Raw genomic sequence first — 57,671 nt, forward strand, 5'->3', positions numbered from 1 at the left:
TATAGGGTGTTTTTTTACAGTTTTCTCCCATAGTTTGTCAAAACAATCGACTAACTTGAAAGTGTTGGGCCGAAACGGAATCAAGCTCTGCCGGGGGGCAACTTGCCAGGGATAGGTCCTTCCGATGAATTATATTCATTTTAACTGCGGGCTTGGGAATCCCTGTCCGCAGTTTTCAGTATAATTCAGAAGCGGTATGCCTAAGAAAACCCCACCGGTGAAACCTGATCTTCACGGCCCGGCTTTTTTATACCGTCAAACTTACCTCTTTAATCAATCTTCTATCAGCGGTCTGTATCTCGCCGCATCGTATTTTCATTTCAAAGAGGAGGGGGATGCAACCTTTGTGTAGCGGTCCTCCCTGTTCAGGGTGCTGCAATCCCAAAATTTCATTTCTTCCCCCATCCTGATTTTCAAGGTATATTTTTCCTTATTATGATACTACTCCGGTCACATATTCTTTCCGGTGGACGATCACATACCTGATCCTGTTCAGCAGTTTCCTGGCAATCCTTATGATGGCCTTGTTCTTTGGCATTGTTTTGATAAGTTCATTGAACTTGGCCATTAATGCCGGATCCTGCCTTATGGCTACCCAGGAGGCTTCGATCAGCATGATCTTCAGCTCCTTTCTTCCTCTGTTGATCAGTTTGCCCACAACCATTTTATCGCCAGACCCATACATTCTTGGCACCAATCCCACATAATTACAGAGTTCATCAAGTCGCTTAAACCTTGTAAAATCTCCCAGCTGGGTCAGAAAGGCCATCGCCGACATTAAGCCTATTCCCGGAACGGTTACCAAAAGATTATAACTGTCCTTATAGCGGGATGTCCGGGAAAGCTCACGGACTTGCCTGTTGATGCCCAACAGCTCCTTTCTTAGGTTATTGACAATTCGCACATAGTTGTCAATGAGTGGACCTACCATCGGATCTGCACCGGAGAGGCTTAACAGCCAATCTGTGTAGGGCCTGGACCAATACCTTGTTTGTGCTGTTGTAAAACGTTCAGCCATGCTTATTCCAAATTGAAACAACAACGACTTGACCCTGTTCTTCTTTCTCGCAATATCTTTTACTATCCGGAACCTCTGACGGACTAACCCCCGGTCAGCTTCCAATTGCCTGTCCGGTATGTGGATGCCCGACAACGCGCCGCTTCTCAGGGACCGCGCCAGTTTTCTGCTGTCGGCCTTATCGGTCTTCTGCAACTTCTCTTTCTGGCTGGTGGGAACATCTGCCGGATTTATCACCATGCAGTTTACACCTAGGTCCCGTAATCGCCGGCAGGACCCAAAACCACTGAACCCCGCCTCATAAACGGCGTGATAGGCAGCTCCCGGGAAGTTCTTTTCAAGATACCGCACCAGTTGCTCCGCATCCGGGTCACGGCTCATCGTCTTGTGTTCGTATTGCTCGCCATAGATGCTGACCTTCCAGCTTTTCTTGTGGTAGTCAATACCTACATAAACAGATTGCCCCTCAAATATCTTTTGACTATCTTTCCTTTGCATAAGCTTGGTTCTTAACGTTTACATGATTTAATACTCTTGTTAAGTTAAGAATTTTGGCTTATGCACTTTTCAAACATAATACCTTTTGGAAACCATATTGACCAAACCCGCAATGGCACCACCACCGTAAAGGGTCGATACACTGCCTTTTATTATTTCAAATTGCGAAAGGTCTAACGGCGGTATCTGCATAATGCTCAAATCACCGGAAAAACCACCGTATAAAGGAAACCCGTCCCGTAGTAATTGGGTGTACCTTCCGTCCAAACCCTGTATCCTTATACTTCTGTTTCCGCTGCTGAGGCTTGTTTGTTGAATCTGGATGCCTGTACTTTCCCGCAGTACCATGGAGATATTTGTGGAATTCATCAATGCTTTTTCTTCCAACTCTTCGCCGCCTATAAATTCAACACGGGTAGGGATGTCCGTTATGGTACGGGTACTCCGTGTGGCTTGTATTACCACTTCATTCAAGCTTTCTTCTGATTCCTCCAGATAGTAGGTAAAGGTATAAGAGGTGGACGAAATTGTGATATTGTCTTTTAGTTTTTCAAATCCAATATAGGAAACTTCGATTCCGTAGGTACCCTCCTTCAGGTTTTCAATAATACCGACGCCGTTTATATCTGTTGTAGTCCCTATGGATAATTGCGGAATAAATATAGTAGCCCCAATTAGTTCTTCTTTGTTTTCCTCATCCAGCACCTTAACGCTTAAGGTAATATCTTGACCCAATAATAGGGTCGTTGAAAAAATCAGTAAGGTTAATGAAAGAAGTATCTTTGTCATTTCAGATTGTTATTTATCAGAATTTTAGACAAAGGTAGAGCAATCGGGCTGCAACCCGATTGCAAAGTTTAACGGTTGCACTTATCGCACAATCCTTTGATTACCATATTGGCTTGTTCCATTTTGAAATTTTTGGGAAGGTTTACAGTCTGAACAGGGTAATCCAGAAGGCAATAGGTAAGATTGCATGATGTGCAGTAAAAGTGGTAATGAAGATCTTCAGGGTCACAATTGCAGCCTTCAACACAGACGGCATATTTTGTCATGCCCGAGCCGTCTTCGATGCTGTGAATGACTTTGTGTTCCTCGAAGGTTTTCAAAGTGCGAAATATGGAGCTACGGTCGGTCTGAGTAAGTGAAGCTTCAATTTCTTTCAAAGATTGCGCCTGCTTTTGCTCTACCAGGTGGCGCAGGACAACAATCCTTACTGCCGTGGGTTTAACCTGCTTTATTCGAAATATTTCTTCTATTTGCTTCATTATAAAAGACAGAGGTTTTTCATATCCCAATTTAGGATTTCCTTTTTACCAAAGAGCCGGGTTGTTATTGCGGCCTAAAACCGGAAACAACGATTCTGTATTATAAGTTATGGAAATGTAATTAACTCCCTTTTGGTCTTTCACATTCCCGGTCTGCCTCACCGGTCACACCCATTTCGCATATTCCTTATTCTCGGTTAAGGAAACATCTTTTGCTGGATAATATTTGTTTTTTAACCAGAAGGAGACCCTCACCAATAATATCAATGCCGGAACTTCTACCAAGGGACCGATCACTCCCGTGAATGCCTGACCTGAGTTCAGGCCAAAAACAGCAATTGCTACGGCTATGGCAAGCTCAAAATTATTTCCGGCAGCTGTAAATGCAACTGCCGCATTTTGATCGTAAGGGGCACCCATGGCTTTGGAAAAGAAAAAGCCGATGATGAACATCAGTGCGAAATAAATAAGCATCGGCACGGCAATCCGTACCACATCCATGGGTATTTCCACGATTAGTTCACCCTTCAAAGAAAACATCACCACAATGGTAAACAGCAACGCAACAAGGGTTAGTGGGGATATAGCAGGAATAAACTTGTTGTTATACCAATTTGCCCCTTTCCATTTAACAAGAAAGACCCTGCTCAGCAAGCCTGCCAGGAAAGGAACGCCTAGATAAATAGCCACACTTTCCGCAATTTTCCCGATTGAAATATCTATCAGCGCACCTTCAAAACCAAAATACGGGGGAAGAACCGTAATAAACAACCAGGCATAAAAGCTATATCCAAACACCTGGAATATACTGTTTAAGGCTACCAATCCGGCACCGTACTCATTGCTGCCTTCGGCGAGGTCGTTCCATACCAGAACCATGGCGATACAACGGGCCAGACCGATAAGTATCAACCCTACCATATACTCAGGATAATCATGGAGGAAAACCAGGGCCAGGATAAACATTAGAACCGGCCCGATCACCCAATTCAAAGCCAATGAAACGGATAGGAGTTTCACATTTTTAAATACCTTCGGCAAATGGGCATAATTTACCTTTGCCAAAGGAGGGTACATCATCAGTATAAGCCCTATGGCAATAGGAATGTTTGTACTCCCACTGCTGAAGGAATTTATATAGTCCGCACTGGTTGGGACAAAATTACCTAAAGCCACTCCAAGCCCCATAGCTAGGAAGATCCACAGCGTAAGATAGCTGTCGAGAAATCGCAATTTCTTTTTGGTAGACATATTATTGTTTTTTTTCTATCTGAGAAAACACATAAAACAGTTCAGAGGCTATCTGTAGGCTCCGTTCCATGTATTTTTCTTCCTGTTGGGGGGTGTTGTCGAATAATTTTGGGTCTTCAAAGGTTATAGGGATGCGCTTTTCTGCCCCTTCTATAAAAGGGCAATTTCCATCAGCCTGGGAACAGGTCATAATCGCCGCAAATCCGGATCTGGGGTTAAAATCATGATCGTATTTCTTGGAAAAACCAATGACTGGATGTTCGTTATCCGAATACTTAATGCTGTAAGCAGGATTGGTGCCTTCCGCAAAAGCAATGATCTTAAAACCTGATTTTTCCAGAGCTTTTGCCGCCATTGGAAATAAGGCCGTTGCTTCCGTACCTCCGGAATAACTGAAAACATTTTTCAGCCCTAAATGAAATGCGATTGCCTGTGCCCACACTTGTGACAAATGGCTCCTTCTTGAGTTATGGGTACAGATAAAGTTTAGCCTGATTTCTTCGTCATTTGCCACTTTGGCCTGGACAAATTCAATGAGCGGTAGCAATGTGGTTCTACGTTCACTGGATATTCCTGTGACATCAAGTGAATCAACCACTTCTTTTATTTTGGGAAATAACATTTGAATAAAGGTATTTTTTTAGAATGGGAAATTAGCAACAGCCTGAATTGGGGGTACAGCATGAAGCTTCCTGCTCAACGGGCAGCTTATCCTGCGGTATCCCACACTTGTCTCTGGCCAGACAATCCGTCTGTTTGGTTGTCAGCAAAAAGCTTTTGCCGTCGTAATCCAAACCATATTTTCCAATGGTCTCACCCTGGTATTCCACCTCTATTTCCCAATCCCCAAGCTTTAAAACTTTTTCAGAAAGGGTAATGATATTGGTCAGTTTTTCCGGATGGAGCCTGTGGTCATAATCATTGGCATTCCAAAGCTGGAAATTGATAACAGATTCACTTCGCTCCGTACCCCCGCAATCAATAAAATGCTTTTCGATCCGCCCTACTTCGGTGACATGGAAATGGGCAGACACCTTTTCCCCATCAGGCAAAAGAAATTGTATTTGATCTGATTGATTTAAGATTTGTTTGATTTCTGATAGTCTCATAGCTTTGTTTTTTATGTGTCGGAAATTATTTAAGATTTATTACATTGCTATATTACGATGGAAGAATATAAATTTTTTTAACAACAATTTTCCGGGGAAGAAGGGGTAAATTCGTTAAACATGCGGATAAACTGGCTTTTTATCGCTTCCCACCTAATCGGGTTAATACAATAACACACTCTTGTTCCTTCAATATCCCCCTGGATAATACCTATTTCCTTCAATTCCCGTAAATGCTGGCTGATGGTGGCTTGGGCAAGACCCAGTTCCTGTACCAGATCGCTATTAATACAAGTGTTTGTCTTGAGAAGATATTGAATAATGGCAATACGGGCCGGATGTGCAAACGCCTTGGCGGTTAAAGCCAACTCGTTCTGTACATCTGAAAACAATTCTGATTTGGTTAGTCCCATATTTTATTTATAACATCGTAACATTACGATTAACCGATTAGACTACCAAAATAGTTTCGCCTTATTAAAAAATATTTTTGCTTAGAACGTGTAAGATTTTGGCGCAAGAATCTGGCTTTGTGAGGGATCAAGAATGAAGCTTGTCAGAATTTTCACTAGGGGAAAAAATCCTCCATAGTTGTCATTGGTGACTGCCTATCTTCACAATCTCGGCAAAATAACGCTGAAGAATAGTGGCAACTTACCAGTAAAGTTGACAATTTAGGGGACCTTCCCAGGGCAAACGCATTTAAAAAACGTTCCTATTTGCATTATTATCTGCCGTTCCTACGGAACTTACCCTTTTGTGTGTTTTCATTTTTGGTGCATGCCGTAATGACAATAACCAAATACGGAAATCCTCAAAAAATTCCATGACATGCCCTTTAGGACCGGGCGCAGGTCGATCACCTGCCAAAATAATAAGGAGTGTTCCGCTCAAATAACGTGCGGAACCTGTTGCCGGTAAGGGCGCTGAACCCGCCGATCAGAAACCCAAGCAAGGCGGTGACCAGCATCAGCACCTCCCCATTGCCCATCCCCATGATGTCGGCCATTTGCTCCGGCAGTTGGGAACCGGTATTGACGGTGATCCAGTAGCCCTGCCCCAGCCAGGTCAGGCCAACGCCCAGCCCTGCGGCAAAAAACACCCGGCTGCCATTGCCCCCTATGGCTGCTCCCATGGCGGCCCATACCAACATCATCATCCAATAGGTAAGCCACGGCCCCAATAGAACCGTTGCAATCACGTAAATCACGAGCCAAAGTGCGAATTTCATATCAGTCAGTTGGTTTTAAGGTGGTGGTAAACAACACATTCTCTACATCCTGCGGCGTCCTTAGGCCAAAGTCAATATAATTTCCCTCGGCCCAAGTTTCGATAAAATTATCATAAAACCTGCTGCCAGGATTCCCTGACTGACCTCCCGGATAGATTCCCCGGGCCCTTGTTTCTGGTCCCAGCTCCACCAACATCCTCCAACTGGCACCATGCCGTTCACTGGTAGCATTGACGATGCTGCGCCCGCCGCCCGTAAATATTCCTTCCCTGCTAAAGGCCGAGAAGTTGGCCACCAGGTGCTGGATGGTGGTATTCTTGTATTTTGCCCATACCAGGTCTTCACCGTGCGTTGCTTTGAGGTCTTGGTACGCTCGGGATGCTTGGTCAAAACTTGTCTGCAGGTGGTGCACCACCGTTTCGGTTTGTCCCGTAGTGGCAGGATTGTCAAATATGCTATCGTTTGGCGCATCGCGCATAAGGGAGGTAGTCATAAAATTGTCCGGATAGACGATGGGTCTCTCACCTTGGTCCAACCATTTCCAGACACTCTCCTTAAAGGCATCCCACCATAACTCAAAGGCGACGGGGCCTTTCACATCTGGATCAGCATGGTAATCCCATTTCTCCAATACCCCCAATAACGCCTGTTCCTGCGCATCAAACTTCCTGGTAGTATCTTGTTTCAGCTTTTCCAACATGACGGGCAGTGCCTCCGCGGCATGTAGGTCAAGGTCATCAAACTGCAATGCCTCCATATCCTCCAGGGTAATGTCCTCCATTTCCCTGAGCCGGTTATTGATCCTCCGGTTTCGGTAATCCTCAAAGCTGTTGTCAAAAATATAATAAGGGTAGCTTTCCCCTACTGAATACTGGTTGGCAGAACTCACAAATCCCCGGTCCGGATTCAGGGTCGAAGGATTTTGCCCATATGGGATATAGCCGTTCCACTCAAATACGGGATTGTTCCCATCCATAAGATATTTTCCCTGTTCTGGCCATTTAAGGGGAAATTTCCCCTGTACTTTCATGGCAATATCCCCTTTCGAGGAGGCAAAGACAAAGTTTTGGGCCGGGGCGGTATAATGGTCGAGCGCAGCAAGGTAATCCCCATGGTTGCGGGCCGCATTGAGATCCAAAAAGGTCTGTTGCTCATTGGACCCTTCGTGGGCGGTCCATTTGAGCGCAAAATTCATTTTCTGGTCATTGGGATGGAAGTTTTCATCATAGACCACCGGACCGTAATGGGTATAGATCACGGTGTCCAGATAGGCCACCTCACCTTTCACGGGAATCTCCTCTACGCGGACCGAACTTTGGATCCACTGGTCATTGTATCGGTATTCCAGCCGGTTATGGTCCTTAAAGGTGATGGCGTACCAGTCCCTGACATCCCGCGTGGCGTTGGTTACGCCCCAGGCCACCTGTTCATTGAATCCGCTGATCACTCCCAAGGCTCCGGGCAGGGTGGCGCCCTTTACGGTGTATTCCGGTATGCTCAGCTGCATGGCGTACCACAAACTCGGCAAATTAAGTCCCAAGTGAGGGTCATTGGCCAATATCGGGTGGCCGTTCTTGGTTTTCTCTCCCGCTACCGCCCAGTTATTGGAACCTGTACCGGGTGCCGGGGCAGGCACGGGGTCTATCAGCAGGGAAAAATCGGGGTACACCACGCTGTCCGGCCGATGGACGGGCAAAGGATCAAAATCCCAAACATGGTCGGCCTCGATCACCGGGTCATTGCCTGAGGGGATATCCGGAAACAGCCTGTTGACCATTGACTCGCCCAGGACATGGCGCAAATTGGTAAACTCGATATCCCGGTCCCCGACCAGCATATCTGCCATGTACTTCAATAGCAGCACTGTCTTATAAGGTGTCCATTGTTCGGGCCGATAGTCCAAAATCTTGTACTCTACCGGCATCCGGGAAAGGTCCAGTTGGTCGATGTATTGGTTCACCCCCTGGGTATAGGCACTGATCAGCTCGAGGGTAGCGGGCTCGTTCTCCTCCAGGAACTGAAGTCCCATCTTGGCACCATAGCCCAGCCCCTTCCTTCGCTGCATCCTGTCAAAGTCCAATGCGGCACTGCCCACGATTTCGGCAATACGCCCTCCAGCCGCCCTTGTCTGGAATTCCATTTGCCAAAGACGGTGCTTTGCGGTCACATAGCCTTGGGCCATCATTAGGTCCGCTTTGTTTCCTGCAAAAACATGGGGTATCAGGTGGTCGTCATAGACCACTGTCACAGGGGCCTGCAGCCCTTCCAGTGCCAAAGTTTCCTGAGCAAAGTCGTCTTCGCTATAAGCATTTTGCCAAAACCCATGGTAGGGATCCATCAAATAGCCCAAAGGGGGTACCTGTCCCAAGTTGACCGAAAGGCCCACTGCCAATACCAGGGAAATGATAAACACTATTAAAAAACCGAAATATTTCATAAAACAGGCGTCATGGAGGTAATGTCAGGGCAACAATTCCCGAATTTAAGCCTTAAAAGTGTATTTTCAATTTATCATAGCGGTAATATTTCCAAATCATCAAATTCCCCCTGTTTTTACCCGGACGGACAGTGTTCCATAAAAAAAAGCCCCGGATTGCCGGAGCTTTTTTTTATGGATGTGAAGGGCGTTTACCTTATTGGACCGCAATGGGCAGGCGAAGTTTCTCCCAGCGGATGACCAAGCCCGGGTCTTCCACCGTAATTTTCAGCACTTCCTGGTTTTCGTCCAACCATTCCGGCGTTACGTTTACCCGGAGCACATCGTGCTCCTCTTTATATTGGTAATGGCCGTGCTCAAGGTTCCATTCGGAATTGAAGATCACCGTCCAGTCACCTTCTTTCATCGGCACGGTAAAAATGGAATACTTTCCTGCCGGCAGGGGCTTCCCTTCGACGGTCACGTCATCGGAGATTTCCACAAAGGTGGCCTCGTTTGCCCCTGTCCGCCATACCTCTCCATAGGATTCCAAATTCCCCCAGATCTGGCGGCCGTTTACCGATGGTGCGCCATATTGGACCGACAGGGTCTTGTCGCCCACCTTGCCCACTGACTTTTCGAGTGGGCTGACACGCTCTTCTTCTTTCATTTCCATGGCCTGGGCCTCCTCTTCCTTGGCCGATTCTTCTTCTTTGTTTCCTGAACCTCCACAACTTGACAGCAACGTGGCCATCAAAACGCAACCCACTAAAAATAAATTGTCAAACTTTTTCATAGAGAATACAATAGTTGATTTAAGACGAATTTATACATTTTTTAAACTATCGCTTATTTTTTGGGCAAATAATTCCGCCGTACCTTCCCTTCCCCGGTACCGTTCGCCCCATGTCCACCAATACTGCTACCCTGGCCTTTTCCCTCCCTGTCCACATGCCCACTGGCCATTTGGAACTAATTTCATTGATTTTGTTCCCATCAATGGTAAACTTCTTGATATTCGATTAATCTTCTAGTATTTTCGCTATCCTTTACGTGCTGTCACTACTATGAGGTTTCTGGTATCCATCGTGTTTTTCGTTTCGTTGATCCTGTTTTTTGGTGTAAATATCTCGCCGGAACAACTTTCCTATGCCGGGCTGGTACCAGTGCTCATCCCTGTTTTTCTCCTGATCAATTTGGTCTTGATGGTCATTTTGGTCTTGATGAAAAGAAAGCTTTTCATCCTGCCAATTGTGGCCATTCTTGTGGGATGGCGGTTTATCGGGGTAACCTTGACCTGGAACACCCCTGCTGAGGGGGAGGGACTTTCGGTCATGAGCTATAATGCCCATATGTTCAGTTATGAAAAGTACAAGGCCGATGATCCCAAGGTCGTTCCCAATATATACAACTGGATCAGGGAACAGCATACGGACATCATAGGCATACAGGAATTTTACCAGGACAACACCACCCCCTCCAGAAATGCCATCAAGCTCATTGGAAAGGAAGGAAATTACCATTGCTCTGCCCATTCGGTCGAAGAGCGTAAAGGAAAACGCTTTTTTGGATTGGCCATCTTCTCCAAGTACCCCATTGTCAATGAGGGAAAACTCTTTGACAACCGCAAGACCAACGGGGCGATGTTTGTGGATCTCAAAATACAGCAGGACACCATTCGCGTATATAATGTACATTTGGAATCCATGAGCATCCCGGCCGACCAATTGAACAACATCGACGGGATCAAGGAGAATTACCGCAAAACCTGGAGAAGGCTTAACCGGGGCGTGGTAAGCCGTGCCAGCCAAGTGGATTTACTGGCCGAACATATCAAAAACAGCCCATACCCTTCCATTCTGATGGGGGATTTCAATGATGTCCCCTATAGTTACACCTACTTTACCATTCGCTCAATTCTTGAAAACAGCTTTGAAAGTGCCGGTAAGGGTTTTGGGTTTACTTTTAACAAGGTGTTGTTTTTCCTAAGGATCGATAATATCTTTTACCACCCATCCCTTACTCCATTGCGCTTCAATACCCTCCGGGAAGTGGATTATTCCGACCACTACCCCATCAAGACCGTCTTTGGCCTTGATCCACTGGTTGACAAGGAGCTTCTCCCTTGACCGTGGACCAGGCGTTTCTTGCCCCGTCTCTTTTGGGGATCAATAAGGTTTTTGCCCGGGATATTTCAAAAAGGTAAACGTAGGCATCAGAAATTTTCAAGGAACACGTCCATAAAACATGTCCAAAAAACATTTCTCGGTTTATGGAGCAAGATCAAAGGCAGCTGCTCCCTGGGATGCGCCAAGGCAATGACCTCCAAGGTGGTACGCTTTTTATCCACTTCCTGGAAAGTAAAAAAATGATAGTGGGAAAAAGCGAATATCCCTGCGCGCTTACTTGTTCCCTTCATCTTATTCCTCAGGCACAACTCTATTTGTGGCGGTCCGCACGCAACGGTGAGCGTGTGGTAGGATTTGGGGATCTCCCGTAACAGGGATTGCCTGGGGCCAACCAGGATGGCACTGAGTAATTTCAGGTCCTTCTCCTCCTGGTTGACAGGAGAACGTCCCATTCTGCCCTTAAAACCGCTTGACAGTGCTTGGTATAACATTAACTCGCTGTTGGAGCTGTACATTGACATATAATATCTATTGGTAGGGTGAACGATTAACCAGGGTGATAGCCAGTTGATACGACCTGCTGGTATCAGGGCATTATTTGAACCCGCATTATGCACTAACCTATCTACGCCGCAGCGCACAAGTATGGCGACCTGACACTACTTCAAAATCAGTCGCTTCGCTGCTGTTTTCGATTCTATCTAGCGGCAGACAGGTTCACCATAGCGATGCTATGATCCAATCTCCAAATAGGCTTAGGTGTGACTTGGCTCTGGATCAAAGGTGTATTCATCCAATCACTTCTCCATTCACCCTCATGGAAGACATGAACAGTTTTCAGCAGGCCGTTGCCTACAGGGTACCATGACCATTTTAGGCCTGAAATGATATGTTCCACAACGGACATGGCCAAAGGTAAACTGATGGGCAGAGGGCCAAACGCCGCTTACAGCCCTGAAATAGGATTGATGGGGTGATCATGTAATGTTTCGATAAAACAGGCCGCTGCAAACCGGACCAGTGAACTTCCCTTCGGATTACAATTGCTCCCTGCCATCGCTTAAGTGGATTACTTCGCTTACCCGTTGGAGGGAGTCGAAGGCAATTTGGATTTCCTCTTTCGATGTCAGGGGCACTGGATACCGATAGGTACTGTCAAGGCCATTTGGAACCACTTCTTCCGGATTTCCCATTATTCTAATTGCTTCCGGTTTTTCAGCACCGACGTGGATGTCATACGACCTGGCAACGCTGTGCCACTCCACCTGCTGCTTTAGGTCATAGCATTTCCAGGCAATGGCAATAACCGCAGCGCCCAATACGCCCAGTAACAATGGGACAATTTTGATCATAACAAAGATTTATCGTTTTAGCACCATTAAAACCATTTTAGTGACAAATTGTTTGAAAATGCCCAAAAAAAATTTTCATCCCCAAAATCATACCGATTATTTGTCCCCGTACTGCACAGGACTGCCCTCGGGACCATTCTCCCTTCCTTTCATTTGCCCTGTCCCCCTTGAAGCTTTGATAAGCGGTTTAGGTGTTTTTTAGTTTTTATTTTACTTTTGAAAAAATTTATAACTATGAGATTAATACGTTCAACCGCTTTATTAGCTTTCGGTTTATGCTGTACCGTGGGCCTGAAAGCCCAGACTACCCGCTGGCAGCAGGCCGTAAACTATGAGATGGACGTCGAAATGGACGTCGAGCGCAACCAGTATGAAGGCCAACAGACCTTGGAATACACCAATAATTCACCTGACACCCTTTCCCGGGTTTTTTACCACCTTTATTTCAATGCCTTCCAGCCCAACTCCATGATGGATGTAAGGTCCAGGACCATTGCGGATGCGGATCGCCGTGTACAGGACCGCATCTCCAACCTTACCCCTGAAGAAATCGGCTACCTAAAGGTCAATTCCCTCAAAATGGACGGCAAAAAAGTGGACTACGAGCACGTAGGCACCATCCTTGAAGTATCCTTGGACGAGCCCATATTGCCCAACAGTACGGTCGAATTTTCCATGGATTTTGAAGGCCAGGTTCCTTTGCAAATTCGCCGTTCCGGTCGTGACAACAAAGAAGGCGTCCGTTACTCCATGTCACAGTGGTACCCAAAAATGGCCAACTATGACGATCAGGGCTGGCACGCCAACCCGTATATCGGAAGGGAGTTTTACGGCATCTGGGGAGATTTTGACGTAAAAATCACCATTGATAAGTCCTACATCCTGGGCGGTACCGGTTACCTGCAAAACCCAGAGGAAATAGGATATGGCTATGAAGAAGAAGGCCAAAAGGTAAAAAGGCCAAGGGGCAAGACCCTCACTTGGCACTTCAAGGCCCCGCAAGTCCATGACTTCATGTGGGCGGCAGACCCGAAATATACCCATGACAAAATCCAGATGGACAATGGCATTACCATCCACCACCTGTACATCAAAAACAGCAAGACGGAAGGCAACTGGGAAAAACTCAAGGAATACTCCCCGAAGTCCATGGCCTTTTTGAGCGAGCATTTTGGACAGTATCCCTATAAGCAATATTCCATCATCCAGGGCGGCGATGGCGGCATGGAATACCCCATGTCCACCCTCATTACCGGAGAGCGCTCCCTACCAAGCCTGGTCGGCGTAACCGTCCACGAAATGGCGCACAGCTGGTTCCAAGGTGTCCTGGCTACCAACGAGGCCCTTTATCCCTGGATGGATGAAGGATTTACCACCTATGCCACCAACCTCACCATGGCCAATATTTTCTCCGAAGAGCCTTCTGATTTCCCCCAAAGGGGAGCCTATGCAGGTTATGAAAGACTGGCAAAATCAGGTAGGGAAGAACCCATGACGACCCACTCGGACCATTACCATACCAACTATGCGTACGGCTCTGCGGCCTATTCCAAGGGTGCCGTTTTTATTTCCCAACTGGGCTATATCATCGGAGAGGAAAACCGCGACCGGGCAATGCTGAACTATTTCAACGATTGGAAGTTCAAGCATCCCAAGACCAATGACATTATCCGTGAAATGGAAAGACAAAGTGGGCTGGAGCTGGACTGGTACAAAGAATACTGGGTTTATAGCACCAAATCCATTGATTATGCCGTAAAGTCCGTGGAAGCAGCCGGGGACGGCACCAAGATCACCTTACAACGTGATGGACTGATGCCAATGCCCATTGACCTGGTCATTACCTACGAAGACGGCAGCCAGGAAACGGTCTATCTTCCCTTGGTCATCCAACGTGGCAACAAGCCCGAAGAGGAAGGCATGCCAAAACGCATCCTTACCCAACGTTGGCCTTGGACAAACATCACCAAAGAAGTGACCATTGAAAGGCCTTTTTCCCAAATTCAAAAAGTGGAAATAGACCCAAGTAAGAGAATGGCTGACATTGATAGGGAAAACAATGTCTTTCCGGCAGAGACAAAAGAAGAATAAGACGATCTTTATGACAACATTTCAAGAGGCTGGCCTAGGGGCCAGCCTCTTTTTATGGCCACAGAAATGTGGTATTTCCGCTCACCCTTCCGTCCTGGTCAGGAAACCAAATTTTAGTGTCATGAAGGCACTTATAAACTTGACGAAGAAGCACTGGTGCTCACCTATGGCTGTGACTTGGGCGACCCTCCCAATCCATTTAACTACCACATGACGTTTGAGGAAGACCATATGGTCCTTCGCCCCATATCAACGGTTTGTATTGAGGGCTGCTCCTATAAATACAAAAAATCGGTAGATTGACCGTCATATCAGGTCTAACCATAAATTTTGGTGTATCAAAGGGCAGGTTAACCCCTAAGGAAAACTGTTTCCAGTTTGCAACAAGGAACTTTTTGGAAGGCAGTTTGCAATACCCTTATAGACGGGCCTCCTGGAAATTTTTCCTGCATATCGGATCAAGCCAAAAAATTCTTCATTGGCCTATTTGGATCGCTGCATATTTTATTACAATCCTTGATTTCGGCCCCAGCTGGAGGTGACCAAGGCCCAGGCCATCTTTCTGGGGGCTGTGCCGCAAGGAGGCATTACAAATGCCTGTCCCAGCAAGTTCGCATTTCAAATGCGGAACTAGCAGAGCAATATGTATGAGCAGTGGGGTAAATTGGAATTGCTTGATCCGTTAAATTGTTTTGGTTCTTTCCATGGGCCTTCCCCTTTGCTTAAACCCGAAATATGCATTAGCCTATCTGTTACGACCTGGAACTGCTTTAAAATCAGCCGTTTCACTTTATTTTTCAGCATAACCCTAGCGGTGCTACGCTAACACCTCCAAACTAATTGATTTTCTTGCAATTTCAGCTCTCACTACGATTCCTAACGCATAATCCGGGTTAAAAAAACAAAAACCTCCGGGGCAATGTCCCGGAGGTTTTAACACTTAAAAAACCACCAACCTTTAAATAAATCTATACAAACTATTTTCTTCTAATAGCTATATTGATTTTGTCTGCCAATAAATACATGACAGGTACAATTACTAACGTGAGAAAGGTCGCAAAGGTTAACCCAAATATTACAGTCCAGGCCATTGGTCCCCAAAAAACCGCATTATCACCTCCTACGTAGAATTGAGGGTCAAAATCAGCTAACAAACTAAAGAAATCGATGTTCATTCCGATGGCCATCGGGATCAAGCCCAGTATGGTGGTGATGGCGGTCAGCAATACGGGACGAAGACGGGTCTTTCCCCCTTCGACGATACTGGCCACCAGGTCATCATAGGTTAGGTGCTCATCCTCTCCCAGTCCCCGATCGGAACGTTTTCGCTCCCTTACCAAGTTGGTATAGTCGATCAGTACAATGGCATTGTTTACCACTACCCCTGCCAGGGAAATGATCCCGATACCGGTCATGATCACTACGAAGTCCATATTAAAGGTCGCCAGACCGATAAATACACCTATGGTACTCAATATCACCGAACACATGATGATAAACGGCGTCATCAGGGAATTGAACTGGGCCACGATGATCAGGAAAATAACTGCCACGGCAATCATCATCGCCCGCATCAAAAACTCCATTGACTTGGCCTGTTCTTCCTGCTCTCCGGTAAACTTGATATCCATTCCATCGGGAAGCTCATAATCATCCAGCCGTGACCTGATCCTGTTATTGATCTCCGTTGGGTTGAACCCTTCGTTGACATTGGAGTAAATGGTAATGACCTTGTCCAGGTCCTTCCGCTTCACGGAACCGTAGGTGGAGCTATATTCAAAATTCGCTACTGAAGTAATGGGGATATGCCTTTTATTGCCAAACTTATCCATAAAATAGATCTTCTTGTTGACCAGGGCGCCTATGTCATAGCGGTATTTCTCTGCCAGCCTCAGCTGGATCGGGTAGTCATCTTCACCTTCTTTGTACTTGGAAACTTCCAGACCGAAGATGGCCGTTCTCAGTTCATTGGCAATTGAGGAGGTGGACAGCCCAAACCGCCTGGCCTTTTCCCTGTCGATATTGACGATCAGCTCGGGTTTGCCCGTCTGAAGGTCCATCTTCAATTCTTCGATCCCTTCGATATTGGCCCCTTTGATAAACTCCCGGATATCCTCCACTTCAGTCACCAGTTTTTCATAATCTTCACCGCTCACTTCGATGTTGATCGGTTTGCCGACTGGTGGGCCATTTTGTTCCTTGTCCACCGTGATCTGTACACCAGGGTATTTCGCCATGGCTTCTCGGAGCTCCTCCATGATCTTTGTCGTGTTCTTGCCGTTACGGTATTGGTACTCGACAAAACTCACCGTCAGCATCGCCTTGTGCGGCGTCACGCCCATACTCGGCCCTTCTGAAGGATCACTCGTCCCTTCGCCCACTTGGGCGATAAATGCCTCCACGATATCCCTGTGCGGCTCGATCAGCTCCATCACCTCGTCCTCCACTTTCTTACTGAATGCATTGGTCGCCTCAATGTCCGTACCTATGGGATATTCGATAAAGATATTCACGTAGTTAGGGTCACTGCTCGGGAAAAACTCCACTTTTGGAGACCTTACCATCAACAGCACCAGGGAGAAGATCAATACCCCGAACATGCCGAAGAAAAACAGGTACGGTTTTTTGCCTCCAAGGGCAAATGCCAGCAATCCTTCATACTTTTCTTCCAGCCATACCAAAAACACTTGTTGGAACCATCGAATGGCTTTTTTCATGAAAACAGCATTCACCAGCGTAATGATGGCGGCAATCAAAGCAATATTGGCCATGGTCAACACCTGGGCGATATAGCAAATGGCGGCAATGGTCAGCAAGGTGCCTGCAATGATAAAAGACCGTTTCTTGGGCTTCACATTGTCCAGGTCCTGGATTTTCATAAACATCGCTGTCACCACCGGGTTGATCACCAGCCCCACAAACAAGGACGATGAAAGGACAATGATCAGGGTAATGGGAAGGTATTTCATAAATTCCCCCATGATGTCCTGCCAGAAGGCCAACGGGATAAAGGCCGCCACTGTAGTGGCGGTAGAGGTAATGATCGGCCAGGCGACTTCTCCAACCCCTTCCTTGGCGGCACGGATAGGGGTCTTGCCTTCCTGCATGAGCCTATAGACATTCTCCACTACCACAATGCCGTTATCCACCAGCATGCCAAGGGCAAGTATCATCGAAAACAGTACCATCATGTTCAGTGTCACCCCGAATGCATTGAGGATCATAAAGGAAATGAACATGGAAAGCGGAATGGCAATTCCCACGAACAGCGCATTTCTAAAGCCCATAAAGAACATCAGCACGATAATAACCAAAATGATCCCTGAGATGATGCTGTTTTCCAGGTTGGCCACCATGCTGCGGGTCACCTTGGACTGGTCGTTGGTAATGCTGACCTTAAGGTCTGAAGGAAAATGGTTGGTCTCGGCCTCATCCAGTATTTCCTTTATCTTATCACTGGCGGCCAAGAGGTTTTCACCACCTCTTTTGATCACATTGACCGTTACCACCGGCAGCTTGGAAGCACGGGCATAACTTTCGCGTTCCTTATAGGTATCCTTTACCTCCGCTACATCCTTGAGGTAAATGATGTTTCCTCCCTCACTTTTGACAATGATCTCATTGAGCTCCTCAGGGTCTTCAAACTCCCCTGTGATCCTCAGTGCCCTTCGGAAATCCCCACTGAGGATATTTCCGCCGGAGATCGTCACGTTTTCGGAAGATATCGCATCGGCAATATCCCCAAAGCTCACCTCCATGGCCTCCATCTTGAACAGGTCGGCATTGACCTGGATCTCACGCTCGATGGTACCCGTAAGGTCAGCACTGGAGATTTCGGGCAAGGCTTCAATCTCATCTTCCAGGTACTCGCCAAACTCCTTCAGTTCTTCCTGTGAATAATTGCCCGAAAGGTTCACGAACATGATCGGCATCTCCGAAAAATCGAGTTCGAAGATATTGGGATCCTGGTCCAGATCCGTGGGCAGTTCGCTTTTGGACTTGTCCACGGCATCCTTGGTATCCTGCAAAGCCCTGGAAATATCCACACCGGGATTGAATTCAATGATAATGGTAGAATAATCCTGTATGGAAGTGGACTCAATGGTCTTCACGTCCTTGAGGGATTTAAGCTCCTTCTCTATGGGACGTGTGATGAGGTTTTCCATATCCACAGGTGAATTGCCCGGATAGCTGGTCCCCACATATACGGTAGGGATCACGATTTCAGGGAAACTCTCCTTGGGCATCGTCCGGTAGGCATACAAGCCCATAAACGTGATGATCAGCGAAAGGATGATCACACTGGTCTTGTTGTTGACCGCTAGTGAAGATAGCCCAAATTCCCTGGTTACATTCTTATCTTGTTGTTGTTCTGCCATGATTAACTTTCGACGATTTGAACTTTGGAACCTTCAGCTACTTCCCTGAATCCCTTGTCGATCAGCACTTCTCCTCCTGAAAGTCCATCCTTGATTTCGGAGACCCTGTGATAGGTTTCCCCTTTAGTAATGTATTGCTTCTTTGCCTGTCCTTTGTCCACCACATAGACATATTCACCTTTGTTATCGCGCTGGATAAGGTTGGTAGGCACGGTAGTGGCCGCTTTGTTTTCATAATCCTTGATCCGCAATACCGATATCATATTTGGCTTGATGTGCTTCAGGCTAGGCAAGAACACCTCTACTTTGAAGGTTCTGTTGCTAGGATTGATGATGGCTCCGACCGCAGTTACCTTGGTTTTGATGTCTCGGCCAAGGGACGGGAATTCCACCCTTACCGAATCGCCCTGCTCCAGCACTCCAACATATGCCTCCGATATGTCCGCTTCGATGTACAGGTCACTCTCCCCGACAAAGTTGATAATCGGCATTCCCGGCTGCACAAGCTCGCCAAGTTTTACCATTACCTCTTCCACCGTACCATGATACGGTGCGCGAATGGTGGTTTTGTCCTTCTGCGTTTTCAGGGTAGCAAGGTTTTTCTCCAGTGACTCCACCCTGTTTTTAGCTTCTAGGTATTGCACTTCGGTGCCGATTTCCCGGTCCCAGAGGCGCTTTTGCTTTTCATATAAGGTAGTGGCCAAGTCCAGTTGTGTTTCCAGCTCGGAGATATTGTTATCGATGGATTCCCCATCAATGCTCACCAATACCTCGCCCTTGGCAGCCCGCATCCCTTCATGTACCTCGATCTGTTCTATCCTTCCGGCCACTTCGGCACTGATGTTGACGTTCTTCTTGGAAAGCACCGATCCGGTCACTTCCAGGTAATGCTCAAAGGCCTGGTTTTGGGCCTTCACCGTGGTCACCAACACGGACTTCCTATTGTTTTTTGCAAAAGTAGAATCCTCTGCGGCAATCTCCTTTTCGAGCTCCGAGATACTGCTTTTCAGTTCATGGTACTGATCCTTGTATGCTTTCAACTGGGCTTTTTTGGCCTCCAGTTCAGATTCCTGCGGACCGCAGGAAAAAGTCATCGCGGCCGCTAATGCCAATGATAATCTGGAAAAGGTTTTCATATTGCTATAGTGGTATATGTATTTTTTCATCTTAATATTCCTAATGCTTTTTCTAGATCTACTTTGGAGATCAGCGCATCGTACAATGCGCTGTAATAATTGATCTCGGCTTCCACGAGATCGGAGTCTGCCTCCACCACTTCAAGGTTAGAGCCTACCCCTTCCGAATATTTGATCCGGCTGATTTCATACACTTCCGTGGCCAGCTCCATGTTTTCCCGCTGTACATCTAGGGTTTTCAGGTTGTTCTGCAGGTTTGTCCTGGCCTGGAAACGCTCCACTTCGATATTGTCGTCCAGCATATCCATCTGATTTTCGATCTGCTGCAGTTGGATGCGGTTTTGTTGGATCCTTTTGGCCTTGGCCAGCCCGTCAAAGATCGGCACGTTTAACGTAAGGCCCACAAAAGCCCCTGTAAACCAGTTTTCACTGTCCCATACCGTATTGAACTCCTGCCCCGCACCGTTTCGCTGGTAGGTAAAGTTGGCATTCAGGCTGGGAAGATATTGGACCGTATTGTTTTTAAGGTCCAGTTTTACCAGTTCCCAGTTGGTCTGCAACTGGTCCATCTCTACCCTTCGGTATCCCGGATTACCCAACAGTTCCTGGATTTGCCGGGGCTGGTTCAGGTCCCTCAAACTCTCGGTCATCTGGATTTCATATTCCATTGGAAGCCCCATTTGCACCTTCAGCAGCTGCTTACTGATTTCAGTAGCTGCATTGATCTTGTCGAGCTCGGTCTGGATATTATTATACTGGACCTTTACCCTTGACACTTCTATTTTCTCCGCAAAGCCTTCTTCATACAATACCGTGGTTTCCTGGAGCAAGGTATCGATCCTTGCCAGGTTGGCTTCAGCGAGCTGCTGGCGCTCCCTGTTTACCAGTACCGTAAAAAAGGCCTTTTTGACATTTTCGATCACATCGTTTTCTGTCTTTTCCTTGTCAAACTCACTGAGCTGCCTGTATGTACGGGCGGCCTTCAGGCCTACAAAGTACGAGCCGTCGAAGATCATCTGGTTTACCGTTACCGATATGCCACTTTGGTAGTTGACACCAAACTGTACCGGCAGCACGTCCGACGGATTGTCCGGATCGGCAAAAGGGCCTTCGTTGGGCAAAAACATCACCGGGATGGATACGTTCTTGGTAAAATCAAAACTGCCGTTGATCTGGGGCAGTCCCTGAGCCACCTGCTCTCCCACCGACGCTTTCGAAGCATAGGTCTCCAGCAAGGCATTCTTGGCATCGGCGTTGTTTTCCAAAGCGTACTGGACGCTTTCCTCTAAAGTAAACTCCAACACTTCCTGGGCTGACACCCGCCCTGCCAACAGGCAAACGAGCAAGACGCCAAAAAGGGAGAATCTGGTTGTTAAACGCATGAATTAATCCTGATTATTGATTGTATAAAATAGTTCTCTTCCTTTGTCGGTTAAAATCCCATGGATAAAATGGTCCATGATGGCCATCTGGACTTCCAGTACATTGAATTTCGATGGTGGAAATTTTTCCGAATCAAATGTACTGGCAATCTGGTCCATCCTGACCAGGGCAAGGATATCCGCATCAATTTCCGGTCTGAAGTACCCCTCTCTCTTCCCCTTTTCCAAGACGTCGGAAATGGTCTTGATGGCACAATTTTGCCTAAACTCCTCAAACAACTTCCAACAACTGGGATAATACCGCTGGATTTCACTGAACACCACGGGGTTGATATTGGAATACCTTGACCGGATGTATTTGGAGACTTCCACAAAATGCCATATCGCCCCTTTGTTCTCATCATAGAGGTTCATAAAAAACTCCTGATCTTCCTGCATTTTGTTTCTAAAAGCTTCCAGCACCAACTGTGCCTTGTCCTTAAACTCCTGGTAGATGGTCTTCTTCGATACACCAGCAGCCCGGGCAATATCATCCACGGTCACATACCTTACCCCCAATCGGGCAAATTGATCCATGGCAATCGTCAATATCTTTTCGCGTGATTCCAAAATCTCAGTCCACTTCTAAATTTTCACTCACGCAAAACTGAGGAAACTTTGTGAAACCTCAAAGTTTCCAACGTTTTAATTTCAATACCTTGATGGGTTGCCTCAAAAACCCTACAAAAGATCAAAACCACCCTTCATTGGGCATTCCACCAACTTTCACTGGTCAGACTGTACGATTACGCTCAAAAAGCTGTCCGTCAGCGACCGCCCGCCCCTTCAGGATTTTATCAAAGGTACCGAAGAACCGGCACAAGCCCAGATGTGCCGGGGTTACTTTTATTATATTCTCGGTAAAGCGCCGGCTTTTATCGGTAAAGCCACGGTCGGGCAGCAGCTTTTTTCCATTATTTTCCCTTGACGGTAAACGATCTTACCGCAAATCCGTCCACAAAAAAGCAAAGCCATTAAAAAACACGGAATGCCCGATCCATTACAAGACGGTCAACATAAAATCTTACGGGCTCTTCCAAGTTTTCAACCATTTGCGTACCTTTGCTCCTTAATTTATGGTCATCCAATAACAGCGGACATGATTCTCTTTTTCCAATCCCCACAAAAAAACACCATCTACGCGCTAGAAGCCAAACAACCTGTCGCACCTGAAGACCTCCAAAAGCTATCGTGGCTCTTTGGAGAGGCCACCCAGCTTGCACAAGAAAAAGTGGAAGGCAGCTATGCCGGCCCCAGAAAAGAAATGATCACTCCCTGGTCCACCAATGCCGTGGAAATCACGGGCAATATGGGCATCGCGGGAATCCTAAGAATTGAAGAATTCAGCCTCTTGGAAGAAGGCCAGGAGATCGACCCCATGCTCCAGGCAAAGTACGAAGGACTCGGCCAGGATATCTTTACCATAGACCTAAAACCCGAGGAAGTGCTGTCGATCACAGACATCAAATCCTATAATGCACAGGAAGGCCTGGCCCTAAGTGATGAGGAAATCGAGTATTTGGAAAAGGTAAGCAAAAGCCTTGGCAGGCCGCTGACCGATAGTGAGGTGTTTGGCTTCAGCCAAGTGAATTCCGAACACTGCCGCCATAAGATTTTCAATGGCACCTTTGTCATCGATGGAGAAGAAAAGGAAAATACCCTTTTCCAATTGATCAAAAAGACCTCCATCAAGCATCCGAACAAGATTGTTTCTGCCTATAAGGACAATGTCGCTTTTGTAAAAGGGCCAAAAGCGCAGCAATTTGCCCCAAAAAGCCAGGACAAAGCCGATTACTTCCAACCGGAAACCATCAGCACCGTCCTTTCCCTAAAGGCGGAAACCCATAACTTCCCTACCACCGTGGAACCATTTAACGGTGCCGCCACAGGAGCGGGCGGGGAGATCCGCGACAGGCTGGCAGGAGGAACGGCCTCCATTCCATTGGCCGGAACGGCCGTGTACATGACCTCTTACGCCAGAAGCGAGGCAGGAAGAAGATGGGAAAAAGACCTCAACGAGCGAAATTGGCTCTACCAAACCCCGATGGACATTCTGATCAAGGCCTCCAACGGTGCCAGCGATTTTGGCAACAAGTTTGGCCAACCCTTGATCTCCGGGAGTGTACTGACCTTTGAACATGAAGAAAACGACAAACAGTTTGGTTTCGACAAGGTCATCATGCTTGCCGGTGGCATCGGGTTCACCCGGGAAAAATACAGCCTAAAGAACACCCCTGTCAAAGGCAACAAGATCGTCATCATGGGCGGTGATAACTACCGTATCGGCATGGGCGGAAGTGCCGTTTCTTCGGTAAACACCGGTGAGTTCAGCAATTCCATCGAACTGAACGCCATCCAGCGTTCCAATCCGGAAATGCAAAAAAGGGTGGCCAATGTCATCCGTGCCATGGCCGAAAACGACCATAACCCCATCATCTCCATCCACGACCATGGAGCAGGTGGACACCTTAACTGCCTGTCGGAACTGGTAGAGGATACCGGCGGGAACATCGACATCGACAAACTTCCCGTGGGAGACCCTACCCTGTCCGCCAAAGAGATTATCGGCAACGAATCCCAGGAAAGAATGGGGTTGGTCATCGGTGAGGAACAGGTGGAAACCTTGAAAAAAATATCCGAGCGTGAACGTGCGCCATTTTATGTAGTGGGCGAAACCACCGGGGACATGCACTTCAAGTTCGAAAACAAAAAATCCGGTGAAAAACCAATCGATTGGGACCTTTCCCATATGTTTGGCAGCTCGCCCAAAACCATCCTAACCGACCAAAAAACAACGACAAATTTCGCAGAGCCTGCCTATCAGGCCACTGAACTTGGACAATATATCCATGAGGTTCTCCAGCTTGAAGCCGTTGCCTGTAAGGACTGGCTCACCAATAAAGTGGACCGTTCGGTAACAGGCCGTGTGGCCACCCAACAGACCACCGGCGCCATTCAGGTACCGCTGAACAACGTGGCCGTCATGGCCATTGACTTTACCGGAAAAAAAGGCATCGCCACTTCTATAGGACATGCTCCTGTGGCCGCACTTGCCAATCCTGAAGCGGGCTCAAAGCTGGCCATCGCAGAAGCCCTCACCAACTTGGTATGGGCGCCTATCGAAGACGGGCTCAGCGGCATCTCGCTCAGCGCCAACTGGATGTGGCCTGCCAAAAACAAAGGGGAAAACGACCGGCTATACAGAGCAGTACAGGCCGTAAGTGATTTTGCCATAGACTTGGGCATCAACATCCCAACAGGAAAAGATTCCCTGTCGATGACGCAGAAATATCCCGACGGAAAGACCGTTTATTCGCCCGGTACGGTCATCATCTCCAGTGTGGGGGAATGTGCCGACATCCGCAAGACAGTCACTCCCGACCTAAAGCCGGTAGCAGGTACCGAACTATTATACATAGATTTCTCCAGGGACGGTGCTCAACTGGGAGGAAGCAGTTTTGCACAGGTGGTCAATAAAATCGGTAATACGCCTCCTACAATCCAGGACAATGAATACTTTGGAAAGGCCTTTATGGCGGTGCAACAATTGATCGAAAAAGGGCTGCTCCATTCTGGTCACGACATTTCCGCTGGTGGACTGATCACTACGCTGCTGGAAATGACCTTCCCTACCAAGGCTTGTGGGCTGAACGTCAAAATCGACCAACTTGAAGAAAAGGACATCATCAAGGCCTTGTTTGCAGAAAACCCCGGAGTGGTCATCCAGGCTAATGATGCCAAAAAGGTAAAAGAAAACTTGGACGGGCTTGGCATTTCCTATGTTGCCATCGCAGAAGTCACTACAGACAGTAAGGTTACCCTTGAAGGAGCAGACCTGTCCCTCGATGTGCCCTCACATCGGGACACCTGGTTCAGGTCATCTTACCTATTGGACCAAAAACAAAGCGGACAGCGCCTCGCCAAGGACCGGTTTGACAATTATAAGCAGCAACCATTGGATTTCACCTTCGGCAAAGGCTGGGAAGGCAGCTATGATGCCTTTAAACTTAATCCCTACCGTCACGATATTTCGGGGACCAAAGCGGCCATTATCAGGGAAAAAGGGGTGAACGGCGATCGGGAAATGGCCTATGCCCTTTGGCTGGCAGGATTTGATGTAAAGGACGTCCACATGACCGACCTTATCACCGGTCGTGAAACGCTGGAAGATGTCAATATGATCGTCTTCGTGGGCGGCTTCTCAAATTCCGATGTGCTGGGATCCGCCAAGGGTTGGGCAGGGGCTTTCCTCTATAATGAAAAAGCAAAAACCGCCTTGGACAATTTCTACGCACGCCCTGACACGCTTAGCCTTGGAGTTTGTAACGGTTGTCAGCTGATGGTAGAACTGGGACTTATCAATCGCGACCACGATGAGAAACCTAAGATGCTGCACAACGAAAGCCATAAATTCGAATCGGCCTTTGTGAACGTGGACATTCCTGAAAACAATACTGTGATGTTCGGATCCCTTTCCGGGCAACGTCTTGGTGTATGGGTAGCCCACGGTGAAGGCAAATTCTCCCTTCCCAAAGGACAGGATGCGTACAACATCGGCATGAAATACAGTTATGGAGCCTACCCTGGCAACCCGAACGGTTCCGACCATGCCGTAGCGGGATTGGCCTCCAAAGATGGCAGGCACTTGGCCATCATGCCACATATCGAACGTTCATTGGCACCTTGGAACTGGCCGTACTATCCGGCGGACCTAAAAGGCCATGAAATCACCCCTTGGGTAGAAGCATTCGTCAACGCCAAGGAATGGGTAGCTTCCCATCAATAACACAAAAGGGTCCCTTGGTGCCGGTATTTTTTTTTACTGACTCCAAGGGACTTACAAAAACCCTTTAAAAAAACTTCATAACAGGTTTTGCATTAAAAGAAAAAGCGCATACCTTTGTGTCACATTTAAGGCAAATAAGGCTTTAAAGACATAAAAACTGACCCATGGTGTAACTGGCAACACGTCTGATTTTGGTTCAGAAGAGTCTAGGTTCGAGCCCTAGTGGGTCAACAACTCGGTCCAAAGTTGATTTTTTCGACTTTGGACTTATTTTATTATAGGTTATCATACTGTTAATCTGATAGATATCCTGAAAGAGTTCTTTCACCCTGGCGGTTCGATGTTGCTTACCGTCAAAGACGATATTTTCTGGGAAGATCGAACCAATTATCTTTCTTTTAATACTCAAATCAGCTGTATCAAAAAATAATTCAAGCCTCTCTGTCATTTCAAGGGCCTTTTTGACTTTCTCTGGAATATCTTGCATAATAATTATACCGATTTTTGTCCCTTTGGCTTCCAAGCGTTCTATCTCCTCTTCACAACTTCTTTTTATCGATCGATAATCCTCAATATCCAGCTTCTCATCAATGAACAAATCCCTGGATATGGAAATCTTTTGTTCCAGTTTTTCTATGGCTGATTTCAACTTTCTTTTTTCACTCAGGTCGATTTTATTTTCACCTAAAAACGCTTGATTAAAGACCATTTCAAATAATTCCAACATACCCTTTTTGGGCTTGAATTTCGACAGGAATTTTCTGAAAGAAGTATTTACATCCTTGGCATTAAACCTCACTCCACATTTTGATGTACAGTGATAATAACAATATTGATTCCTACCTTTTGAAGCGCTTGCCGTAAGGTTCCTACTGCATTTCGGGCATTTCAAAAAACCTCTTAACGGAATGACTTCTGGACTTACTATTTCAGTTCTCCGCTTTCTTTTTTTCACCTGCAAAGCATCCTGTACACGATAAAACAGTTCTTCTGAAATCAAGGGTTTATGTTGGGCCCTAACAAAGTGTCCCTTTTCTTCATTGAATTCCGGGACATAAAGCTTCCCACAATAGAAAGGATTCCTAACAATCCTCCAAAACTTATTTTTATGCAGTTTGGCCCCTCTTCTTCTGGCATGTAGTAAAACTTGCTCTGAGGAGTAATTGGCAGCTGCCAGGTTTTCAAAAATCCATTTTACATGTGCCGCCTCTTCCTCCTCTATCTCAATGACAGGACGTTTAAAATTATCCCTTGCGTTTCCATAACCATAGGGAGCCATCCAAAGCCACCTCCCCTCCTTCAGGCCTCTCCTCATGCCATGGAATATATTTAAGCTTCCACGGTCATTTTCCACCTCAGGTGCGGCCAGATAAAAGGCCAACATCATTTTATTCTCAGGGATTGATAGGTCCAATGGCTGTTCGATGGCCTGAGGTTCTACTCCTAATTTTTTGAGGGTATTGATCATCATATAGGCATCTCCGGCATTTCGACTAAAGCGATCCCATTTGGTAAAGAGTACGAGGTTACTCTTATTCCCTTTCTCTTTAAGTTGTCCAAGAAGTCTAGACCATTCGGGCCTGAAAAAAGTTTTCGCCGAAAAATCCTCGTAAACAACACGATTGACAGCAATCCCATGATTATTACAATACCTTACCAACACCTCTTCCTGGTTTCGTTGTGAGTATCCTTTATCAGCTTGTTCGTCAGTACTCACCCTTACATACAAATCAGCCGTTTCCATCATATTATTTTATTTATTCCATTTCCTTCCGCAATACTACCTTGACAATACCAATTGCCAACTCTTCCATAAAATGGAGCAGGCTACTTGCTTCTGATGAGGAAATAGAGTGTCCATGTTTCTCCAATATTTTTTGCGCTAACTCTGGTGTTAATTCCTGCATAAAATGGATATGGTTTGGTAAACCCTATAAAGTCCATTATCTGCTTGGAAACTATTCACCAGTTAATCCCAAGTAGGGTAAAATATTTTCACTCCTTTAAAAAATCGAAAAGGCACGAATACAAGATGGTCCGGCAAAAAGTACATCATCTTGATCAGGATAAAACTAAAAAATTACCAGCAATAAAAAAAGGGCCTTACAGCCCTCCATCATCTGAGAATGAATAATAACTTTCAGAGGTCACAATAATATGATCAATTACTGGCAGTTCCATCAATAATCCCAATTCAACTATCTTTTTGGTAAGTATCCTATCTGCCCTACTAGGCATACGATTTCCCGAGGGATGATTATGGCTTAAGATGATTGCTGAACTATTGGTCTTTAAAGCACTGGCAAAAATCAACTTGGGATCAGCCACAGTTCCAGATATACCCCCAGTAGATATATTTACGATTCCGAGAACCTTATTGGCCCGGTTCAACAACATCACTTTAAACTGCTCTATAAATCGCAGTTTGGATTGATCCCAATTCCCAATTAACAGTTCATATGCTTCCTTGGATGAAGTGATTTTTGGCAAATTTGACAATTTGATTTTTGGCTGATAGCTCAAAATTATTTCCGATACTTGGTTTGACACGAGATTTCTGTTCTTGATATCCATAACATTTCGATTTAATGGTTAGAAATTAATTATGGTACGTAATACAGCTTGAGGGCAATCAAGGCCAAGTGGCAACGGAATAAATGTGGTCCATACGGGCAGGACAGTGTTTATGCCGGACACTCTTGGCCGCTTCAGCAGCCCGAAAGCTAAATTGTGACATGATTAATAAGAATCATTGATAAAAGCGCTTAGCCATAATGAAGGGTCTAATTTATTAATATGATTATCCGCAATCATGCCAGTAGGGATAAATAGCAGCAATGATGAGCCTGTCAAATAGTTTTTGACCGAAATATCTTCTGTTGAGCTTATAACAGAACTCGTCAAGATAGTTTTGCATCATTCTTTCACTTATCATATGGTATGTCTGCAGGTGTTTCTTTAAGTTACTTATAGCAATGTGTACCCATTTGAGGTTGAAGTGCCCCTTTTCGGTTCCCGATATCTCCTTGACATGCACATCTATACAATCACTCAGGTCTGAGAAGGTGGTGCTCATATCTGTTTGAAGCACGGAGTTTGGATCAATAAATTCCCTGACCAAATTCTGGGCAGTTTTCGCCTCCAGGTTCTTTATCTTCTTCATCTTAAAATATCTACAGCTCTTGTCGGACTTGCCCGTTTCAAGGTCTTCCAAAACCGTTGATTCGGCCATTACCGCCACAATCGACCGTTTTTGGCTGCCCCTGCCTCGTTTGAGCTTGTTCGGGCTTTTGGTGGCTTGGCCCACAAAAGCCTCGTCATACTCGACCATGTCTTCAAGCCTGTAGATATCATCGCGTTTCCCCATGACCTTGCGGAGCTTATGGTACATTCTGAAAACAGGTTCATATCGCTTCATGCCCAGCTGCCTTTGCAGTTCCGATGCACTGAATCCCTTCTTGGTAGCTGTAATGAAGGTCATGGCCAACAACCATGTCCTGATCGGAAGGTTACTGTTTTCCATAACCGTACCACTTTTGATACTTGTTCGGAAGCTGCAGGAAGAGCATTGAAAGGACTTTTTGTTGGCCAACCAATAATGCTTGGTACAGTCGCACCTTTTACAGACAATACCAGCTTGGCCCCTTTTCTGCCTGATAAACTCGACACAGGAAGATTCGTCAGGAAACCGATTGATGAAGTTGATGATATTCATGGTCAGAACCGTTTGTTTTGACCTAATTTATAGATAGTAATAACTCTATTGAAGCAATGGACACCAACTGTCAATGTTATTTTATTTGGCTACTGGTGCAATTGCGGATATACATATTTATTAATTTCAAAAACACATCTTTAACAAAAATAATGGCCTCACCGATTTATATTTTGGGTCAGTAAAATGGATTTGTGAAAGTTTTATACATTAAAGATCTATAGCGAAGGGCCTAATCTTAACCTATCCATAAAGTACAACGGTTTCTTAGAATTCAGCCAAAAGTAAACGTATAGTATACTAGGGGTATACTAGGCATGGGAGCATCCATAGGGGGACGAGCGTAAAGAAAACAGTCAGTGACTGTTTTTAGCGAGTAGCCAGCTTGCAGGGCAGCCCCAGCCCTTTTCCCCTCTAAAACCACCAAAAAAAATTAAGACCTTCCCATAACGTCCAAAGTTAGTTAATAGTTTATCTGTTCATCCCTGCCTGACCACTTGCATTCAGATTTTGTTAACTGTAATTTTTAGAAATTAATCCCAAATAAATGGTCGCTCTACCCCCATTCCTCTCAGGTACGAAATAAATTGCCCTGCGTGGACAGATTCATGATAACCTATTCGTAATAAATATTGTCCGAGTGGTTTCAATTCCCCATTACCAGGATGAATAATAGTGTTTTCAATAAGCTCTCTGTCTGAAAACTTCTGTACACTATTTAGAAATATTTCTCGATATGGTTTAGCAAATTCAAGTTCATCCTCAACACTCTGAAAGGGTCTATTCTTCCATGGAGTGCTGTAAGTTGACATATCACCATTATTAATGATAATATTCCAACCGTAGTCAGCCTCTAGGACGTGCCTAACCATTTCAATAGCAGTTGTTGCATTTTCATCAGGTTTCCAATTATAATGGCTTTTGGGGAGTCCCTGCCAGAGTGCTATGCTTCTGCGCCTTATTTCTTTAAAATTTAAAATAATTAATTCAGTTTGAGTCATTATCATAATATCGAAAAGTGTATTTTATTTTTTCTTAAACTTGATTATTACTCGCTTCAGTTAGACCTTATACTTCATTTACACCTTGACTTGACACTGGGGATCTCCACTAGGCATGGGAGCATCCATAGGAGAACCCCTACCCTTTCCCCCCTCCCAAAGCCACAATATAAAACCCAAACAATCCCTAGACGTTCCCTCTATGTCTCCTCTTTACTACTATCCGATCCCTGAAGAAACGAAATACTCATCGAAATCCCATTAATTGGCCTTTGGAGCATTCGGTTTTGTGACAGTTGATGGGGGCGTTAAAAAAATGAGTTAGCTCGCGAAGTGGACGAGCGAGATCTACTCATTTTTAGCCAAAATCAAGTGGCACAAAATTAAATTGAGGCAATTGAATTGTTATCGGTAACCAAATTTCCTCAATTTGAAGAAGGCTCCACGGGCCTAGATTCCTGCCTGCAGCAGGCAGGTTTGGTTCTTTTCATCAATGGAAATGCAAGGCATTCATGAAGACCGTTAAAACTATACTATCCCTGAATAAAAGAACATAAGATAACCACCAAATAAAATTTGGACGTTCCCTAGACGTTCCCACTACGTCTCCTCGATGTTCCCTCTATGTCTCCTCGATGTTCCCTCTATGTCTCCTCTTTACTCCTACTTAGTACTTCCCTTATAGATACCTAGGGGATGTCTTGGGGATACGTTACCTTCAGGTAAATTAATTCTTGGAAATATTATATTGATTAGTGGCATATTTTGGTAACTATAAACTAATAGGAAGTCTAACTAGAATAATATTAGGAATAATTAGGACACCTAATGTGTTTGCGAACCACTCACCTTCTTATCATAAATCAATGCCATTAAAAATAAGAACTGTAAGACTATAATGGCTATGACAGCATATTTAACCTCATAAGGATATAAAAATGCTATAATAGTAGGTAAGGCAAATACTAAGGAAGTTACAAAACTCCCTACAATACTATTTACATACATTACTTCATCAAGATTGTTATCTGCAAATTCAAAATACATAATGAGGAAAGTATTAAATGCCCATATCGGTGTAGAAATAGACGTCGCTAACAATATTAATTTGACTGTTTCAAGTTCAAAAAACAAAGGTCTATTAAAGGCATAAATCATCAATATTCCTGAACCTAATGTAGAAATCAATAGGATAATAATTGTCATTGCTGCGGGAAGCTTGATATTACCTAATTGGGAGTGTTATCTCAACTCTGTCCTTTCCCTTCCCGGGGGCTAGCCCCCGGGAAGGGAAAAAATTCTCACTAAATAATTAGGTTTCCGTATTGATGTCCAACCGGAGCCTCCCCTCAAATTTAATGGCCAACTGCTGGACTGTCAAGCTCCAGTTCTGTAAAGGGGTCGTCCATTTTTTCTCGATCCGCTGCGTGGCCAGATAGACCAGCTTTAGAAGTGCCATGTCACTGGTAAATGCCCCTTTGGTCTTGGTCACCTTTCTTACCTGCCGATGGAAGCCTTCCACCGCATTGGTGGTATAGATCAGCTTCCTGATGGGCGGTGTATAGGCAAAGAAGGCACTCAGCCTCTCCCAGTTGTCGTTCCAGGAACGGATCACTATGGGGTATTTCTTCCCCCACTTTTCTTCCAGTTCCAACAATGCCGATTCGGCCAGGTCCTTTGTCTCGGCCTTATAGATCTTCTTCAGGTCACCGGCAAACTCCTTTTGGTTTTTGCTGGCCACGTACTTCAGGCTGTTCCGGATCTGGTGGACCACGCAGAGCTGGATCTCTGTTTTCGGGAAAATCGACCCGATCGCCTCGGGAAAGCCCTTAAGGTTATCGGTACAGGCGATCAGGATATCCTGTACTCCACGGTGCTGTAGATCGCTGAGTACCTGTAGCCAGAAGTTCGCCCCCTCGCTTTCGGAAAGGTACATGCCCAGTACCTCCTTCTTCCCCTCACGGTTGATCCCTAATACATTGTATAGGGCCTTATGGCGTACCTTCCCTTCCTCACGTACCTTGAAGTGCATGGCATCAAGCCATACAATGCAATAGACCTCTTCCAACGGCCTGTTCTGCCACTCCTTGACTTTCGGGACGACACGGTCGGTAATATCGCTTATCACCTGCGTGGAGACCTCCGTATCGTACATTTCCTTGATGTACCCGGAGATGTCACGTAAGCTACTGCCAAGCCCGTACATCCCTATGATCTGCTTCTCAAGGTTATCGGCAAGGATACGCTGGCGCTTCTCGACGATTTTAGGTTCAAAGCTGCTGTGACGGTCCTGGGGCGTCTCGATCTCCACTTCTCCCAAGTTGCTCTTCACACGCTTGCTGCCCTTGCCGTTACGTTTGTTGCCTGCACTGTGGCCTGCATCTTCATCCCGAAGGTGCTCGTCCATCTCAGCCTGGAGGGCTTCCTCCAAAAACTCCTTCAACATCGGAGACAGCGCACCGTTCTTGCCGAACAGGGACTCTCCTGATAAAAACTGGTCAAGTACTTTCTTCTTAAATGCTGATTCTTGTTCTTCGCTCATAACACTCTATCTTATAAACTTTAATTGATTTTCAAAGTCTCAGACAGAGTTTAGATTACAGTCTCACCTAATTCAAACGGCATACTTTCGAATGTTTACTCATAAAATAATTAATGAAATACTAAAAACTACGTCACTTAATAATCTCCCAATTTTCCCAATAATAACCTATTTCATTATCCAAGGTCCCAATGTAAAACTAGAGTGATGATTACTAAACCCTACTCACTCCATTGATAAAGGTCTCTACATAGCCTAACACCTTATCAGTCACCCGTTCTGCAACGGTACGTCGCTCCCGTAATCCTGGTCGTTTTTTCATCATCCCTATTACATCATCCCGCAAAGGCCGCTTTTCTGTAAACATATAATTGCCAATAACACCCTGCAGCTTTTCCATATCAAGGTGCTCCTCCTTGCTCAAGTCCTCAATGGCCTGCATCTTTTCCTTGGTCCAGAAAGCATCAAATTCATCCGATACATCATCTGAATCCTGTACCTTGGGAAGGTTTTCATTGATAAACTTCTCTATCAGCTTGAGTTTACTTCTTAGCTGTGTATCTCCAGAAACCATATCTACAATAGCCTTTTGCTGCTTTTCCCTTTCTTCTGGTTTGGCATCTTTTAGCTGACCTAGCAGCTTAACAATATAAGCTACATTTACCTCGTCTCGGTGGATCAGCTCTAACTCAAAATCAATATCATCCAATATGGATACTTTCTCCTTTTGGTTTTGGCTGCGAGTTTTATCATAAAGGTCCAGATACTTGCTTTTATAATCTTCAAACCCCTGATCAGTCATAGAAAGATCATCGTGCTCAAATTCCGTGAAGGTCTTCAATACATTACGTACCCGCATCAATTCCCTAAAGGCCTTAATAAAAGCCAACTCATCCTCCTCGGTTTTTAGGCTGTTAACACTATTGATGGTAGGAGCGATTTTGAGCATATCGATAAACAGCTCATTGAATTTTCGTACATACTCTTCATAGGGAGCGATGATGATTTCATCTTTGGCTTCAATATTGGAAAAGAGTTTAATAGCCTTATCGGTGTTTTTCTTCAGGTTCCGGAAGCAGACGATATTTCCTTGTGATTTGCGCTCATCTAGGATTCTGTTCGTTCTGGAATAAGCCTGTATCAATCCATGGTATTGTAGGTTTTTATCAACATAGAGGGTATTGAGGTGCTTGCTGTCAAAACCGGTCAAGAACATATTCACCACCAGAAGAATATCTATTTCCTGATTTTTCACCCGCTTAGCAATATTCTGGTAATAATTATAAAAGGTCTGGCTGTCCTTGGTACTATAGTTAGACCCAAAGGTCTGGTTATAGTCACTGATAAAGTCATCCAAAAACTCCCGAGGATGCTTGATGGTGGCTTGTCCATAAGGTCCGGCATCTTCTGCCGCAATACTCACTCTTGAAGAGATATTGAAATGATTGGTATTATCCTGTTCATCTTTGCCCAATAACTCATCATTGGCACCATAGGAGAAGATGGTGGCGATTTTATAATCATGTTGCTCTTCTACTGCTTTTTTCTTGAACAATACATAATAACGGATCAATACTTCCACACTGGGCACACAGAAGATGGCCGTAAAACGTTGGTTATGGGTTTTTCGCTTATGGTGGGTGATGATATAATCAACAATATTATTTAATCGAGGAGAGGCTTCCATCACTTCCGCTTCATCAATAGCCTCTACATTGATATCCTGAACCTGATCCTTACGCTTAAAGGTCTGGATATATTCTATCGAAAATTTCAATACATTTTCATCCCGTATGGCATCAGTGATCACATACTTATGGAGGCAATCCTGAAAGAGCATGGTGGTAGTCCGCTTACCGTATTCATTGGTACCTGCATTTTCCTCAAAAATCGGTGTCCCCGTAAAGCCAAACATCTGCCCATTCACAAAAAAGCTTTTGATGCTTTCATGGGTCTTGCCAAACTGACTACGATGACATTCATCAAATATAAAGACGATGCGCTTGTCCTGCAGGGTTTCCAGTTTATGGAAAAAGCGCTTTTTGGTGACCGCAGTATTGAGTTTTTGTATGGTAGTTACGATCAATTTATTATCGCCTGCCAATTGCTTTACCAAGGTTCCGGTATCATTGGTACCGTCTATACTTCCTTTGCTAAAGCTGTTAAACTCCTTGGTGGTCTGATAATCCAAGTCCTTCCTGTCCACCACAAAGACCACCTTATGCACCTGTGGAAGATTGGTCAATATCTGGCTAGTTTTAAATGAAGTCAGCGTCTTGCCAGATCCAGTAGTATGCCAGATATAACCGTACTTGGTTGTGGTCTTTACCCGATCGATAATGGCCTCTGTAGCATAAAATTGATAGGGTCTCAAGACCATCAGGGATTTGTTGGATTCGTTCAAAACCACATACTTGGTGATCATCTTGGAGAGGTGACAAGGCTCCATAAATACATCCGCAAAGGCAGAAAGCTGTGTGATTAGTTTATTATGTGTGTCCGCCCAGTAAAAGGTCTGTTTGAACTGCCTGTCTTTTATAGGAGTATTCGCATAGTACTTGGTATTGACCCCATTACTGATGATAAAAAACTGGATAAACTGAAACAGGCCTTGACCAGTCCCATAAGAGTGAATCCCATAGCGTTCTATCTGCTTAAAAGCTTCTTTTAGTTCAAGTCCCCTACGCTTTAGCTCCACCTGTACCAAGGGAAGTCCATTGATCAGGATGGTCACATCATAGCGGTTCTTGTATTTGCCTTCTATGCTGATCTGCTGGGCCACTTGAAATTCATTTTGGCACCAGTGTACCTGATTGATCAGCTCAATGGTCTTGGTTTCATTTTGGGCATTGACATAGGGAACCCGATCACGCAGGATCTTGGCCCTGTCATAGATACTGCCTTTATTGATATAGTTTAGGATTTGGGTAAACTCCTGCTCACTTAGCTGGGTCTTATTGTGCTTTTCAAGCTGGGCTTTTAAATTGCTCAATAAAGCTGCTTCATCTGGAATCATCACTTTCTGATAGCCCAGTTGCTGCAACTGCTTGATAAGGTTATTTTCCAGTACCTGTTCAGGCTGTGTGGTCATATGCTATTTCTACTTAAAAAATCTACTTTTGACACCTAAGATAATGGTTTCATTACCGAAAGGCCTATAAAATGCTAAGAATTTAATATCTAAACGTATTTATTAAGACCATAAAGGTTCGCTTTTCCAATTTCCCTTAAAACCTAATGCATTGGGATCCACTGTAGGGAAATCCTCCAGAAGTTTGGCCAACCTCAAGGTAAAAGAATTGTTGGGCTGGATGGTATTCAAAAGGTACTTCATGATGCACAGGTGGATATATATTTTCTGGAATTCATGTTGCTTAGGTAGATCTTCAATCCATGGGTGTGGTGGTGAAGATAATAGCTTTGGTCTTCCCGGTAAATTTTTATTCCATAAGCGACTATGATGGGCACAATAATTCCTGATTTGGGTAATGGACTGAAGCCAACTGGGGAGAAATGTATGGTTTACCGCGCCATATTCTCCGGCAATGATATCCTTGGATTTTACAGAAGGTTTTAAATTTCCATAGAGTTTGGACAAGCCTCCTAAACTTGTAAGCTCTAAACTTTTCCAGGAAGGGGGGAACCTGAGGTCATCTTTATATTTCTTCTTGTGTTCTTTCATAAAGATATCCTTGCATCTTTCTACTTCCTCCTCCAAGTTACCAAGTGTTTTTACTAAGGAAGGAATATTAATGAATAGGTTGCTGTCCTGGAACCACCAAGGGTCAAATTCATGGGATAAATGGTAGATCATTTTGGTACGCAAGCTGATTTCAATTTTTTCAATCACATCAAAAAGCAGCATCCTAAGTTTATGATCAAAATTATATAAGGAAATGGCATCTTCAAATCGGCTGTTTTCCTTGAACTCGTGGGTTTCTTTATCAGCAAACATGGGGTACCAATACCCTACCAAGCGGTAATAACTGACATGGCTAAGGTACTTTTTTGCTAATGGAATGTTTTTGATAATCATTCCCCGCTCCAGCAAAAGTGCTATTTGTTCATCTATGGAAGTAGGTTTCTTTTCATACAGCATAGTGCAAGAAAAGTATAAAAAATGGTAATAAAAACCCCTAAAACGCAAAAGACTCGCCCTGGGACGCTGTTCTGATGGGTAGCGTGGCGAGTACTGTTGATACAAAAGTACACACTTTTGTCACATTTTGTAAATATTTGTAAATATTTTTGTCAATACCTGTAAATATTATTCTCGCTATTTCTACAACAATTGTACATATTATTAATATTTACATTAAGATTAATAAAAGAGTTCTAGCTGTTGAGAATGAGGCGCAAATAAATTAAAATGATTACTACTTCAAGGCCATGGCCATTTTATCAATGGCTTTTTTCTTTTGCTCCATATTCGGATGAACATACAGATTAAGGGTAGTGCTAATATTCGAATGGCCCAGCAAGACACTCACCGTTTTATAATCACAATTGCTTTCTATACAGCGTGTCGCAAAGCTGTGACGCAAACCATGAAACTTTAGCCCGGTCATATTTAATTCTTCCATAAATTTCTGATAGTAACTTCTATAAGTTCTCGGCTCAGTAGGCTTTTGCTCATTGGTAAGGACGAAAAAAGCGGGGTTCATAATTTTCTTAATAGGTTTCAGCAAGCGCAATAAATCCCGACTGATAGGAATCTCACGGATGGAGTTCTTCGTTTTAGGCGTATCCAATATCAGTTCTGTTTTCCTTATTTCATTCTCTATTGTATAAATCCGCTGGATGGATTTGCTCACACGAATGATTCCCATGTCGGTATCTACATCTTCCCAGGAGAGGGCACAGACCTCACCGATACGTAGACCAGTACTCAAACAAATATAAATGCCCAGATTTCTGAAAGTAAAATGCTGCTGTATATGCTGCATGATCTTTTTCTGCTGGGACTTGCTCAGAACTTCTATATGTTGTTTTTCTCGTTCTGTTGGAAACCGGATATCCAATGGGCTATCTCTAAGCCACTGGTTTTTCACACCGAATTTCAAAATCATTTTCAAAACAATCAGCATATCTTTTACGGTTTTCTGGCTAAGACCTTGGTCCAATTTTCGGAAAATAAAATCCTGGACCCTACTTTCACTGAGTTGACATTCATTACCAAATTCCGGAAGGATATGATTTTCGATCAGCAGTACATAAGCCGAAAAGCTGGACTTTTTTACATATTGCTTTTTGTCAGTTTTCCATAATGTGATCACTTCCGAAATAGTCATTTGTTTTAACATGTTTTTTAGTTTTAAGATAAATAAGGCCAAAGGAAGTCAAACTAGGCTATAGAACCTTGAGGAGGATAAATCATCTAGTTTCCCCCTTTGAGATTTCACAAGAATAATAAGGAGTGGGTCAGAAAGAAGATAGGAGAGATATCATCTATATCATCTGGAGGGACTCCAAGTCGTGGAAAATATGAATTTTGGGGTGGAAACATTCCATGGATTACAACTAGCTTAATAGATTTTAATGAAATCCAACGAGCAGAAGAATATATTACAAAAGAAGGGTTAAACCAATCCTCTGCTAAACTATTCCCAAAAGGAACAATACTGATGGCAATGTATGGACAAGGGAAAACGCGAGGTAAAGTTGCAATTTTGGGAATCGAGGCAACAACAAATCAAGCATGTGCAGCTATCAAAGTAAAACAGGGAATGGATGCCAGATTCCTTTATACCTATTTGGAAAAGGAATATGACAGAATAAGGAATATAGCGAACGACGGAGGACAACAAAATCTAAGTGCAAGTCTTATTAAAAGCTATAAAATAAGTCTGCCAAACTTAAATGAACAAGTAAAAATATCCTCCTTTCTTTTGTTAATTGATCGACGTATTAACACCCAAATCAAAATCATTGAGGAGTTGCAGTCCCAAAAGAATTCTCTAAGCAAAAAATTATTGTCATGTCAAGTTCGTTTTTTGGAACACATTGAAAAGTGGAAGGAGGTTAAGATTGGTGATGTTGTCAAAATTGGAAGCGGTAAAGATTATAAACATCTAGCTGAAGGAGAAGTACCTGTGTTTGGAACAGGTGGGTACATGACATCCGTTGATTCCTGCCTTTATGAGGGAGAAACCGTATGTATTGGCAGAAAAGGAACCATAGATAAACCATTCTACTATAATGGAAAGATCTGGACCGTCGACACTTTGTTTTTTACTCATTCCTATAAGAGCATTTTACCTCGATTCCTATTTTATGTTTTTGAGCAGATAAATTGGTTGAAATTTAATGAAGCCTCAGGGGTGCCAAGTCTTTCGAAAAGTACCATAGAGAAAATTGCAATTAAAATCCCAAGTGTTAAAGAACAACAAAAAATCACCACCACTTTATTCGCAATAGATCAAAAAATAGATCTTGAATCCAAACATTTAGAGCTATTGAAGCAGCAAAAGCGATATTTCTTGCAAAATTTATTTATATAAACAGGTTTTGTAAAAAGTATTTTTTCTGGCTTTGGTACTGGATTAAGATTTCCTTTTCTGCCTCTATCTTCTTGTCAAAGGATGAGAGAAAATTGGCGATTTTGGTTTGTTCGTCAGTATTTGGAATTGAAATTTTTGTATTGAAAAAGTCAATAATCCCAATATTCAGTAACCCATGATTTCTTGCGCCTTCTTGGGCGTATTTTTCAATCTCACGGTTATGTAGGCCAGATTCAAAATAATGCTCCATAAATACTGTGTTTACGAAGGCGTTAAACCTGAAACAGATATAAAGTGAAGACACAACTCCATTATCGTATCGAGTAAGCTTTTTAATTGCGCCCATTGGGTACCCATCAGAATAACTTTTATTATAAGCAAAGTCATTATTTTTCATTAAATAGTATCCTTTAAGATCTTTGGCTGTGAACATACCCCAAAAATTGGGACAGTAAATTAAGTTAAAAATTTACCTTTAAATTTACTGTGATGACCACAAGAAGAAAATTTACATCGAAGTTCAAGACCAAGGTGGTTTTGGAATTGTTAAAAGAGCGCTCGTCTCTTGCTGAGCTGGCTCAGAAGTACGAACTGTCACCCCAGCAACTGAGCAACTGGAAGCGGGAATTTCTCAATGGAGCTGAAGAGGTTTTTGAAAAAAGCAGCAAAAACAAGAAAAACCCTGCCGATGAGGAAAAAGACCAGCTGCTCAAGACTATCGGCAAGCTCAAAGTTGAGAATGATTTTTTAAAAGACGCCTTGCGCTAGAACCTCTGGCAAAACGACGCAGCATGATACGCAAGGGTCATACCGAACTGAGTCTAAAGGCTCAATGCAACATCCTCAATGTCCATCGTTCTGGGATCTATTATCGGCCCAAGCCGGAATCGGAGCTGAATCTGGAACTCATGAGGTTGATGGACGAACACTATCTCCATCACCCCTACAAGGGAGCGCCTGGCATGCACACCTGGCTGACCCGGGATAAAGGATATAAGATCAGCAAAAACCGGGTGGAACGGCTGTATTATCGCTGCATGGGGCTGCAGGCAGTCATGCCCGGCAGACATACTTCCCGAAGGCACAAGGCCCATAAAGTGTATCCTTACTTGCTCAGGAACCTGGAAGTGACCCGTCCCAATCAGGTCTGGGCCATGGATATTACCTACATTCCGATGAAAAAAGGGTTTATGTATCTGACAGCGATCATTGATCTGTACAGCAGGCATATTGTCGGTTGGTCTATCTCAAACAATATGGATGCAGAATGGTGCAAAGAAGTACTCGAAGAGGCCATCAGTCAATATGGATGCCCGGAGATTCTCAATACGGATCAAGGGAGCCAGTTTACCTCAGAAGTCTTTACTGCAGCAGTAAAGTCCAACGACATCCGTCTGAGTATGGATGGAAAAGGAAGAGCAATTGACAATGTGTTTATCGAACGGTTCTGGCGAACAATCAAATATGAAAAGATCTATCTCAATCCACCACAGGACGGATTGGACCTCTATGCGCAGATAGCAGAATATATGGATTACTACAACAACCAAAGAAGGCACAGCAGCCTGGATAACCAAATTCCGGCAGAAGTCTATTCCTTGGTTGGGCAGGTGGCATAAAATCGAGTCTACCACATTCCCTCACTATCCTGAAAATCTAAAAGGGGATTTTCAGGTGTGGAAATAGGGAAAACTCATTAGACCTCTGTATACTTGAGATTATAGAAAATCTGTCCTAACTATTGGGGTATGCTCACTGCAACTGATTTGTTGAAAAACTTCAATTGACTAATTAGGCCCTGTTGTGCAGATATGGTTAATACATTTTGGTTATTCTCTTTGTTTTTGGATATGATTCTACTTGCCAATTGTATTAGATTCTTCTCCTCCCATTTTGGAAAATCATTCCCCTCATCATCCTTAAATCTTAGCTGCCGAGAAAAGATTTTTTGCCGAAGACCTGACATTAAGGTTTCTAATTGTTCAATGATTTTGATTTGGGTTTTGATTCGTTCGCTTAATAAAGATAAGAAACTGGCAATTTTCTGTTGCTCAGATACTGTTGGAAATGATACTTTAAATCCTTTAATGCTTTCGAAATTTAAGCCTTCACGTCCACTGCCAGTTTGACCTTCAAAAATTAGCTTTTGACCACGCCATGAGCTTAGAATTGATTGAAGAAAATTTGGATTATCTTTTTTCAGCCGTATTATTGAAACATGTTGATTTACATTACCTTCTTTAAAATTCGTTGGAACGACACAGCTTCGTCCTATTGATCCTCCAGTAATATTCAGAAGAATATCACCCGCCAAAACTTTACTACTTTTCATACTTTCATGCATTTCTTCAGGAATACATGTATGATCCAATATAAGAGAGTTATCTATTACGTTCTGACTCCTGATAAAAGGTATTCCAGAAGTATGATATACACTCTCACCTCCTTTTGGTGTTTTACCACTTCCAATTTTTGAGGATAGGTCTCCAATCCGTTTTAGCTTCCACTCCCCACTAAACCCCGGAAATCTCAAAGGGGGAAAATTGCCTACTTCTTTGTTGTGCTTTGCCATTCTTGTTCGCTTTTCTCTGTATTAAAAAACATTAAGGATTGATAATGGTCAATTAAAAATTCAAGCCCAGTTCTTTAAAATACCCGGCAATTTCCTGATCCAGTTCTGCCCGCTTGGCCTCCAAACTTTTGATTTCTTTCATTACAGCATCAATATCCACCGGTTCTTCCTCTTCAAAAGTGTCCACATAGCGAGGGATATTGAGGTTATAGTCATTTTCAGCGATCTCTGCTAAGTTGGCCACATAACTGAACTTGTCGATGGATTTACGATTTTGATAGGTGTCCACGATCAATTCCACATCCTGGTCCCGCAAAGCATTCTGGTTCTTTTCCTTTACATAGTGATCCTCTCCACTGGCATCAATAAAGACTATATTATCATCCGACTTTCGGCACTTACTGAGCACCAAAATACAGGTAGGAATAGAAGTCCCATAAAAGATATTGGCAGGGAGGCCGATCACTGCATCTAAGTAATTGAGTTCCTTTATCAGGTACTGGCGAATAATTCCTTCGGATGCACCACGAAAGAGCACCCCATGGGGAAGCACACAAGCCATAATGCCATTGTCTGCCAGATGATACAGCATGTGCTGCACAAAGGCATAATCCGCTTTGGTTTTGGGTGCCAACTTGCCATATTGACTGAAACGCTCATCAGTGGCATTCAGAGGATTGGCATCTGATTTCCAGTGAGCCGAAAAAGGCGGATTGGCCACGATGGCTTCAAAACGTTCATCCTTATGCTGGGGATTTTCCAGGGTGTCCTCATGGCGGATATCAAAATCACTGAAATGCACATCATGAAGGATCATATTCATCCGCGCAAGGTTATAAGTGGTACGATTCAGCTCTTGCCCATAATATTCACTTACCGTCGCCTCTTTCGCTACTCGAAGGAGTAAGGAACCAGAACCACAGGTAGGATCGTACACTGACTTTAGTTTAGATTTTCCTGTGGTCACGATTTTAGCCAAAATCTTGGACACCTGCTGCGGGGTATAAAATTCCCCTGCTGATTTGCCAGCACCGGCAGCAAACTTCGCAATCAGGTATTCATAGGCATCGCCCAATACGTCAGAATGAATATATTCTAGTTTAAAATCGATTTGATTCAAGCGATTAAGGATCTGCACGATGATCTCATTTCGGGCATTGGGTGTACGGCCGATCTTGGTGGAGTTCAGGTCAAGATCCTCGAACAGGGCATTAAAATCATCTTCCGACTCCGTACCCATAGTGCTCTGCTCAATATGGTTCAGCACGGCTTGCAGATCATCCAGGATATAATTGCTGCCATTACCCTCCACCTTATCAGGATCTTCATAATCGGTATTCCCCTTGGCCGCCAAAGCTGAAAAAAGTTCTTGAGGCTGTAAGAAGTAGCCCAATTTCAATAATGATTCTTCCTTAATGGCATCCAATAAATCCGATTCAGTTAAGCTCGCATAATCTTCTATTCCCTCACTCTTGAGCAGCTCATTGGCATAGAGGTATTGTTTTTCGGAAAGGTATTTGTAGAATATAAAGCCCAGGATATAATCCCTATAATCATCCGCACTGATCTTTCCACGAAGGAGGTTGGCAATACCCCATAATTGACTTTCCAGCTTTTGTTTTTGATCTTCTGACATTTCGGTGTATTCAATAAAAATGGAAGGCTAAAAATAGTAAAGTCGGCTGGGCTAGGCTAAAAATAATAAAAAAAGATATTGAGGAAATTGATTTCATGAAGTTATTGAAAAATAAAAAGCTGATCTCATCTCGAAATCAGCTTTTAGTATTTACATAAGTGTACTGGTTATTTCAGTTTGACTATGCTAGTAATTAAAGTCAAACTTTGTTCCTTTAAATGAATTTTAAAGTCTTAGACAGTGTTCTGCGAATACTCCCAATAAAATTTCCATTGATTTATTAATCCTTATTTAGCTCCATTCATTAAGAATTGAGATAGTGATTCTTTACTTGTGTTGGTTTTATAGTATGGTTTAGTCTTCGCGAATTGTTTAAAGGATTTGAATGGTTTAAATTTTTTAAATGATTTGAAAGGCTCAAATTTGGCAAATACTGGTAAAGCGGAATCATTAAAACCATTTTTTTCTCCACTCAAATTCCAAATAACACCATTTTCGTACCAACCTAAGTGTTTGCCATTAAATCCATAAATACGTTTATCATCGTCAAGATAGGCAGCGGGCTTTCCATTCCATAAATAGATTGTGTTTTCATCATCATAGTCCACATAGGCTATGGCATTTCCATTTCGGTCAAACAATGTTTCTTGCATAATATCTAAACTTTCTTTAACAAAGTCATTAATTAAACTTCTAATTATAGATTAATCGATAAGGTAGGTATGTTGTAATTCGAGTTTAAATGTACCGGCTAGGAGTAGTTGCATGATTTAGTACTTATACTTAGCAAGTATACACGATTCCGAAAATCCATGAAGATTTTCAGAGTTAGAAGATAACAAGTAATTACTTAATTCCTACGATATAACAAATTCGTTTTAAGATTTAGAACTAAAGCTGATTTCTCATGAAAAATGAATATTGGTCTATATTATTATTGGGAAAATATTCTCTGGTAAAAACCACTTGTTTAATGTTGCCATAGCTGAACTAGACAATTCTTGTGTAAATAAAACTGCTAATCTTTTCTTAGGTCTGGAACAAGAAACATAAAAAAGGTTACGATTACGTTCAAAAGATTCTTTCTTATCATCAGGAACTCCATCGTTTGCCCAGGTAAGAAACTGGTTCCAATTGTATTTATTCCATCCTCTACCACATATGACCAATACATTTTCAAATTCCGCTCCTTTTACGCCATGATTTGTTGAAAATGGGGTTTTATCATCAATATACTTAGCTAGTTCAATGACCTCTGAATATTTTACAGATTTAAGTTTTTTAATTTTTGAAACAAGTTTTTTGTCTGCTTCATCCTCAAATTCGGTTAAATCTTTGAGTTTAGAATATTTCTCTTCAGATTCTTCAATTTTCGATGACAAACGAGGCTTTTGAGTTTCGGCTAAACAATCTATTACATCACCTATAGTTCCAGAATTTCGATTTTTAATTAATTTGCTTAAACTATCATTCCAAACTTTCTTATCACTATGGTTTTTCAATCTTGGTGTTCTTATGCCAATCGCTTTTAACATTTCACCATATTTCTTTTTGCTGAATGACTCTGAAACTGGTTCTAGTATATTTACAAAATAATCAATGTATTTATTTTGCATTTTTAGATAATCATCTGAAAACCTAAATACTTTAGTTATTCCGCTATAACCTTGTTCTCTAGCGAGAACAGAATTAGTAAGCATTAGAATTTTAGTTTTTTCAAATGAAAACTCCCAACCTTCCTGTATCAACTTATTTTTTACTGCTCTAAAATAATTACCTGCTTCAGCCTCTGGCAAATCTCCTGTCCAATGTCCACCTCCTTTACCATCTCTCCTCACACCAATCCAATTATTTGAATGAAAGATTTTAACTTCTCCAGCAGAAGATGGGTCTTTTTCCATTTGAGGGAGTCCTGGGCGCATCCTATTTAGAAATTTAACTAAATTCTTTTCAGACCTAAAGTTTGCCTTTTTACCTATTTCCTCAATATCAACGGATACCATTCCACCAATACCATTTTCATAAATTTTCTGCCAATGGTCTCCAAATAATCCTATTTGCATATCAGACTTTGATTCAATCAAATTTGATATTATTGCTTTTCCTAACTCTTCATTTGTGTCTTGGTATTCATCAATAAAAATAATTGGATATTGATTTTTAAGAATACTTCTGAATTTTTCTTTGGAAAGTAATGCAGTGAATAACTGAATCACATTGTCATGATGAATAAAGATTTCCTTTTCTGTTGCACTACGATATCCTAAATCATATACAATTTTTTGTTTTCTTAGCCCTCCCGCGTCCTCTATTTTTTCTATAAGTTTTTCGTCACCTATTAATTCAATCTGAGCCCTCATTTGAGCCTGAAACCCTTGTAATATTGACCAACAAAACCCATGTATAGTATCAACAAAAACCGATGGGTGGTTATCAATTCGATTTCTAATCTCTTCAGTAGCGACATTCGTGTATGTTATACAAGCAATTCTCTGAAATCCTTTTTGAAGCTCTGCTGACTTATGTTCTATCAAATAATGTAAAGCTTTTATTAAAGAGTAAGTTTTACCCGCACCTGCACCTGCTTCAACACGAAATGAATTTCCATTATCTAACGCAAGGTAGATTTTCTTTAATGTCTCTTCTGATGCTTTTTCAGCTGGACTATTCATAATCAATTATTTAATCACATCTGTACTCAAAACCTTATCCGATTCATTTTCAGACAACCATGTTAACCCTTCCTTAATATAAAGCGGAATTTCCCATTTTGATTCCACATAAGCATATTTGATTGCAAAATCAGTCTTTTTAGATGTATACTTTTTAGCTTCTTCAAATGCTTTTGCTTCTAAAGCTTTGCCTTTGGTTTCAGCTATACCAAAAAGTGTCGGGTTTGTAATAATAAAGGCATCTTCAAAACTTCTACCGCAACACTCTCTTACCTCTTCATCAATTTGGTAAGCTATTCTCCTAGTGCCTTGAATTTTATCTTCTAGAACTTTTGTGCGTATTTCAGATAAATCAACATTTTCTTTATCATTACCTTCATCGTCCTTATAACTGAACCACTTAATTATTCCTGTGTTGCTTGATTTTTCACCAGCAGAAACTTGGCATGCTTCGTATTTAATCCCTTTGTCAGTTTGTTTATGTTTAGTAGAATCGAGGTCTGTTATAATTAATGTTTTTAACTCTAGGAAATCAAGAAATTTATAAAAATGATGAGCATATGCACCTCCAATCTCTACCGTTGAAATAAACTGACTGTTTAGATTTGCCGTAGTTAGTTTTTTTATAAATTCAGGCATTAGAATCCTTTCTGTTGGCCCTTCAATTAGAATAGCCTTATCAGCAAAGAATAAATCACATTTAGTAAGCGTTAAATATTTATGAATAAAGTTTTTGTCCTTTTCGTTATCCGGTTTACTAAATTCCTCATTTAGGTCTTTTATATAAGTCTGTAAATCTTCAGTTCCTTTTGTAAGAAAATAGCGTATGGAATCAAATTCAGCTTCATTTGCAATGTGTGTAGAATGGCTCGTTACTATAAATTGAACTGGCCATTTTTTTCCTCCATTCAGCTGTGTAGAGAAAGTATCTGCTATCTCATATAGCTTTCGGATAAATACTTCCTGCATTTGAGGATGAAGGTGTGCTTCAGGTTCTTCAATAAAGATTACATGATTTTTTGGTTGTATTTCATCCGATTGAAATTGTCTGAAATAGTCAAATAAATGAAACAAGATAAATATTAGGTTTCTAGAACCTAATCCGTTATATGTTTCCGGTAGAGTAATCCCATGAGCTTTCTCATATAGAAGTTTGGTGTTTTTCTCAATAATAGTTTTAGCATCAAAAGATGTTTTTGTAGTAAAGTTTGGGTCACTTAATCCTGGATATCCCATAATATTCAGAGCAGGAATTAAGGCTTTTACTTTAGTGTTAAAATCAGAATCAACCGTTGTTTGTATTTGTTTTACAACTTCATCAAGCTCTTTCGATTTTTTCTGCATTTCTTCTGGTGCAGATTCTTTAGATGCATTGCTAAAAATGCTACTTAGTACTTTTCCCAGTACATCGTTTTCCTTTATAGTTTCATCATCAAGCCAACGTTGTGCATTAATAAAATCTGTTCGAATTAATCTTTTGTAGTTTTCAAATTCAGTTTTTGCAGTATTATCAGGGTCTTTTAAATCAATTGCAATTACCTCAAAGTCATAATACATGGGAATTCTTTCCCGAATGATATCAAAGAAATCAGGAGCTTTTTCATCAGTCATACCTGAAAAAAAGCTATCTATCTTTCCATCTTGTAATCTATATGAAATTTTAATTTGTGTATTTGTTAAATTTTCATCTAAATCAATAATGAAATTACTTAGTACTCCGTAATCGTCTTTATTCTCCAAATAGTTAACTATCAATATTATATCGATACTTGGAAGAATTTCTCGAATTGCTGAATCCTTTTCTTGGGCTAAATTTGCTTTTAAAGCTCTAGAAAAATCAGGAAATGAACTAAGACTAAAATCTTCCAATTTAAACCTATCTCGTTTTGAGAAGCGTCTGAATATCTCAGTTAATGATGTTTTATCAGAGTTGTTACGACCAACAATAACGGTTGTTTTTTCTTGCAATGAAAGACTAGTGTTTTTTAATAGCCTAAAGTTATTTATTTCTACTTTTTCGATTTTCATATAATAGATTTTCAATGCACCCCTTAAAACTAAGGGTTACATAAAACAAAAAAAATACCCCATATGGGGTATTTTTCAACAGTTTCACTCATAAAATCTATCCTAAATTACTTCTTATCCTCTATCATTTTCCGTAATGCCTTATTCATTTCAACAATCTCTTGCATAAGCGTGAGCATCATTTCATTTTGCTTTTCGTTAGTAGTTTGAAAGGTACTATTAGTTTGTATTGCAACAGGGGAACCGGTAAGATTTTCTATTACATGTCCTGGTTGACTGGAAACAATCTGAAGTGGATCCACCTTCAAGAATTCAGCAACCTTCTGAATAAGATCAATCGTAATTTTATTCTCTCCACGCTCATATTTGGTATAGTTGGCTTCTGACATACCCAAATAATCAGCCACCTCTAAAGCTTTCTTGTCCCTTAGTTTACGAAAAGCAGAAAAGTTTCTACCTATATTCTTGTTCTCGAGTACTGTAAACTCGCTTCCATTTTCCTCCTTCATATGATGCTTGAATTTATATTCAATATACAAAAATAACCATACTTCCTGTAGTTTTTAAAAGTGTTTTAGCATGAAATATGGATTATTCCAATTCCTAGTTGTTTTAAACTACTAAGATATATAACGAAACTACTATGTTTTTAAGGCTTTTCAAAGCCATTCCTGTAAAATTGTGTATGGTTCATTTCGGATCACATAATGCCACCTCCTTACTGCTCAGATTATTAAAACCTGAGGAGCAAGCTATGGTATGCTATTATGATAACCGTTCCTTTGATATCCTGCCTGGCATCTCCAAGTACGATATACTTTTCGAACGTAAACCGAAGAATCCAATATAAAATTAGTAGGGAGTATTGAGTAGGGAGTCTGGAGCTTTTGTTCACGGAAGCTATACTAATTACTTGCTACTGAATATGAATCACATACCGATACCGAATTTCCTAAAATACTATCGAACCTAAAATCGGTATCAATTTTTACGAAATGGAGTAGTTAGAACAATTGAGCTCATGACTCATGACTAGTTACTCAAGACTACAAAATTCGTTGGCTGCATTCGTCAAGTGATCCTCCGGAAGATCATTGGCGTCTGGTAGGGCAGCCTGGCCTAGAGCTTTATAAGCACTGGGATTAAATCAATTTCTTATAAATGTAGAAGCTATTGGAGTAGCTAGTAGCTAGATGTTAGTAGCTAGATTAGGTTTCGTTTACGAGGTTGAATTTTATCCGTCGTTGCGAAGGAGACCATAAAGACGACTGCGGAACTATCGTATTTCAAAGGCGGGATTGCTTCTTCCCTCTGGTCATCGCAATGACGGATAGTGGACGTTCTCGACTCCGAAAACGAGTCTCCATACTCACGACTCAATACTAGCTACTCCTAAGGAGACTCCTTAGGTATTCCAATATTTCTACAAAGACCTTAATAACTATGAAAGCGTTAACGAAAAACTGCTTCCTGGCATACCTATGCCTTTTCGGAAGCAATCTATATGGAAATCAATTGGAAGTTGCAGGCACCCCACCTGCGGGGGCGGTAGGCGATACCGTCTCCCTGCAGGTGAAGGAACTTAAGGTGGGTGAGCTGATGCCTGACTTATTGGTGAAAAATGTTATCAATCACCCTGAAGGGGAAATACAACTGTCCGATTACCAGGGCAAGCTGCTGATCCTGGACTTCTGGGCCACTTGGTGTGCGCCCTGTGTGAAAGGCTTTCCGAAGATGGATAGCTTACGGCGGGAGTTTGAGGGGAAGCTGGAAATCCTGCCAGTAACCTACCAAGATCAGGAGGAAGTGGACAAACTTTTTTCACGATTGAAGGTGCTAAAGGATATCGAGATGCCCATGGCGATTTCGGACAATACCTTACGGCAGCTATTTCCACACAGGACCTTGCCCCATTATGTATGGATAGACCCTGAGGGCAAGGTAATGGCCTTTACCTCTAAGGAATCGGTGGTTCGGGACAGTATCAGACAAGTTTTGGAGGGAGTAAAAGAATTGGAAAGCAAATCAGCTCCCAAGGCCCTTTTTAAAAGGAATGAACTGCTGTTTTTCGGGAACAGAGGATTTGATGAGGACAAGCGGATTCTACTGCAGTCGGTTTTTATGCCCTATATCGAGGGCATGCCGGCGATGTACAAGGTCACGGGGGAATCCGATAAAAGCTGGATGCGCATCTTCCTGACCAATTCCGACCTGCCCACCTATTTCGGGCTTGCCTATGGTGCGGGGAAGGTGGACTTCAACCGCAATCGAAGGATTTTGGAAGTAAAGGAACCGGACTTGCTAAAATACAATGCCGATCTGGACAATTATGATGAATGGAAGCTGGACCATCGTTTCTGCTATGAGCTTATCGTATCTCCCCAATACCCTGGGCAGGAATATGATATCATGAAAGCGGACCTGGAAAGGATGTTCCCCGAATACTGGGCAGCTGTGGAGATGAGGGATACCGAGGTATTGGCCTTGGTCCGGACGGATACATCCATTGACCTGAGAACAGATGGTGGAGAAAGAAAGATAGAAATGGATGCTTTTGGACTCGAGCTGAACAATGAGCGAATAGGACTGCTCCCCTATCACTGGCGTTTCCATCTTCAACTCATGAGGATTCCCATCGTGGATGATACGGGGATTGAGTATAGGGTAGATATCCAATTGGAGGGCAAGATGAATGACCTGGAAAGTATCAGGAAGACCCTTGCTCCCTATGGCTTGGACCTGGTCAAAAAGGTCATGCCCATCAAGATGCTGGTCATCAGGGATCGGGGTCAATGACAAATAAATTTTTAACCCTAATAAAATCACAAATATGAAAAAGATTATACCATGGATAATTTGTTGGCTGTGGTCCGGAATGGCCATGGCACAGGAGACCTATATCCTCAAGGGGAAGGTCTTGGACCATCGGGATGTGCCGTTGATTGGGGCGACCATACAGATAGCGGATAGTGGAAAGGGAACGGTGACGGATGAATACGGAGTTTTTTCACTTCAGGTAGCTAAATCTGAGCTCCGTATAGTATCCAGCTATTTGGGCTACCAAAGACAAAGCAGGGACATTAGCCTACCCTTGGAGGAGGAGCTGATCGTAAAACTGGAAAAAGAAGCAATGGGACTGGAAGGCGTGGAAGTGGTCTCCACGGGTTACCAGCAAATTTCCAAGGAGCGGGCCACTGGCTCTTTTGTCCATCTGGACAGCAGCCTGATCGAGCGCCCTGTTAGCACTAGCATTCTTGAGCGGCTTGGGGACGTGACGCCGGGACTGATATTTAACCGAAATGGCCCTGCATCTGATGCTCTTTCCATCCGTGGCAGAAGCACCCTATTTGCCAATAGCAGCCCATTGATCATAGTGGATGGCTTTCCCTATGATGGTCCCATAGAGAACATCAACCCCAATGATGTGGAAAGCATCAATGTACTCAGGGATGCAGCTGCCGCTTCCATCTGGGGAGTAAAGGCCGGCAATGGGGTGATCGTGATCAGCACCAAAAGCGGCCGGATAGGCAGTAAGCCCAAGGTTTCCCTGAACAGCAATATTACAATCGGAGAGGTCTTTGATCCTTATTACCAGCCCCAGATGTCGGTAAATGATTTTATAGATACCGAGCTGATGCTTTTTGACAGGGGATTTTATAATTCCAAAGAAAACACGCCCAGAAAGACAGCGCTAAGTCCTGTAGTGGAAACCTTGATCGCTGCTAGGGATGGGGAAATCGACCAGTCAATAGCGGATGCTCGCATAGCTGCCTACAGAAAACAGGATCTGCGGGAGGCATACTTGAGGGATTTTTACCGAAAAAGCATCAATCAACAATACGCCCTGAATATCTCCGGTGGCAGCGAAAGACAAAGTTATTTCCTGACAGCAGGTTGGGATAAGAACCTGGAGACCGTCAAGTACAGGGGCATGGAACGCTTTACCCTGGGAGGAAAACAGGAAATCAAGCTACTGAAGGATCGGCTAAAGCTAAGCACAGGTATCTACTTCACCAAAACCCATAAAGACCGCAATGGGCTGGCCTATGGTGAACTCAAGCAATCCAGCAATGATGTGCTGGCCCCTTATGTGCAGTTCAGGGATGAAAATGGTAATCCTATGGCCATCACCAAGGACTACCGGGGTGGATTTTTGGATGGTGCTGAAGCTGAAGGTCTGCTGGACTGGCGCTATAATCCCTTGCAGGACATCCATGAGCAATCCGATATTTTGCAAGGCAGGGATATCCGTATGAACCTTGGATTGGATTATAAAATCATCAAAGGCCTGAATGCCCAAGTATCCTACCAGTACTGGACCAATGAGCAGGAAGTTAAACAGCATTATGGTGAAAAAAGTTATTATGCCCGTGACTGGGTCAACCAGTACACACAGGTGGATGAAGAGGGAAACCTTACCCGCATCATTCCTGAGGGCGGGATTTTGGACCGTTCCCAATATTCAAGCTTTTCACATAACGGACGGGCGCAGCTGAACTATGAAACGGACTGGGAGCAAGGGGACTGGGTGTCCATAGCAGGGGCAGAAGTAAAGTCCTTTGAAAGTTCCAGTCTTGGGACCCGCTTTTACGGATATAATTATCGGGTGGGCAATATTGCCCAGATGGACTATGTCAATCCCTATCCAGTGTATTATTTCCCCTCTGCCTCCTTACGCATTCCCAATGGGGACCAGGTAGGCGGGACAGTGGACCGCTATCTTAGCTATTACCTGAATTCTGCCTATACCCATCAGGGGAAATATACCCTTTCGGTAAGTGGCAGAAAGGATACCTCCAACCTCTTTGGGGTAGATGCCAACCAAAAGGGCGTGCCGCTTTGGTCTGTTGGGGCTGCATGGATATTGAGTGAGGAAGATTTCTATCCCATGAAAGATTGGCTGCCCTATGCCAAGCTGAGATTTACCTATGGCTATAATGGCAATATTGACAAGCGGGTTTCTGCCTATACTACGGCCATAAGGAACGGCAACAGCAATATTACAGGTTTGCCCAAAGGAATCATCCTCAACCCGCCCAATCCATCATTGAGCTGGGAGCGCATTAAGATCGTCAACCTGGGATTGGACTGGGCATCGAAGGATGATAGGTTTTCGGGCACCTTGGAATATTATATCAAAAATGGACTGGACCTGATCGGGGATATACCCTATGCCCCAAGTTCCGGCATTACGGAGTTTAGGGGAAACACGGCCAGTACACAAACACATGGCCTGGATTTTAATATCAGTGCTTCAGTGATCAGGGGAGCTTTCCAGTGGCGCATCAATCATTTCCATTCTTGGATCAAGGAAAGGGTCGGCGATTATGAGTTGGTGGGCCCTGTGAACCAATACCTTTCATTGGGAATGGGCGGAGATCATGATTTGCCCATACCACTTAGTGGGAAACCGCTTTATGCTATTTATAGCTATGCTTGGGCAGGACTGGACCCGGATACCGGAGACCCCTTGGGCTATCTGGACGGCGAAGCCTCCAATGATTATCGAGGCATCATCACTGGAGCCACACCTGAAAGCTTGATTTACCATGGACCATCGAGGCCAAGCCATTTTGGTGCACTTAGAAATGATTTCAGTTGGCAAGGCTGGAACCTGTCCTTTAATATCAGTTATCGCTTGGGCTACTATTACAGGAGGAACAGCGTGCGATATTCCACCGTACTCAATGCCCAAGGGGGACATGGGGATTTTGCCCTGCGTTGGCAAAACCCGGGGGATGAAACCAGTACCCATGTTCCTTCCATGCCGGACAGGTTAAATGCCAACAGAGACAATTACTATAGTTTTTCCTCAGTGCTGGTGGAGAAAGGGGATCATATTAGACTACAGGATATTCGATTGGGATATACCTTTGACCAAAGGACATCACCCAAACTACCCTTCCAAAGAATGGCCCTATATGCCTATGCCAATAACCTGGGGATCATTTGGAAGGCGGCAAAGGATGATCCTTTGGATCCCGATTTCAGCACCGCAAAGCCACTAAAGAGCATTGCTCTGGGAGTGAAAATAGATTTCTAAAGCACTAAAGATATAGCTCCGTCCGCCCTAATCTATGTTTATTTTAAACCAGATTGATTATTAAAGGCAAATCTTGGTGGGCGGGGCTTACTTTAAGTAAAAAGTAGCAAGATGATAGTAGCAAGACAGAATAAAGAAAAAAGAGGAAAGATTGAATTCGGAGGCGAGAACACCTATTTCTCCGTCACTGCGATCCGCACAAGCGGAGTGGCAGTCCCGTCTTTGGAATAGGAGATTGCCACAGTCTCCGCCACTCCTGACTGCGTCAGACAGGGCAGATCCTTCGCAATGACGGAAAAAGTAACAATCTCGCTCACGTGAACAAGTCTTGCTACTATGTACTAAAATCTAGCTACTATCAACGAGTCCCTTACCGCGCAATTTCTTCATATGTGATCATACATCATCTTAATAAACTGCGGGAAATGTTTCCAGACGGGAAACCGGGACTCTTTTTAGAAGAAAGTAGCAAGATGATAGTAGCAAGATGGATAAAAGAGTAAATAAGAAAGAATTTACCCCCTCCTAACCTCCCCTGAAGGGGGAAGAACCGATTTTGGTTACGATATCAAGAAGTCCCCCTCAAGGGGGATTTAGGGGGTAATTAATTGACATGGAAACCATAACAGCAATGACGGGTATGATACGACCTAGAATCCGTAACAAGTCTTTTGTCTAGCGTCTGGTGTCTAATATCTAACATAAAATCTAACCAAATGAAAAACATAACTAACCCCATACTCACCATTATGATCATCAGTATCATTCATTTATTGTCTTCCTGTCAGGATTTTCTGGATGAAAAGCCCAGTACCGATCTGGTGGTTCCTGATAACCTCGAAGATATTCAAGCCCTATTGGACAATGAATATATCATGAACAGAAATTCCGATATGGGCGAGGTAGCCTCAGATGATTATTTTATCAGCAAGCAAGAATGGGAAAGCTGGAATGAGATTACCCGTAATGCCCATGTTTGGGCGGATATTATCTCTCCAACAGGCAGGTTTGTTTCTTGGAACGCCCTTTATGAACAGGTTTTTTATGCCAATGTAGCCCTGGAACAACTCGACGATATTGTGCCAGATTCGAATGAGCAAGTGGACTGGGACCGTTTGAGGGGATCTGCTTTATTTTATCGTTCAAGTGCCTTTTACAATCTCCTTAGGATTTTTACCATGCCCTATCATCTGGTAAATCCTGAATTGGGTATCCCTTTAAAATTAAGTGCTGATGTTAATAAACTGGTAAAAAGGTCTTCCATCGAAGATAGCTATGCCCAGGTAATTGGAGATTTGGAAGCGGCATTGGACTTATTGCCTTCAAGGGCGACCATTGCCACCAGACCTTCCAAGCAAGCAGTTTATGGGCTATTGGCGAGGGTTTATCTTTCTATGGGGGATTATCAGAAAGTGCTTGATTACACTTCACTTGCACTTGAACTGGGAAATGAACTGATGGATTATGCCAATTTAGAGCAGGGTAATACTTTTGGTTTCAAGAGGCTTAATGAGGAAATGGTCTATTGCAGTTATTTTTCATCAGGTTCAATAGGCTATTCTTCTGATACTTTTATCCTTTCGGAAATCTATGAAAGTTATGCAGCCGGTGACCTAAGAAAGTCACTGTTCTTTACCCAAGCCTATCAGGATGGCCATGTCAAATTCAGGGGAACCTATATGGGTAATCTTTATTTGTTTGATGGAATAGCCACGGATGAACTTTTGCTGAACAGGGCAGAAGCAGCTGTAAGACTGGGCAATGAGGAGCAGGCTTTGGAAGATCTGAACTATCTATTAGAGCACCGATTTGAGGCCGGAAAGTTTGAACCTATAGCAGGGATTTCAGGTGAGGTTTTATTGGAGCGCATATTGGAAGAACGAAGAAAGGAATTGGTGTTTCGAGGATTGCGTTGGGAGGATTTGAGGAGATTTTCCGGTAGCCAATATGAAAAAACAGTCACTAGGGACTTGGATGGGGAAATCTACACTTTGGAACCAGGTAGTCCAAAATATGCCTATCCCATACCCATGGATGAATTGCAGCTGAATGATATGAAACAAAATCCAAGATAGAAAAAAGCCAGGGGCATGGCCTCTGGCTTTTCTAATTGAAATAGTTTTTAAATTTAGATGGGCTTGAATTCGCCTTCCACTCTCGAGTCAGGAACCTCTTGTCCCAACTCATCCATTTCACGGGTACAGTCCGTATCGACCTCCGTATCACAATTGTAATCTACCCCCAATTCCTGATTGGTGATATCCTCCCAGGTATGGGTATTCGGGTTCAGGGCCTCTTTGGTTCCCTGCACATCCTCTGCTGAGAGGTTGATTGTCAACGCGGTCATGGCTGTCAGCACAAATGCCAACAACGGTATGTTATTAATTAACTTTTTCATTATTGAAAATGGGATTTTTAACCATCAAAATCCCCTAACGTTTATGGTTGCTTTTCGCCTACTCTTTATAGGATTTTTGGCTTCCTCCTTTCACTGCCAGAGAAAAAGTAAATCTCACCTAACACCTTCTCCCGAGAGATTGGGCAGTATTTTTTTGTTGAATTGTAATTATTAGTTATTTAATAGTAATATGCTATTCAATACTCCTGCTCAGTAGTTCCATCAGTTGTCCACCTAAACCCAGAGATCAGATCACCTAACTTTCAACCTCTATTTTCATCATCAAGCCTAACGTTCCGAGTAGGATAAAAGTCAAGTTGAACAATAAATGCTGAGACCAACTCATGGATTCAATAAATCCTGCACAAGAGCAGGGCACCCTAGGAAATGCTCCCATCCACACAAGTCCTATATAAGTTGAAAAGACCGTCATCAGCAGTATGGATAGCAACAATCCCCACTTTTGCGTTTTCCTGAAC

46 protein-coding genes and 1 tRNA gene (1 of these 47 cut by a window edge) are annotated in these 57,671 nt (G+C 43.4%); 10 read left to right on the forward strand and 37 right to left on the reverse strand.

The annotated features are described in order from the left end of the window. Positions 1 to 433: 433 nt before the first annotated feature. From FDP09_RS21920 to FDP09_RS21965, 10 genes are all read right to left on the reverse strand, one after another. The gene (locus tag FDP09_RS21920; RefSeq protein ID WP_137402300.1) at positions 434 to 1,516 is read right to left on the reverse strand and encodes an IS110 family RNA-guided transposase; all 1,083 of its coding nucleotides are present in this window, start codon (positions 1,514 to 1,516) and stop codon (positions 434 to 436) included. A gap of 69 nt (positions 1,517 to 1,585) precedes the next feature. Beyond that, entirely contained in the window at positions 1,586 to 2,305 is a 720-nt protein-coding gene (locus tag FDP09_RS21925; protein WP_187328747.1) for a TonB-dependent receptor, read from the reverse strand. Positions 2,306 to 2,373: 68 nt separating this feature from the next. Then, on the reverse strand, positions 2,374 to 2,784 hold the full coding sequence (locus FDP09_RS21930; RefSeq protein WP_137404637.1) for a Fur family transcriptional regulator: 411 nt from the start codon (positions 2,782 to 2,784) through the stop codon (positions 2,374 to 2,376). Positions 2,785 to 2,949: 165 nt separating this feature from the next. Continuing rightward, on the reverse strand, positions 2,950 to 4,035 hold the full coding sequence (arsB, locus tag FDP09_RS21935) for an ACR3 family arsenite efflux transporter (protein WP_137404638.1): 1,086 nt from the start codon (positions 4,033 to 4,035) through the stop codon (positions 2,950 to 2,952). A 1-nt stretch (position 4,036) separates the two neighbouring features. Continuing rightward, the gene (locus FDP09_RS21940; protein ID WP_137404639.1) at positions 4,037 to 4,657 is read right to left on the reverse strand and encodes an arsenate-mycothiol transferase ArsC; all 621 of its coding nucleotides are present in this window, start codon (positions 4,655 to 4,657) and stop codon (positions 4,037 to 4,039) included. A 31-nt stretch (positions 4,658 to 4,688) separates the two neighbouring features. Further along, on the reverse strand, positions 4,689 to 5,144 hold the full coding sequence (locus FDP09_RS21945; protein WP_137404640.1) for a DUF6428 family protein: 456 nt from the start codon (positions 5,142 to 5,144) through the stop codon (positions 4,689 to 4,691). Between the two features lie 77 nt (positions 5,145 to 5,221). Further along, positions 5,222 to 5,557 (reverse strand): ArsR/SmtB family transcription factor, encoded by a 336-nt coding sequence (locus FDP09_RS21950; protein WP_137404641.1) that lies wholly within the window; start codon positions 5,555 to 5,557, stop codon positions 5,222 to 5,224. Between the two features lie 446 nt (positions 5,558 to 6,003). Then, the gene (locus FDP09_RS21955; protein WP_229683548.1) at positions 6,004 to 6,345 is read right to left on the reverse strand and encodes a hypothetical protein; all 342 of its coding nucleotides are present in this window, start codon (positions 6,343 to 6,345) and stop codon (positions 6,004 to 6,006) included. Between the two features lie 31 nt (positions 6,346 to 6,376). Further along, a complete protein-coding gene (locus tag FDP09_RS21960) occupies positions 6,377 to 8,812 on the reverse strand; it encodes a penicillin acylase family protein (RefSeq protein ID WP_137404643.1) in 2,436 nt (811 codons plus the stop codon). Between the two features lie 196 nt (positions 8,813 to 9,008). Further along, positions 9,009 to 9,587: a DUF2911 domain-containing protein gene (locus tag FDP09_RS21965; protein ID WP_137404644.1), complete on the reverse strand. Its 579-nt coding sequence runs from the start codon at positions 9,585 to 9,587 to the stop codon at positions 9,009 to 9,011. A gap of 271 nt (positions 9,588 to 9,858) precedes the next feature. On the opposite strand from FDP09_RS21965, the gene FDP09_RS21970 reads away from it, so the two are divergent. Further along, a complete protein-coding gene (locus FDP09_RS21970; RefSeq protein ID WP_137404645.1) occupies positions 9,859 to 10,920 on the forward strand; it encodes an endonuclease/exonuclease/phosphatase family protein in 1,062 nt (353 codons plus the stop codon). A gap of 86 nt (positions 10,921 to 11,006) precedes the next feature. Here the strand turns inward: FDP09_RS21970 and FDP09_RS21975 are convergent, their stop codons facing one another. The 3 genes from FDP09_RS21975 to FDP09_RS21985 form a co-directional block, all read right to left on the reverse strand. Continuing rightward, positions 11,007 to 11,411, reverse strand: a complete 405-nt coding sequence (locus FDP09_RS21975; protein WP_137404646.1) for a hypothetical protein — start codon at positions 11,409 to 11,411, stop codon at positions 11,007 to 11,009. A 206-nt stretch (positions 11,412 to 11,617) separates the two neighbouring features. Then, complete coding sequence (locus FDP09_RS21980) at positions 11,618 to 11,827, reverse strand: hypothetical protein (protein ID WP_137404647.1); 210 nt, start codon at positions 11,825 to 11,827, stop codon at positions 11,618 to 11,620. Between the two features lie 130 nt (positions 11,828 to 11,957). Then, positions 11,958 to 12,272 carry a hypothetical protein gene (locus tag FDP09_RS21985; RefSeq protein WP_137404648.1) on the reverse strand — a complete coding sequence of 105 codons (315 nt, stop codon included), beginning with the start codon at positions 12,270 to 12,272 and terminating at the stop codon, positions 11,958 to 11,960. Positions 12,273 to 12,506: 234 nt separating this feature from the next. On the opposite strand from FDP09_RS21985, the gene FDP09_RS21990 reads away from it, so the two are divergent. Continuing rightward, entirely contained in the window at positions 12,507 to 14,363 is a 1,857-nt protein-coding gene (locus FDP09_RS21990; RefSeq protein ID WP_137404649.1) for a M1 family metallopeptidase, read from the forward strand. 977 nt (positions 14,364 to 15,340) lie between these two features. Here FDP09_RS21990 and FDP09_RS21995 read toward each other — a convergent pair. The 4 genes from FDP09_RS21995 to FDP09_RS22010 are packed head-to-tail and all read right to left on the reverse strand — an operon-like array spanning position 15,341 to position 21,869. Next, the gene (locus FDP09_RS21995) at positions 15,341 to 18,742 is read right to left on the reverse strand and encodes an efflux RND transporter permease subunit (protein ID WP_137404650.1); all 3,402 of its coding nucleotides are present in this window, start codon (positions 18,740 to 18,742) and stop codon (positions 15,341 to 15,343) included. A 2-nt stretch (positions 18,743 to 18,744) separates the two neighbouring features. After that, on the reverse strand, positions 18,745 to 19,908 hold the full coding sequence (locus FDP09_RS22000; RefSeq protein WP_137404651.1) for an efflux RND transporter periplasmic adaptor subunit: 1,164 nt from the start codon (positions 19,906 to 19,908) through the stop codon (positions 18,745 to 18,747). Then, positions 19,905 to 21,260, reverse strand: a complete 1,356-nt coding sequence (locus tag FDP09_RS22005; protein WP_137404652.1) for a TolC family protein — start codon at positions 21,258 to 21,260, stop codon at positions 19,905 to 19,907. The genes FDP09_RS22000 and FDP09_RS22005 overlap by 4 nt, the downstream gene beginning before the upstream one ends. A 3-nt stretch (positions 21,261 to 21,263) precedes the next feature. Beyond that, complete coding sequence (locus FDP09_RS22010; RefSeq protein WP_137404653.1) at positions 21,264 to 21,869, reverse strand: TetR/AcrR family transcriptional regulator; 606 nt, start codon at positions 21,867 to 21,869, stop codon at positions 21,264 to 21,266. Between the two features lie 529 nt (positions 21,870 to 22,398). Here FDP09_RS22010 and purL point away from each other — a divergent pair. Both purL and FDP09_RS22020 read left to right on the forward strand, forming a co-directional pair. Next, on the forward strand, positions 22,399 to 26,085 hold the full coding sequence (gene purL, locus FDP09_RS22015; protein ID WP_137404654.1) for a phosphoribosylformylglycinamidine synthase: 3,687 nt from the start codon (positions 22,399 to 22,401) through the stop codon (positions 26,083 to 26,085). A 158-nt stretch (positions 26,086 to 26,243) separates the two neighbouring features. Beyond that, a tRNA-Gln gene (locus FDP09_RS22020) sits at positions 26,244 to 26,316 on the forward strand. Here FDP09_RS22020 and FDP09_RS22025 read toward each other — a convergent pair. The 10 genes from FDP09_RS22025 to FDP09_RS22065 all read right to left on the reverse strand — a co-directional run bounded on the left by FDP09_RS22025 (position 26,282) and on the right by FDP09_RS22065 (position 38,646). Beyond that, the gene (locus FDP09_RS22025) at positions 26,282 to 27,832 is read right to left on the reverse strand and encodes a recombinase family protein (protein WP_244940519.1); all 1,551 of its coding nucleotides are present in this window, start codon (positions 27,830 to 27,832) and stop codon (positions 26,282 to 26,284) included. The genes FDP09_RS22020 and FDP09_RS22025 overlap by 35 nt on opposite strands. A 10-nt stretch (positions 27,833 to 27,842) precedes the next feature. Beyond that, on the reverse strand, positions 27,843 to 27,992 hold the full coding sequence (locus FDP09_RS23905; RefSeq protein WP_187328748.1) for a hypothetical protein: 150 nt from the start codon (positions 27,990 to 27,992) through the stop codon (positions 27,843 to 27,845). A 196-nt stretch (positions 27,993 to 28,188) separates the two neighbouring features. Next, positions 28,189 to 28,659: a JAB domain-containing protein gene (locus FDP09_RS22030; protein ID WP_137404655.1), complete on the reverse strand. Its 471-nt coding sequence runs from the start codon at positions 28,657 to 28,659 to the stop codon at positions 28,189 to 28,191. A 226-nt stretch (positions 28,660 to 28,885) separates the two neighbouring features. Then, positions 28,886 to 29,800, reverse strand: a complete 915-nt coding sequence (locus FDP09_RS22035; RefSeq protein WP_015268139.1) for an IS1595-like element ISEvi2 family transposase — start codon at positions 29,798 to 29,800, stop codon at positions 28,886 to 28,888. Positions 29,801 to 30,333: 533 nt separating this feature from the next. Beyond that, on the reverse strand, positions 30,334 to 30,807 hold the full coding sequence (locus FDP09_RS22040) for a DinB family protein (RefSeq protein ID WP_226333958.1): 474 nt from the start codon (positions 30,805 to 30,807) through the stop codon (positions 30,334 to 30,336). A gap of 819 nt (positions 30,808 to 31,626) precedes the next feature. After that, positions 31,627 to 32,007, reverse strand: coding sequence for a hypothetical protein (locus tag FDP09_RS22045; protein WP_137404656.1), 381 nt, complete (start codon positions 32,005 to 32,007; stop codon positions 31,627 to 31,629). Positions 32,008 to 32,113: 106 nt separating this feature from the next. Next, complete coding sequence (locus FDP09_RS22050) at positions 32,114 to 33,343, reverse strand: IS256 family transposase (RefSeq protein ID WP_137401357.1); 1,230 nt, start codon at positions 33,341 to 33,343, stop codon at positions 32,114 to 32,116. A 214-nt stretch (positions 33,344 to 33,557) separates the two neighbouring features. Beyond that, positions 33,558 to 36,434, reverse strand: a complete 2,877-nt coding sequence (locus tag FDP09_RS22055) for a type I restriction endonuclease subunit R (protein WP_015268142.1) — start codon at positions 36,432 to 36,434, stop codon at positions 33,558 to 33,560. 102 nt (positions 36,435 to 36,536) lie between these two features. Continuing rightward, the gene (locus FDP09_RS22060; RefSeq protein WP_015268143.1) at positions 36,537 to 37,442 is read right to left on the reverse strand and encodes an Abi family protein; all 906 of its coding nucleotides are present in this window, start codon (positions 37,440 to 37,442) and stop codon (positions 36,537 to 36,539) included. 277 nt (positions 37,443 to 37,719) lie between these two features. Next, entirely contained in the window at positions 37,720 to 38,646 is a 927-nt protein-coding gene (locus FDP09_RS22065) for a tyrosine-type recombinase/integrase (RefSeq protein ID WP_015268144.1), read from the reverse strand. Positions 38,647 to 38,733: 87 nt separating this feature from the next. On the opposite strand from FDP09_RS22065, the gene FDP09_RS24085 reads away from it, so the two are divergent. Further along, on the forward strand, positions 38,734 to 39,843 hold the full coding sequence (locus FDP09_RS24085; protein ID WP_137404657.1) for a restriction endonuclease subunit S: 1,110 nt from the start codon (positions 38,734 to 38,736) through the stop codon (positions 39,841 to 39,843). Here the strand turns inward: FDP09_RS24085 and FDP09_RS22075 are convergent. Then, positions 39,836 to 40,240: a restriction endonuclease subunit S gene (locus FDP09_RS22075; RefSeq protein WP_187328749.1), complete on the reverse strand. Its 405-nt coding sequence runs from the start codon at positions 40,238 to 40,240 to the stop codon at positions 39,836 to 39,838. The two genes, FDP09_RS24085 and FDP09_RS22075, sit on opposite strands and share 8 nt — an antisense overlap. Positions 40,241 to 40,332: 92 nt before the next feature. On the opposite strand from FDP09_RS22075, the gene FDP09_RS22080 reads away from it, so the two are divergent. Continuing rightward, positions 40,333 to 40,611 carry a transposase gene (locus tag FDP09_RS22080; protein ID WP_137404616.1) on the forward strand — a complete coding sequence of 93 codons (279 nt, stop codon included), beginning with the start codon at positions 40,333 to 40,335 and terminating at the stop codon, positions 40,609 to 40,611. 5 nt (positions 40,612 to 40,616) lie between these two features. Then, positions 40,617 to 41,462, forward strand: coding sequence for an IS3 family transposase (locus FDP09_RS22085; RefSeq protein ID WP_262710674.1), 846 nt, complete (start codon positions 40,617 to 40,619; stop codon positions 41,460 to 41,462). Between the two features lie 119 nt (positions 41,463 to 41,581). Here FDP09_RS22085 and FDP09_RS22090 read toward each other — a convergent pair whose 3' ends face one another. The 6 genes from FDP09_RS22090 to FDP09_RS22115 form a co-directional block, all read right to left on the reverse strand. Then, positions 41,582 to 42,415 carry a restriction endonuclease subunit S gene (locus FDP09_RS22090; protein ID WP_137404659.1) on the reverse strand — a complete coding sequence of 278 codons (834 nt, stop codon included), beginning with the start codon at positions 42,413 to 42,415 and terminating at the stop codon, positions 41,582 to 41,584. 52 nt (positions 42,416 to 42,467) lie between these two features. Continuing rightward, positions 42,468 to 44,051, reverse strand: coding sequence for a type I restriction-modification system subunit M (locus tag FDP09_RS22095; RefSeq protein ID WP_015268147.1), 1,584 nt, complete (start codon positions 44,049 to 44,051; stop codon positions 42,468 to 42,470). A gap of 287 nt (positions 44,052 to 44,338) precedes the next feature. Then, on the reverse strand, positions 44,339 to 44,704 hold the full coding sequence (locus tag FDP09_RS22100) for a 4-fold beta flower protein (protein WP_015268148.1): 366 nt from the start codon (positions 44,702 to 44,704) through the stop codon (positions 44,339 to 44,341). A gap of 273 nt (positions 44,705 to 44,977) precedes the next feature. Continuing rightward, entirely contained in the window at positions 44,978 to 46,723 is a 1,746-nt protein-coding gene (locus FDP09_RS22105) for a UvrD-helicase domain-containing protein (RefSeq protein WP_015268149.1), read from the reverse strand. A gap of 6 nt (positions 46,724 to 46,729) precedes the next feature. Then, positions 46,730 to 48,751, reverse strand: a complete 2,022-nt coding sequence (locus FDP09_RS22110) for an ATP-dependent nuclease (protein WP_137404661.1) — start codon at positions 48,749 to 48,751, stop codon at positions 46,730 to 46,732. A gap of 107 nt (positions 48,752 to 48,858) precedes the next feature. Beyond that, the gene (locus tag FDP09_RS22115) at positions 48,859 to 49,260 is read right to left on the reverse strand and encodes a helix-turn-helix domain-containing protein (protein WP_015268151.1); all 402 of its coding nucleotides are present in this window, start codon (positions 49,258 to 49,260) and stop codon (positions 48,859 to 48,861) included. Between the two features lie 934 nt (positions 49,261 to 50,194). Between FDP09_RS22115 and FDP09_RS22120 the strand changes: the two genes are divergently transcribed. Together FDP09_RS22120 and FDP09_RS22125 are read left to right on the forward strand one after the other, a co-directional pair. Continuing rightward, positions 50,195 to 51,547, forward strand: coding sequence for a TlpA family protein disulfide reductase (locus FDP09_RS22120; RefSeq protein ID WP_015268153.1), 1,353 nt, complete (start codon positions 50,195 to 50,197; stop codon positions 51,545 to 51,547). 34 nt (positions 51,548 to 51,581) lie between these two features. Then, positions 51,582 to 54,794 (forward strand): SusC/RagA family TonB-linked outer membrane protein, encoded by a 3,213-nt coding sequence (locus FDP09_RS22125; protein WP_137404662.1) that lies wholly within the window; start codon positions 51,582 to 51,584, stop codon positions 54,792 to 54,794. A gap of 173 nt (positions 54,795 to 54,967) precedes the next feature. Here the strand turns inward: FDP09_RS22125 and FDP09_RS23915 are convergent, their stop codons facing one another. Further along, entirely contained in the window at positions 54,968 to 55,111 is a 144-nt protein-coding gene (locus FDP09_RS23915) for a hypothetical protein (protein ID WP_187328750.1), read from the reverse strand. Between the two features lie 399 nt (positions 55,112 to 55,510). Between FDP09_RS23915 and FDP09_RS22130 the strand changes: the two genes are divergently transcribed. After that, positions 55,511 to 56,869, forward strand: coding sequence for a RagB/SusD family nutrient uptake outer membrane protein (locus tag FDP09_RS22130; protein WP_137404663.1), 1,359 nt, complete (start codon positions 55,511 to 55,513; stop codon positions 56,867 to 56,869). 53 nt (positions 56,870 to 56,922) lie between these two features. Here FDP09_RS22130 and FDP09_RS22135 read toward each other — a convergent pair whose 3' ends face one another. Continuing rightward, the gene (locus tag FDP09_RS22135) at positions 56,923 to 57,192 is read right to left on the reverse strand and encodes a hypothetical protein (protein ID WP_015268157.1); all 270 of its coding nucleotides are present in this window, start codon (positions 57,190 to 57,192) and stop codon (positions 56,923 to 56,925) included. A gap of 256 nt (positions 57,193 to 57,448) precedes the next feature. After that, positions 57,449 to 57,671 carry the 3' portion of a MauE/DoxX family redox-associated membrane protein gene (locus FDP09_RS22140; RefSeq protein WP_229683483.1) on the reverse strand. It continues 215 nt past the right edge of the window, so the window shows 223 of its 438 coding nt (coding positions 216–438); its start codon lies beyond the right edge, outside the window; it ends in the stop codon at positions 57,449 to 57,451.

The sequence above is a fragment of the Echinicola rosea genome, assembly GCF_005281475.1.
Taxonomy (GTDB): Bacteria; Bacteroidota; Bacteroidia; order Cytophagales; family Cyclobacteriaceae; genus Echinicola; species Echinicola rosea.

What these genes read in the sequence shown, in the direction of transcription:
- FDP09_RS21920 (WP_137402300.1), bottom strand. Translation starts at nt 1,516, where the DNA reads ATGCAAAGGAAAGATAGTCAAAAGATATTTGAGGGGCAATCTGTTTAT.
- FDP09_RS21925 (WP_187328747.1), bottom strand. Translation starts at nt 2,305, where the DNA reads ATGACAAAGATACTTCTTTCATTAACCTTACTGATTTTTTCAACGACC.
- FDP09_RS21930 (WP_137404637.1), bottom strand. Translation starts at nt 2,784, where the DNA reads ATGAAGCAAATAGAAGAAATATTTCGAATAAAGCAGGTTAAACCCACG.
- arsB (WP_137404638.1), bottom strand. Translation starts at nt 4,035, where the DNA reads ATGTCTACCAAAAAGAAATTGCGATTTCTCGACAGCTATCTTACGCTG.
- FDP09_RS21940 (WP_137404639.1), bottom strand. Translation starts at nt 4,657, where the DNA reads ATGTTATTTCCCAAAATAAAAGAAGTGGTTGATTCACTTGATGTCACA.
- FDP09_RS21945 (WP_137404640.1), bottom strand. Translation starts at nt 5,144, where the DNA reads ATGAGACTATCAGAAATCAAACAAATCTTAAATCAATCAGATCAAATA.
- FDP09_RS21950 (WP_137404641.1), bottom strand. Translation starts at nt 5,557, where the DNA reads ATGGGACTAACCAAATCAGAATTGTTTTCAGATGTACAGAACGAGTTG.
- FDP09_RS21960 (WP_137404643.1), bottom strand. Translation starts at nt 8,812, where the DNA reads ATGAAATATTTCGGTTTTTTAATAGTGTTTATCATTTCCCTGGTATTG.
- FDP09_RS21965 (WP_137404644.1), bottom strand. Translation starts at nt 9,587, where the DNA reads ATGAAAAAGTTTGACAATTTATTTTTAGTGGGTTGCGTTTTGATGGCC.
- FDP09_RS21970 (WP_137404645.1), top strand. Translation starts at nt 9,859, where the DNA reads ATGAGGTTTCTGGTATCCATCGTGTTTTTCGTTTCGTTGATCCTGTTT.
- FDP09_RS21975 (WP_137404646.1), bottom strand. Translation starts at nt 11,411, where the DNA reads ATGTTATACCAAGCACTGTCAAGCGGTTTTAAGGGCAGAATGGGACGT.
- FDP09_RS21980 (WP_137404647.1), bottom strand. Translation starts at nt 11,827, where the DNA reads ATGTCCGTTGTGGAACATATCATTTCAGGCCTAAAATGGTCATGGTAC.
- FDP09_RS21985 (WP_137404648.1), bottom strand. Translation starts at nt 12,272, where the DNA reads ATGATCAAAATTGTCCCATTGTTACTGGGCGTATTGGGCGCTGCGGTT.
- FDP09_RS21990 (WP_137404649.1), top strand. Translation starts at nt 12,507, where the DNA reads ATGAGATTAATACGTTCAACCGCTTTATTAGCTTTCGGTTTATGCTGT.
- FDP09_RS21995 (WP_137404650.1), bottom strand. Translation starts at nt 18,742, where the DNA reads ATGGCAGAACAACAACAAGATAAGAATGTAACCAGGGAATTTGGGCTA.
- FDP09_RS22000 (WP_137404651.1), bottom strand. Translation starts at nt 19,908, where the DNA reads ATGAAAAAATACATATACCACTATAGCAATATGAAAACCTTTTCCAGA.
- FDP09_RS22005 (WP_137404652.1), bottom strand. Translation starts at nt 21,260, where the DNA reads ATGCGTTTAACAACCAGATTCTCCCTTTTTGGCGTCTTGCTCGTTTGC.
- purL (WP_137404654.1), top strand. Translation starts at nt 22,399, where the DNA reads ATGATTCTCTTTTTCCAATCCCCACAAAAAAACACCATCTACGCGCTA.
- FDP09_RS22025 (WP_244940519.1), bottom strand. Translation starts at nt 27,832, where the DNA reads ATGATGGAAACGGCTGATTTGTATGTAAGGGTGAGTACTGACGAACAA.
- FDP09_RS23905 (WP_187328748.1), bottom strand. Translation starts at nt 27,992, where the DNA reads ATGCAGGAATTAACACCAGAGTTAGCGCAAAAAATATTGGAGAAACAT.
- FDP09_RS22030 (WP_137404655.1), bottom strand. Translation starts at nt 28,659, where the DNA reads ATGGATATCAAGAACAGAAATCTCGTGTCAAACCAAGTATCGGAAATA.
- FDP09_RS22035 (WP_015268139.1), bottom strand. Translation starts at nt 29,800, where the DNA reads ATGAATATCATCAACTTCATCAATCGGTTTCCTGACGAATCTTCCTGT.
- FDP09_RS22040 (WP_226333958.1), bottom strand. Translation starts at nt 30,807, where the DNA reads ATGATAATGACTCAAACTGAATTAATTATTTTAAATTTTAAAGAAATA.
- FDP09_RS22045 (WP_137404656.1), bottom strand. Translation starts at nt 32,007, where the DNA reads ATGACAATTATTATCCTATTGATTTCTACATTAGGTTCAGGAATATTG.
- FDP09_RS22050 (WP_137401357.1), bottom strand. Translation starts at nt 33,343, where the DNA reads ATGAGCGAAGAACAAGAATCAGCATTTAAGAAGAAAGTACTTGACCAG.
- FDP09_RS22055 (WP_015268142.1), bottom strand. Translation starts at nt 36,434, where the DNA reads ATGACCACACAGCCTGAACAGGTACTGGAAAATAACCTTATCAAGCAG.
- FDP09_RS22060 (WP_015268143.1), bottom strand. Translation starts at nt 37,442, where the DNA reads ATGCTGTATGAAAAGAAACCTACTTCCATAGATGAACAAATAGCACTT.
- FDP09_RS22065 (WP_015268144.1), bottom strand. Translation starts at nt 38,646, where the DNA reads ATGTTAAAACAAATGACTATTTCGGAAGTGATCACATTATGGAAAACT.
- FDP09_RS22075 (WP_187328749.1), bottom strand. Translation starts at nt 40,240, where the DNA reads ATGAAAAATAATGACTTTGCTTATAATAAAAGTTATTCTGATGGGTAC.
- FDP09_RS22080 (WP_137404616.1), top strand. Translation starts at nt 40,333, where the DNA reads ATGACCACAAGAAGAAAATTTACATCGAAGTTCAAGACCAAGGTGGTT.
- FDP09_RS22090 (WP_137404659.1), bottom strand. Translation starts at nt 42,415, where the DNA reads ATGGCAAAGCACAACAAAGAAGTAGGCAATTTTCCCCCTTTGAGATTT.
- FDP09_RS22095 (WP_015268147.1), bottom strand. Translation starts at nt 44,051, where the DNA reads ATGTCAGAAGATCAAAAACAAAAGCTGGAAAGTCAATTATGGGGTATT.
- FDP09_RS22100 (WP_015268148.1), bottom strand. Translation starts at nt 44,704, where the DNA reads ATGCAAGAAACATTGTTTGACCGAAATGGAAATGCCATAGCCTATGTG.
- FDP09_RS22105 (WP_015268149.1), bottom strand. Translation starts at nt 46,723, where the DNA reads ATGAATAGTCCAGCTGAAAAAGCATCAGAAGAGACATTAAAGAAAATC.
- FDP09_RS22110 (WP_137404661.1), bottom strand. Translation starts at nt 48,751, where the DNA reads ATGAAAATCGAAAAAGTAGAAATAAATAACTTTAGGCTATTAAAAAAC.
- FDP09_RS22115 (WP_015268151.1), bottom strand. Translation starts at nt 49,260, where the DNA reads ATGAAGGAGGAAAATGGAAGCGAGTTTACAGTACTCGAGAACAAGAAT.
- FDP09_RS22120 (WP_015268153.1), top strand. Translation starts at nt 50,195, where the DNA reads ATGAAAGCGTTAACGAAAAACTGCTTCCTGGCATACCTATGCCTTTTC.
- FDP09_RS22125 (WP_137404662.1), top strand. Translation starts at nt 51,582, where the DNA reads ATGAAAAAGATTATACCATGGATAATTTGTTGGCTGTGGTCCGGAATG.
- FDP09_RS22130 (WP_137404663.1), top strand. Translation starts at nt 55,511, where the DNA reads ATGAAAAACATAACTAACCCCATACTCACCATTATGATCATCAGTATC.
- FDP09_RS22135 (WP_015268157.1), bottom strand. Translation starts at nt 57,192, where the DNA reads ATGAAAAAGTTAATTAATAACATACCGTTGTTGGCATTTGTGCTGACA.